Source organism: Asticcacaulis aquaticus (assembly GCF_028550415.1).
Classification (GTDB): Bacteria; Pseudomonadota; Alphaproteobacteria; order Caulobacterales; family Caulobacteraceae; genus Asticcacaulis; species Asticcacaulis aquaticus.
Genome location: NZ_JAQQKX010000005.1, coordinates 115,344 through 168,493 on the forward strand (window position 1 = coordinate 115,344; position 53,150 = coordinate 168,493).

Genomic DNA, 53,150 nt, shown 5'->3' on the forward strand with positions numbered 1-53,150 from the left:
ACAAGATGGTATGGAGCTACGGCGACCGCATCATCGAGCCGAAGTTCCCGTGGGAGCTGGTTCAGATGGGTAATTGCGGCTCGCCGATCGAACTGGACGAAGGCTGGCTGGTCTTCACGCACGGGGTAGGGGCCATGCGCCGCTATTGCCTCGGCGCCGTGTTGCTCGACAAGGACGATCCGCGCAAGGTCATCGGGCGGTCGAAAACGCCGATGCTGGCTCCCGAAGAAGATAGCCGCGAAGGCTATGTCCCGAACGTCGTCTATAGCTGCGGCGCCATGAAGTGCGGCGACTGGGTCTTCCTGCCCTATGGCGTGGCCGATTCCTCGATCCGCTTCGCGTCCCTGCGCGTGGACGATATCCTCCAGCACCTCACACGCTGATGGACGGGTCGTTTCCGGTCAGCGACGCGGTGGAACAGGCCAAGGAAGCGGGCCTGCGCTATGTGAGCGACCGCAAGCCGGGCTTTACGCGCCGCCGCTATGGGAAAACATTCGTCTATTTCGACACGAAAGGCGAGCGCATCAGCGATGCGAAGGTGATCGCCCGGATCAACAAGCTGGCTATCCCGCCCGCCTATAAGGACGTGTGGATCTGCCCCTATGCCAACGGCCATATGCAGGCGACCGGCAAGGACGCGCGCGGTCGTAAGCAGTATCGCTACCACGCCGACTGGCGGGCCACGCGTGACGCCACCAAGTTCGACCACATCCTGCGTTTCGGTGAGAAACTGCCCGACATCCGCGCGAAGGTGCATGAGCATCTGGGGCTGCGCACGCCGTGCCGCGAAAAGGTGCTGGCGACGGTGGTGGCACTGTTGGAAAAGACCCTGATCCGCGTCGGCAACGACGAATATGCCCGCACCAACGGTTCCTACGGCCTGACCACCTTGCGCGACGAGCACGTCGATGTCTCGGGGCAGACGGTGCGCTTTTGCTTCAAGGGTAAGTCGGGCAAGATGTGGAACCTGAAGCTCTCGGACCGCCGCATCGCCAACGCCATCCGCCGCTGTCAGGATCTGGGCGGGCAGGAACTGTTCGCCTGGGTCGATGAAGCGGGGCAGGTGCGCGACGTCACCTCATCCGACGTCAATGCGTACTTGCGCGAGATCAGCGGCGAAGCCTTCACGGCCAAGGATTTTCGTACCTTTACCGGCACGGTACTGGCGGCTCTGGCGCTACAGGCGTTCGAGGGTTTCGAGAGCGAAGCGCAGGCCAAACGCAATCTGAAATCCGCCATCGACGGGGTGTCGAAACGGCTCGGCAATACACCGGCCGTCTGCCGCAAGGGCTATATCCATCCGGAGGTGATCAACGCCTATCTGGAGGGCAGCCTGACCCAGCAGATCGTCGGCGAAATCGACGCGCATCTGTCGGACGCCGCGTCATTGACGCCCGACGAGGTTATGGTGCTGGCCTTTTTAAAGAAGCGGTTGAGCTGACGCGCTCCCTCCTCCCTGCTTGCGGGGAGGTGGCGCGCCGAAGGCGTGACGGAGGGGTATGACTCCGAACGCCGTAGCGTGCTGAACAGCTTGGCGGTGTACCCCTCCGCCTCAACGCTTTGCATTTCGGCACCTCCCCAAGCCAGAGGCTTAGGGAGGAGGGCGTGCCTTATAGCGACGCTTCCCGCTCCGCCGTTACCTCACTCAGCAGGCGCGTAAACGCATCGAGGCTGATCGGTTTGGTGATGTGGTGATCGAACCCGGCCTCGAAGGCCTTCTGACGGTCGCGTTCCTGCCCCCAGCCGGTCTGGGCGATGATCACCGTGTCGTTCAAATCCGGATTTTGACGCAGCTCCCGGCAGACCTCGTAGCCGTTCATGCCCGGCATACCGATGTCGAGCAGGATGACGTCGGGCTGTTCGGCTCTGGCGGCTTCAAGCGCGGCGTAACCATCGTTGACCGTGCGCGCCGTGTGCCCGATTAGTTCCAGCATCCAACTGGTCGTCTGGGCCGACTCGCGGTTGTCATCGACCACCAGCACATTGAGGGACCGTTGGGTTTCCACCGGTGCGTCGGTATCCCGGTCGTGCGTCGCCGCTTCCGACAGGGGCAGACGCAGTTCGAACACCGAGCCCTGATTGAGCCCGCCGCTGCGGGCCACGATGGTGCCGCCGTGCATGTGCACCAGCTTCTGCGCCAGCGCCAGACCGATGCCGAGTCCGCCCTGTGCCCGGTGCAGATTGCGGTCGAGCTGCGTGAACAGGTCGAAGACTTTGGGCAGCATGTCCTCGTCGATACCGAGCCCGGTATCGCTGACGCGGATCACCGCCTGTCCGTCATCCTCGCTCAGGCTGAGGACGATACGGCCGCCTTCGGGGGTGTATTTGGCGGCGTTGTTGAGCAGGTTGGCGATGACTTGCGCCAGCCGCGTCAGGTCGCCATTGATCCATACGGGAGCCTCGGGCAGGTCGAGCGTGAAGTGATGCTCAAGCTGATCGATCAGCGGGCGCGAGGTTTCCACCGCCGCCTGAATCGCCGCCTGTGCGGTCATCCGGTCGCGCTTGAGGTCGATCTTGCCCTGAGACACGCGCGACACGTCGAGCAGGTCATCGATCAGCCGCACCAGATGGGTCATCTGACGGTCCATCATGTCACGGACATTGCCCGCCATCGGTCCGTCGGGCGACAGGCGCAAAATCTGAAGGCCATTGCGGATGGGCGCCAGCGGATTGCGCAGTTCGTGGGCCAGGGTCGCCAGAAACTCGTCCTTGCGCAGATCGGCTTCGCGCAGGGCCTCGGCGGCGCGGCGGCTTTCGCGCAGCAGGCGCATATTCTCTTCGGCTGTGGCGGCCAGAGCGTCGCGCTGGGCGGCGATTTGCTGACGCTGCTGGTAGAGTTCGATGAAGACCTCGATCTTGGAGCGCAGGATATCGCCCTCGATCGGTTTTTGCAGGAAATCGACGGCCCCGGTCTCGTAGCCGCGGAAACGGCGCTGACGGTCGGCGGACCCGGCGGTGAGGAAGATGATCGGCACGCGGCGGGTGCGCTCGGACCCGCGCATCATCTCGGCCAGTTCGAAACCGTCCATCTCCGGCATCTGCACGTCGAGCAGGGCCAGAGCCACATCCTGCTTGAGCAGGATTTCGAGCGCCTCGACGCCCGACCGCGCCTTAAGCATGACGAGGCCGTCGCGGCGCAGCAGGGCCTCAAGCGCCAGCAGGTTTTCGGGCAGGTCGTCGACGGCCAGGATATGAACGGGCTCAGGCGGCGTCATCATGAGGCGTCTCCGGTCAGTTCGGCGGCAATCTGCTCAAGCGGCAGGACGCGGGCTTCGGGGCAGGCCGCGATCGCCGATTCCGGCATCAGGCGGGCATAGGCCCCCTTAGGCATCTGGATCAGGCCGCGCCCGCCGGCGTCGATCACGGCGCGAAGCCCCGCCGCCCCGTCTTCGTTGGCCCCGCTGAGGACGATGCCGGTCAGGTCTTCGCCATAGGCTTCGGCGGCGGTCTCAAAAAGGACGTCGATGGACGGGCGCGAGAAATAGACGGGCGCTTCGTTCGACAGGGACAGGCTGTGATCCTGTTCGACCAGCAGGTGATAGTCGGGCGGGGCGAAATAGATGGTTCCGGCTTCGATCGGGGCCTTGTCGTCGGCTTCGACCACGCTCATTCGGCATTTATCGGCGAACAGTTCGGCGACGACGCTGTTCTTGTGTGGCGGCAGGTGGATGCAGACCAGCACCGGGTCATAGTCCTCGGGCAGATGCGGCAGGATGGCCGATAGCGCCTGCAAACCCCCGGCGGAAGCGCCGATGACGACAGCGCGCGATCCTTTGAGCGGATACCGGCCATCCATCACGCTTCCTCGCGTTTCTGATAGAGGCGTTCGTCACGGGCGAATTCGGCGAAACCATCGACATGCGAGGAAAAGCGCAGGGTTTCCTTGGCACCCAGCCCCAGAAAACCGCGATTGGACAACGAGTCGCGGAACAGGCCGATGGCCCGGTTCTGCAGATCCTTGTTGAAATAGATCAGGACGTTTCGGCACGACACCAGTTGCGTCTCGGCAAAGACGGCGTCGGTGACCAGCGAATGGTCGGAGAAAACGATGCGCTTGCGCAGGGACTTGTCGAAGGTCGCCGCGCCATAGGCGGCGGTATAATAGTCCGACAGGGACGACTTGCCGCCCGACAGGCGGTGGTTCTCGGTGAACAGGCGCATCCGGTCGAGGCCATAGACACCGGCCTCCGCCTTGCGCAGGCTGTCCTGATTGATGTCGGTGGCGTAGAAAATGGTGCGGTCCTCAAGCCCCTCTTCGCGGAACAGTATCGCAAAAGAGTAAACTTCTTCACCGGTCGAACAGCCCGCGATCCATACCTTGAGCGACGGATAGGTTTTGAGGTGCGGCACGACCGTTTCGCGGATCGCCTTGAAATAGGCCGGATCGCGGAACAGCTCGGACACCTGCACCGTCAGATAGCCCATCAGTTCCATCAGGATGCTCTCGTCATGCAGGACGAGGTCCTGAAGCATGGAGATGGTGCGGCAGCCGAACCGGTCGCGCGCCTGAATGAGGCGGCGTTTGATCGAGGCCATGGCATAGCCGCGAAAATCGTAGTGATATTTGAGATGAATCGCCTCCAGCAGGAGGCGGACCTCTATGTCCTCGATCTTGTTGTGCACGACACCCAAATGCCCCGAAGGGTTCGACTGAAAATTGCGTGATTATAAATTTCAGACCGACCTTATTGTGATCTCAAATAAAAATAAAATCAGTAAAGCGCAGCGGGTAGCCGTTTCTTTTGAAAATGTGGTGTGAGCGCTTATCTCGGCACCCACACCCGCACCAGCGAGACCAGTTTTTCGACGTCGAGCGGCTTGGCCATATAGTCGTTGGCCCCCGCATCCAGGCAGCGCTGCTGATCGTCCTTCATGGCCTTGGCTGTCAGCATGATCACCGGCAGCTTCTTCCAGTCGGGGTTCTTGCGGATTTCACGCGTGGCGGTCAGGCCGTCCATCTCGGGCATCATGACGTCCATCAGCACCAGATCGACGGCGGTGTCGGGCGATGTTTGCGAGATTTCCAGCGCCTCCAGCGCCTCGCGACCGTTGCGCGCGATCTGGACGATGGCCCCCAGCGGCTCGAAGATATTGGTGACGGCGTAGATATTGCGCACGTCGTCCTCGACCACCAGCAGGCGGCGGCCTTCCAGCATGTTGTCGCGCCCCTTGGCCATGTGCAGCAGTTTCTGCTGTTCCGGCGATAGCTCCGACACCATCTGGTGCAGGAAGAGCGTCACTTCGTCGAGCAGGCGTTCGGGCGATTTCGCGCCCTTGATGATGATCGACTTGGAATAGCGACGCAGTTTCTGCTCGTCTTCGGACGTCAGTTCCCGGCCCGTATAGACGATGACCGGCGGGAAGGCGTAATCCTGTTCCGCCGACAGGGTTTCGAGCAGCGAATAGCCGGTGGCGTCGGGCAGGCTGAGGTCCAGCACCATGCAGTCATAGGCCCCGTCCTTGAGTTGCTCAAGGCATTCTGCCGCCGTGCCGACGGCGACGGTCTCGACGTCCTGCGTCTTGAGCAGCGCCATGACCGAGTCACGCTGCACGGCGTCGTCCTCGACGATCAGCACACGACGCATGCGCTTCTCCAGCCGCGTTTCAAGCTGTTCGAAGGCGTCGACCAGTTCCTCGCGCTTCACGGGTTTCAGCATGTAGCCGACCGCGCCCATCGACAGGGCCGTGTGCATATAGTCGTTGGCCGAGACCACGTGGACAGGGATGTGGCGGGTGCGCGGGTCGCGTTTGAGGCGATCGAGCACCGACAGACCCGAATGGTCGGGCAGGCCGACATCGAGCACCACGGCGGCGGGCACGTACTGACGCACCATGACCATGGCGTCTTCGGCAGTATTGGCCAGCAGGCACTGGAAGCCGAGATCGTGCGCCAGATCGTAGAGGATGCGGGCGAAGGCGGGGTCGTCCTCGACCGCCAGCAGCAGGCGTTTGTCGCCGCTCAGGCTGTCGCGGTCGTCGTGCAGGCGCGGCTTGCTCGGCAGATCCGGCGCGGCGGGCGGCTCGGCAAAGGTTTCGATGACCGGCGTAGCGGGCTCTACGCGCGCCGGAACCTGATCCGGATTATAGTTCAGGGGCAATTCAAGGGTGAAGGTCGATCCCTTGCCGGCCTCGCTTTGCAGGTGGATGTGGCCGCCCAGCAGACGCGACAACTGGCGCGAGATCGATAGGCCGAGACCAGTGCCGCCGTACTTGCGCGAAATGGTCGAATCCGCTTGACGGAAAGCGTCGAACACCGTGCGTTGCTGCTCTTCGGAAATGCCGATGCCGGTGTCGGTAACGGCAAATGCGACCGTGCCGTCGGCCTTCGGGGCGATGCTGAGCGTGACCGACCCCTTTTCGGTGAACTTGATGGCATTGGACAGCAGGTTTTTCAGCACCTGCTCCAGACGCTGACGGTCGGAATCGAACAGTTCCGGCAGATCCGGCGACAGATCGACCGTCAGGCTCAGTTTCTTTTCCCCGGCCAGCGGCTCGAAGGTGCGCGTCAGGTCGTTGGCCAGGCGCTTGAACGACACCGGTTCGGCATTGATATCCATCTGCCCCGCCTCGATCTTGGACAGGTCGAGGATGTCGTTGATCAGGGCCAGCAGGTCATTGCCCGACGACTGGATGGTGCGGGCGAACTTGACCTGCTCCTCGGTCAGATTGCCCTCGCGGTTATCCCCCAGCAGCTTGGCCAGAATCAGCGACGAATTGAGCGGAGTGCGCAGTTCGTGGCTCATATTGGCGAGGAAGTCGGACTTGTAGCGGCTGGCCTGTTCCAGCTCCTGCGCCTTCTGGGCGATGTCGGTCGCGTTGCGGTTCAGGTCTTCCTTCTGGATTTCGAGGACGCGGGTCTGTTCGGACAGCTGGACATTGGTCTGCTCCAGTTCGGCCTGCTGCTGCTCAAGGCGCAGATGCGATTCCTTGAGGGCGCGGCTCTGCTCCTCCAGTTCCTCGTTATTGACGCGCAGTTCCTCGGACTGGGTTTGCAGTTCTTCGGACTGGCGCTGGGTTTCCTCGAGCAGGTTCTGCTGCACGGCGCGGTAATTGGCCGAGCGCACGGCCATGCTGACAAATTCGGATATCCGCTCCAGCAGTTGCAGCTTCGTGGCGTCGACCGGATCGAAATAGCCGAGCTCCAGCACGGCATCGACCAGACCTTCGGACTTGGCAGGGGATACGACCACGTGGCGCGGGCGCCACTGGCCCAGGGCGGCCCCCACGGCAAGGTGGGTTTCGGGCACATCGGCCAGCAGGATCGTCTTGCCGTCGGCGGCGGCCTGACCGACCACGCCTTCGCCCATTTTCAGGGTCGTGGGCACGTCGCTGTCGGCGGGTACGCCGAAGGTGGCCACCTGTTTCAGGATGCTGCCGTCCTTGACAAAGAAGGCACCGGCGCGGGCACCGCTGTATTCCGACAGGAAAGCGAGGATGTTGCGGCCCAGTTCGTCAAGGCGCTGTTCGCCGATGGCCGCGGTGGAGACCCCGACTTCGCCGCCCTGAACCCATTCCTGACGGCGGGTGATTTCGGTGGCGCGGCGGATCAGGAAGGCGATGATCAGGGTCAGGACGATGCCCGAAATCGCTGCCAGAACGGTCGAAAACACGGCCGTATTATAGGCGGAGGCCATTTCGTCGAGGCGCTGAACGCGGCGGGCGCGCTCCTCGCTCTGCATGGCGGCGATCAGAACGCGGACCTGATCCATGTCGGCGCGCCCGCGATCGGTGCCAACCAGAGCCGCGGCGGCATCAAAGCCTTTGTCCCGTCGCAACCGCACCGTCTCTTCCAGCTCTTCCAGCTTGGACTTGATGCGGTATTTCAGCGAGACCATCCGGGCTTCCTGCGACGGGGTGCCGGCGATCAGGGTATCGACAGCGGACAGGCGTTCCTGCACGTTCTGGACGCCTTGCGTATAGGGCTCCAGATAGGTGTCCTTACCGGTCAGCACATAGCCGCGCTGCCCGGTTTCAGCGTCCTTGACCGTCGACAGCAATTCACTGAGCCCCAATATGACCTCGTGGGTCTGGGCGACCAGTTTCGCGTCCTTGTTAAGGGTGGCGATATTGGAAAAGGAAATGACGCCGCTGATGATGAAAAACAGCGCCACCAGCACCAGGGTGGTGAGGACGCCGTAATCGGCCTTGTTGAGGCGGGCATTGCTTATCTGGTGCGCCGCGCTGATCGCCCGGTTCGGCATGTGTCAGGTCCCCATATTGGTATCAGGTAAGGTGGGCGGCAGGGCGTTAGCCGCGCGCCAGCATGTCCTCGGCGATGCCGTTGAGCACGCCTTCGAGGGTTTTGAGATCGACCGGCTTGGTCAGGTGGTGACGGAACCCGGCGGCTTCGGACTGGGCGCCGTGTTCGCGTTCGTCCCACCCGGTCTGCGCGATGAAAACGGTGCGGGCCAGCGCCGGATACTGGCGCATCTCGCGGCACAGATCGTACCCGCTCATGCCGGGCAGGCCGATATCCATCAGTACAACATCGGGCAGATAGTCCGGCCCGGCGGCCATGGCATCCCGGGGCGTCAGGCTCAGGCGGTAATCGTAACCGAGCATTTCGACGATCCAGCCCGTGGTTTGCGCCAGGGCTTCATTGTCCTCAACGATCAGAACTTTCATGGCTCTCCCGCCGGTTAAGCAATGGGTCAATACGGATGCTACGTCCCGGGGAGCGGTGTCGAACCGGGCCGGTCCGCTTTGTTTTTGCTGTCGTTTGCCCCGTGGAGATGGAATCTAGTGCCTTTTCTGTGACAAAGCAACGGGAAGGGAGTATATTTTAAAAATAGTCAACCCGTGATCACGAGATTTTAGCGATCACGGGTATTTATTTATGATAAATTTATTATTTTTACGAAATACTATTTATGATTCATGTTGTATTAAATAGTATTAATATAAAGATATTGCTTTAAATTTAAATCACATATCAAAATTTATAGTCATTCATTTATAAGATTATTTTGTATTTTTCTATATATATTTCAATAAACTTTTTAACCTTATTGATCGTCCGGCGGCATATCCGCGCTTTTGGCTGCAGCGGTATCAGCAAACCGTTACGTCTGAAATGTTTCTAATAGGTGCTGGGCGGGTCGCTGGCGGGAAAGGTATCTTCGACCATGTGATCGACCTGCTCTTCGCAAAGGTTTTTACGCAGGTGGCGATCCTCGCGCTGACAGCGGCGCAGGGTGCGGACCGGGTGCAGAAAGCCGTCGCAAAAGGCTCTGACGATCATTACGGCGTGAATCATGGGGCGGGCCTCCTCGGTATGGTTATGGTCTCAGCTTAGAAGCTCTGCCATAAACGGAGGAGGGGCAATGGGCGGCCGGACGGCAAAGAGACCGTAAGCCTGAGGCGCGGCTCAGGCGACGTCGGAAACCAGCAGGCGTTCCAGTTTCTGCCGCAGAATCACGGGGTCCAGCGGCTTGGTGATATAGTCGTCCATCCCGGCTTTCAGACACAGGGCCCGGTCGCCGGTCAGGGCGTAGGCGGTCGTGCCGATCACGGGGATGCGGGGGCGGCCGCGCCGGGCCTCGGCCTCACGCAGGGCCTGCGTGGTTTCATAGCCGTTGAGACCCGGCATCTGCACGTCCATCAACACGGCGGCGTAGTCTTTGCGCGCGGCAAAGCGGTCGAGCGCCGCCTCACCGCTGAGGGCGACGTCGCAGACATAGCCGAAGGTTTGGAGAAAGGTGACGGCCACCAGTACGCTGGCCTGATCATCCTCGACGATCAGGACGCGGCGGCCACCGGCCTTGCTGGCGGTAGGGGTGGTGTGGGCGATCGGGGTCGGTTCGGACGACGGCGCCAGCGGTAGGCGCAAGGTAAAGACGGCGCCGTGACCCTTTGAGGAATTGACGCTGATGCGACCGCCCATCCGTTCGGCCAGCGCCTTGGTAATGGCCAGCCCCAGTCCGGTGCCGCCATATTTGCGGTGCGTAGCCGATTCTGCCTGCACGAACTTGTCGAATATGGTGTCCAGCCGCGTGGCGTCGATCCCGATGCCGGTATCCTTGACGCGGATGATCAGTTCGCCCCTCTCACGCGCGTCCGAGTTCATCTCGTCGGGGCGATAGTCGGTGGTCACCTCGACGCGGCCCGTATCGGTAAACTTGACGGCATTGGCGCACAGATTGACCAGCATCTGACGCAGGCGCGAAGGGTCGCCTTTGAAGTGGGTCGGGGCAGTGCCTTTCGACAGGTCGCTGTAATCCAGCCTGAGGCCTTTTTCATCGGCTTTCAGGCGCAGCATGTCCAGCACGCCGCCGACCAGAGCCCCCAGATCGAAAGAGAGCGTTTCCAGATCGACCTGACCGGCTTCGATCTTGGCGATGTCCAGACAGTCATTGATCAGATCGAGCAGCGAGTCGGCGCTCGATTGCAGGATGCGCGCATAGTTGGCCTGCTTGTCCGGTAGGGGCGGGGTGGCCGTGGTCAGGATGTGGGCCAGGCCGATGACGGCGTTCATCGGCGTGCGGATTTCGTGGCTCATATGGGCCAGAAACTCCGACTTGGCCAGACTGGCGCGTTCGGCCGCGTCACGCGCCTCGCGCAGGTGCTGTTCGTTTTCCTGCAGCAGGGTTTCGATGCTCTTATGATCGTGGATGTCGGTGCAGGCGCCGGTAAAGCCGAGAAAGTCTCCGGTGGCGCTGTAATGGGGCGCGCCGCGGTCCATGACCCAGCGATATTCGCCCGAAGCGTGCCGCAGCCGGTACTCCATCTCGAAGGCGTCGCGCCGGTCGAAATGAGCATTGTAAATGTCGCGGCACAGATCCCGGTCGTCGGGGTGTACGCCGCTCAGGCGGCCATCGCGCACTTCCTCATCGAGGCCGCGCCCGCGAAAGCCCAGCCAGCCGGCGGAAAACCAGGCGGCTTCGCCCAAAGCGTCGGAAATCCAGATCAAAACCGGCACGGCATTGGCCAGGCTTTCGAACAAGCCTGTGTCATGGGCGGCCTTGACGTCGTTGAGAATCCGTTTGGGCATGCGAAATTATACAACGATAACGGGAAAAACTTATCCCTTTTTTACGACTTCACCACCTTGTGACCCTTGGGTTCTTATTAAGAACGCCGTGCCATGCAATTTGCTGCGCCGCAAAATAACAAAATCGGGAATTTATAAAGATTCGATTGGAGGGCTTTTTTGCACCTGACGGCTTTCCCCCCGACGATTTTTTACAGGCCCGGCCCTAGGGTGCGCAGGCCTTCGCAAAGAAGGATAAACCCATATAAAAACAGGAGCTGAAACAATGGCTAACCCTCAAAACGACATGAACAAGCAAGGCCGCAAGCCCGGTCAGCAACAACAGCCCGATCAGGGTCGCAACGATCAGTCCGACGTGCGCAACAATACGCGCCCGGATCAACACAACCCTAATCAGCCGCGCCGCTAAACCGCTGCGCCGTACGCAAAAAACGCCCGCGCCGGTGAGGTCGCGGGCGTTTTTGCGTGTTGTGCTTACCAGGCGCTTATTTTCCGGTCTCCGCCGTGCAGCGCTTTCTGATAACGGCGGTGTTAGCGTGTCCTTTTCCGAAACCGTTGCGGCATAAGGCTGTTTGGCCGCATTACCGAGGACACGCCGATGTTCACGAAGCTTACCCCCTGTGCGCAAGAGGGCTCTGACGGGTGTTTCAGGCATTTGCCACGTATCTCGGCCAGATATTGAGGCGCACCATGGATCCGATGAAATCGCCTTTTTACGGACTGACGGTCATGCCCACCCGGCGTCGTCGCCATTGGGGACGCTTCATGCCGCTGGCCTGCGCCGCGGTGACTCTGCTTGTAGCGGTATGGCTGGGCTTTGGATAAGCCTCATTGCCTTGATATTTGCCGCAACATCCCATAGATGCACGCGTTCCAGGTTTTTAAGGACACCGCCATGAACGCGCTCGCCGAGGTCAATCAATCCCGTTTGCAGGAGGTCAACGCCTTTGTGGCGCGTTACCGTCGCGAACGTGAGGCCCTGACGCGTCCGGCCTTCGACGCCTATCCCCTGCCTCAGTTGGAAAAGCGTATCACCGACGCCCTGTCGGTCCGGGCCGGGATCGACCTCGATATCAAGTTCGACTTCATCGACCGCGCCAAGATGGGCGGCGATCTGGCGTTGCGCTTTCCGCAATTGCTGAAAGACGGCGGCCCCAAGGGCTTCATGGCCAATCACCTGCCGTGGATCGTCGAAATCCTGCAAGGGCCGGATTTTGCCGACGCGATTGCGAAGCTTGAAACCAAGGGCATGTATATCAATCTGACCCTGTCGGACGCCTGGATGCTGAATGGGGCGCAGGCGGTGACCGGGATCGGTGCGCATTTCGGCGATTCCGATGCGCTGCTCAATCGCTCGGCCGTCATCGACTACTCCTCGCCTAATGTCGCCAAGACCCTGCACGCCGGCCATATCCGCTCGACCATCGTCGGCCACGTCCTGTCGAATCTGTGGGAGCGCTCGGGTGCCGACGCTTTCCGCGTCAATCATATCAATGACTTCGGCGGTTTCGGTTTCATGCTGGAAGGGTATCGTCGGTTCGGGACACTGTTTCCGGCGGATATGGGCGACAACGACAAGCTGCTTGAAATCTACAAGATCCGCCGTTCGGTCGAACGCATCCTCGAATCCAAAAAGGAGCGGGCCGACTGGGATGTTGAAGACGCCGTAATTGCCGAACGTTATTTCTCTGGTGCCGGAACTCTGGAAAAATTGAAATCGGCTGTTGCCGACTATGTCGCAGCGGCGGACGCCCGTTTCCGCGCTCTGGAAAACGGCGATGCCGAAGAGGTCGCCCTGTGGCTGGAGATGGTGCAATGGAGTCTGGCCGCGTTCGAGGGTTTCTACGACGCGCTCAATATCCATTTCGACCTCGTCATCGGCGAAAGCTTCTACTATCAGGCCGGTGACGCCACGGTGGATGCGGCGCTGGCCGATGGTACGGCGGTCCTATTCGATGAGGGCCATGCGGCTGCCGACATCGCCGTCGAAGAGGCGCGTTTTGCGGCGGGCGACATCACCGAGGCCGAGCGCGACAACCTGATCGGTCGTATCCGCAAGGATATCGGCGCGGCGGTGGTGAAGCTGGACAATAACGAGCGTTTCGTGGTGCGCCGTGCCGACGGCCAGAGCATCTATTCGACGCGCGACATGGGTGCAATCAAGCTGCGTGGCGAAATGTTCGATCCGACCGACGTCTTCTATGTGGTGGGGCAGGAGCAGCAGGTCCACTTCAACCGCCTGTTCCGCTCGGCCTATGCGACCGGTATCGCCTCGGCGGACAAGACGCAGTTTCAGCACGTCTATTTCGGCTTCTATGTCGATGCCCAGACCGGCAAGAAACTGTCGTCGCGTCAGTCAGTGTCGAACGTCACGGGTATGCTGGCGGCGGCCAAGGTCTACTTCCGTAACCGCCTGTCGGACCGCGTGACGGCGGACGAGGCGGAACTGGACAGCGCGGCGCAGGAACTGGCCATCGGTTCGATCGTGTTCAACGACCTCAAGCAGGACATCAAAGGCGCGGTGGAAATCGACGCCTCGGACATGGACGCGACCATCGCCGGGTTCGAGCGATCGGGCGGCGCGTACGTCGTTTATGCGGCATGCCGGGCGCGCAGCATTTTGCGCAAAAACGGCGGCGGCGCGGCGGTCCTGACCGGTGTCGACTATGCTATCGATGCGCAGGAGGCCGATCTGTTGCTCAAGCTGCAGCAGATTCCGCAAAAGGTCGTGGCGGCGGCGAAACAGGCCAATCCGTCGGTGCTGGTCCGTCATCTGATGGACGTGGCGGCGATCTATAATTCCTACTATACCCGCGTGCCGGTGATCGTGGACGGTGTCGCCAATCCGGCGCGTCTGGCGATCACGCAGGCGGTTCAGGTTGCCCTGACGCGCGCCCTGGCGATCTGCCATATCGAGTGCCCGGAAGCTATTTAGGAAGCCATCTAACGGTCGGCGCGTTCGTTCACCGGGTCCGCGCCGAGACCCGAAGCGGCGCTCTCGGCATTCGGTTGTTTGTCAGCGGGCGTCTCTACCGGTTCCAGATCGACATTGCGGTGAATGGTCTTATTGGGATGCAGGGGTTTTGCCAGCATGTCAGTCGGCCTTCTGATCGGATGACGCCGGTTCGATGGCGCTGCGGTTCAGGCGGTCCAGATGATCCTGCCACAAGGCGACGACGCTGCCCGCCAGCGTCCTGAGGTCGCCGCTTTCGCCCGACTTCGCATAGGCGGCAAAATCCCTGACGGCGGCCTTGTGTGCTTCGATCATGGCCTCGATATAGGCGGCGTCGAAATCCTGAAGTGAGGCGTGGCGCAGGTGATCCAGTGCCGCCTCGTGCGCCGGACTGAGGACGCGGGCGGACATCCACAGGGCCTCCGACACGATGGCGTCGTCGAAATCGGCCTCGGTGGTCTTGTGCGCCTCGATGAAATGTTCGGCCAAGGCGAAGACCGCATTATCCTGCGCTTTCGACTGCGCGATATGGCTGGCCGAGACGACGAAGCGATTGAGGCTGCGGGCCCGGGTGGCGAAGTCGCCGGCCTCCAGCGGTGCGGCTTTCGGGCGTGCCTTCCAGCGGTCGGCGGCGTATTTCGCCGCCAGCGCCGCGACGGCCACAAGGCTTCCGGCGATAAGAGCGGTGCGCAGGGTAGGGGCAGGCCCGGAATGTGAGAAGGGTGTGCGTGACAGCAGGGCCATATCGATCCTCCGGCAATGAGCAGAGTCCGCAGCATAGCCACAGGCGGCGTAAAATTGTGCCCGCCTTCACGGAGGTAAAAATAAGGAAGGGATGCGGCGTGTACCGCATCCCTTCTGGCCGCATCCCCTCGTTAGAGTTACCCTTTTACGCAGACGACCTGCTTCAGGGTATGGACGATCTCGACGTGGTCGGCCTGCGCCTTCATCACCGCGTCGATGTCCTTATAGGCCGCCGGGGTCTCGTCGATGACCTCGGCGTCCTTACGGCATTCCACTCCCGCCGTAGCGCGGGCGTGGTCCTCCAGCGTGAAGCGCCGCTTGGCCTCGGCGCGCGACATGGCCCGCCCGGCGCCGTGCGAACACGAGCACAGGGCCTCGGCCATGGCCTGACCGGCGATACCGCGCACGATGAACGAGCGCGCGCCCATCGAACCGGGGATGATCCCCAGCGTTTCGGGCGTAATGCGCACGGCCCCCTTACGCGTCACCAGCACGTCCGAGCCGAAGTGCCGTTCGTGTGCCACGTAGTTGTGGTGGCAGTTGACGGCCTCGCAGTCGCAGGTAAAGCGCTTGGGCACCGACACCGACAGAGCTTCGAGCGCCGCCGTCATCATCAGTTCGCGGTTCGTGCGGGCAAAGCGCTGGGCCCACGACACCGCGCCCATATAGTCGCCGAACAGTTCCGACCCTTCGGGCAGATAGGCCAGATCCTCGTCGGGCAGGTTGACGAACCAGCGCTTCATCTCGTGCTTGGCGCGTTCGATGAAGTACGAGCCGATGCGGTTGCCGATCCCGCGCGAGCCGGAATGCAGCATGATCCACACAGCATCGTTTTCATCGAGACAGACCTCGACGAAGTGGTTGCCGGTCCCCAGCGTCCCGAGGTGGTTCTGCGCCCGATGCGCGGCCTGGCTGATCTTCGGGTGCTTGTCGACGATCTTTTGCAGTTCGCCGGACAGCTTCGAAAATTCCGCATTGGTCGCCTCGGAGGTTTCACCCCATGCCCCGCGGTCGTTCGCCCCACCATTGTCGGTCCGCCCGTGCGGGATACGCTGTTCGATCGCCGTCCGAAGACCTGACAGATTGTCGGGCAGGTCGGACGCGGTCAGCGTCGTGCGCACGGCCATCATGCCGCAGCCGAGATCGACGCCGACGGCGGCCGGAATGATCGCGCCTTTGGTCGGGATGACCGAACCGATGGTCGCACCCATGCCCCAGTGGACATCGGGCATAATCGCCACGTGCTTGTGGATGAACGGCATGGCCGCGATGTTGTCGAGCTGCTTGCGCGCTTGATCCTCGACGGCGACTCCGTCGATCCACGCCTTGATCAGCCCGCCACGGGCCCCTTGAAACACTTGCATGAGGATACCCCTCTTTCCGGGGCATACCATGCCCCTATTTTTTCGGATCGATAAGACCGGCAAGCTCGTAAGGCGTCTCGCCGGTTAGTTCGTACAGTTTAAGCCATGCCCTGACGGCGGCGGCCGCCGGTCCGGGGACCGGCAGGCCGGCGAACCAGCGGGAAACCGAGGAGCGGTCGACATCCAGCGCCTCCGACAAACGGGACTGCCAGCCCCGTTCGCCGAATAGCAGAATAGCTGCCACCCTCAGTTCCTCCGCCGTCATGGATCAAGCTCCCTGTGTGAGCAGTTCCTGCTCACGAATGAAGCTCAGCACATTTTCGGAAAACCCGTCGATGTGCGTCCATGCGCCGCCATAGCCTATGCCGTTACGATACGAGGCCACATTGATCATGTAGGCCTGTCTCGCCACCGGTTGCGGCACGCGGTCGGCGCTTTGTTCGTCGGTGATGACGATCAGACGGTCATGTTTAATGCCGTTGATCTTCGTCACCGCCTTGCCGAGCTCCGTACCGCCGTGCGTCTGCGACCCAAGGACCGCGTCGACACCCGCCGTACCGCGCCGAGGGGGAACCTCAACGACCGCATTGGAGAAGGTGAAGACCCGCACCTCGCCCGGAATGATGGCCGCCAGCGTCGCCGCCGCGTCCATCCGGGTCAGGTCCGACTTCGCCGACACCCGCGCTTCCATCGATCCCGACACGTCGACCAGAACGATCGTCCGACCCCCGAATACGGGCTCTTCGAGGATCGTCTCGCTCAGGGCCTGATCGAGCCAGGGCTCGAACCGGGGTGCCGCACGCGCTGCCGCCACATAACGGAACGGCAGGACGCGCTCGGCGCCCTTGCGGGCCAGAATCGCGGCCTTAACAAGATCCTCGTCGACACCCGCCTGATCCATGTTGCGGAGGTTCCGCAGCAGGGCCAGATAGCCAAGCTTGCGCTCGGTCAGCAGGCGCGTGAAGGTCTCGCGCTTGTCCGCTCCGCCCGACAGCGCGACTTCCCACGTATCGGGGGACGCCAGCGTACCTTCGGCCAGTTGCTTCCACAGCAAGGCCTGCGCCTCGTCCTTCGGCCTGGCGTGCGACAGGAACAGAACGTCGCGCAGACGCACCGGTCCCGCCCGGTCGTATTTCGCCAACGCATAGGCGTCGAACTTGACGAAGGCCCGGGCCAGACCCAGCTTCATCTGCTTCGACAAGGGGCGCTTGCCGTGCCGCCAGTAGATCGCCACCAGCTCCGACAGTTCGTCGGCCCGCTGGATCACCCGCTCGATGGTGGTTGCCACCAGCGTACCCCCAACCTTGATCAGGGCGCACAGCAGGATCAGCGGCGCGTGACGCAGCTTCATCTGTTCGCGGGCTTCGATGGCCAGAGCCGCCACCGTTTCGGGCGCGACCTCGAGGGCCAGCGTATAGATCCGCTCGGCGATGCTTTCGCCGTCCTCGTAGAATTCGTCTTCCCACAACAGGCACGACAGCACCGACCGGCGAAGTCTTTGCTCTGCCGACAGGATCGCGGCGGGGGCCCCTTCATACGTGATGCGGGGGCGCTTTTGGAAAATGTTCAGTCGCATGACCGCACCTTCTCTGCATCTTGAATGTTAAGCGCATCCCCCAAAGTGTGAAGCGGTTTTGGGATTAGATGCGTGTCGAAATTCAGCGCAACTTGTCCTGCCGGACCGAATATCCGGCGGATACTGCGCGTGAATGGCACTGGGTTTGGGGCGAACACATCGCTGCGAAAGAAGACGCGTGACCGCAATAGAACGCTTGCAGTTGCTATCGGTGGACATTCAGGGGAACAGCCAGAGACGGTCTGTGGCGCTCTCCCATTGAGCTACACGACCGTAAGCCGTGACGGGATTCGAACCCGCAACCTCCCGCGTTTGAGGCGAAGTAACCGCCGCCTACGCCACCTGAATGGATGTCGTTCGGGTGGTTCCCTAAGCGGGCCTGCCTGAGCGATGACGCTGTTACTAATGCAACTTGTTGCGTAATGCAACAAGAAAATTCAAATAATCGATACCAGCCTTCCGGGAATAGTCGGTTCCGGTTGGGAGACGCTTCCGCCGGATTGTCGCTAATCCGGGCTGTTCCGGCTTGTCAGGTTGGACCTGACATCCGGGGCCGTCCTGTCCCTGGGGTGCGAGCGAAGAAGCCGGTGCCTGCGCCACGGAAGACTGAGTTCTTTTTTGTCGCGCATGTATTTCCAAAAACCGCGAGGCACTTTTGGGCATGCGCTTAGAACCGGGGAAAAACGATATCGCGGGCGTTTTCAAGGCGATGAAAGCGATATCTGCGCCACCGGCAGACAAGGGAATAGACGATAAGGTTGACGGCAAACCTCAACGGTCTGCCGAACGTGACAGGTTCGGTGTAAACCTTATCAACGCCACTTGGAACGCATCAGGGAAAAGGCGAAAGCGCGGTTGCCTATTGCTCTACCATCTGAGCTACGTGGTCAAACCAAGACCGGACTCGAACCGGCGACACATAGATTAGAAGTAATCGCTTTCTACGCCACTGAGGCATCGTCACCGAAGCGACGACGAAAAGCCGTTACCGCCGGATGTTGCGATGTGCAACAAAAAATCCTGCATCCCTGCCACGGGGCGACGGGTTGTGTTTCATTTGCAACAATGTAAGTCGTGGTCTGAGAGCGACAACGTCACCCCTCATTTTGCCGTCGCCGCCAGCTTGGCGAACATATCGGCAAAGGTCATACGGGTGTCGATATTGAGATAGACGCGCATCGGGCGTCCAGTCGGATTGACCTCGTAGCGGGCATTGTCCGTGACGCGCGGAGTCGGACGGATCGTATAGGCGCTCGACGAGCTATCCGGATCGAACGACGATTGCAGCGCCGTCAGGGTGACCAGCGGACTGTCGCCCAGAATATAGGTCTCGCCCAGATTGGCCTTGATGGCGGCCATGACGCGCTCAAGCTGCGCGATCAGATAGGTGCCGAGTTTGCCTGCCGGGGCCAGCCCGGCGAACAGCTCCGCATAGCTGATGTTCAGTTGGCGATAGACATTGCGGGGCACCTGCCAGATTTCGATGTCCGAGTCGTTGAACACCGTCTGGACCGCGGCGAGGTTGATGGTCGTATTGTACTCGGAATCACGCCGCGGCGGGATGCCCGCGGGCATCAGATCGGCGTGTTCGTAACCGCCGATCCAGACCAGTTTCATTTTCTTGCCGATCCCGGGCTCCAGCTTCAGGGCCTCGGCCAGTTCGGTCAGGCCCGCTCCGGCGGCATAGAACAGCGGCAGTTTGGTATCGGTGCGCATCGCCTCGGCGATGATCAGCCTGGCGGCCTCGGTCGGTTGCGGTTTGGCGTCCTTGGCCGGTGCGGCATTGTAACCAGCCACGGTTTTGGGGCGTTGGGCCAGCTTCATCATGTCATAAACCTCGTTGACCCTGGCGACCGCGTTGTCGGCCTGGGTCCTGGACTTATCGAGAAAGTCCTTCACGTGGATATGCGAGCCGATGACGAGGGGAATTTCCACCGAGGGCGAGGCCAGATGATGCGCCAGTTGAAACAGGCCGTCCGGATCGCCGGAAAAATCGTTATCGAGGATCACGCGCTGACGCGGCGTGGCCGTCAGTGCCGCCGCTTCACCGACAAGGCTCAGGCTGCAAAGGGCGGCCACCCCGCTCACCGCCTGACGACGGGAGACGCTGATATGAGGGGATGTCGGCGCGGTTTTGGGACGTATCATGAAGCCCTTCCCTGTTGAAGCATTCATCGCTTCGATAGGGGGCTATTATGTCGGACAAGTACGGAGTGTCAAATATTATCGATAATTGTTGAATTGGGAGATTTTCGAAAAATTTCCCCAATCGATAGACGCAATCGCGTTGCCCTAATGGCGCATTTCCTCTGTGCGGCCTTTCCGGATTTACGCATCCATGGGGGGCGCCAGATAAGCCGACGCCCGCCGGCAGGGTGTGCACGGCGGGCGCGGATGACAGCGAAATGGTGGAGCTAAGCGGATTCGAACCGCTGGCCTCCTCATTGCGAACGAGGGTATGGCGACATGATTTTACAGATTTTATTGAGAAAAATGGCGTTTGAGTTGTCAGGAGTTGGCTTGAATTGTCAGAACTTATCAAGAACTGCGCGCAAGTTGCGCGCGCATGGTCGTCAGGCCGATCGCTTCTTGCGACTGGCGCGGATGACGTCCTTGAAGGCCTCAGGTTGGTATTTGGCATATTTGGCCGTCGTCGACGGGTTGGAGTGGCCCAGTGCGCCGCCCAGGATGTAGAGCGGGGCTCCGCCCATCGCGGCCCAGGTCGCGAACGTGTGACGGAATGTGTGCGGCGAAGCGTCCGTGATACCTACGGCTTTCATGGCCGTGGTGACAGATTTGCGGATGACCTTCACCGGTTGGCCTTCGAAGACTATGACCTCGTTAGGATACTGGTTCGATTTGCGCGCAAGCTCGTCGTGGGCCTTCTTCGCTCGTAGGAGAGCGGCTTCGAGCTTGTGATCGAAGGAAATGACGGCGGCGCGTTTATTGGTCTGGGCTCGACCCGGGACGGGGAACCACAGAATGCGGCGGCTGAAATCCACGCGGTCCCATGTCAGGGTCAGGATGGCGCCGGGGCGCGCGCCGGTGTTCAGCGCGATCCGCGCGAACAACAGGACGTGTTTATAGTCCTTATTGTCTTTTCGTTTCTGGCGTAGTTGCCGGTACAGCTTAGCCACCTCGTGGCGGGTCAGGAAGCGCTCACGGGCGGCGGGCTTCGGTAGCAGGGTGACCTTGAACGGCTGCTCGATCAGCTTCCATTCGAAGGCCTTGCGCAGGGCCGCGGATAGGGTGGCCAGATCACGGTTGATCGTGTCGTTGGACAGGGGTTCGGTGCGGTTTTTGTCGCGCGGAATCCGCCGATGCGCAATAAATTCAGCCTGTTTTTGCGGGTCGATTTCGTGGGCGGGCGTGATGCTAAAAAAGGCCTTCAGGATCTCGACGCTGTCTTTTGTGCTGTCGGCCCGGTGCAAATCCTTGCCATGCGTGTCGTAATACCAGTCGAGCACGTCGATAGCGGTCAGGATCGCCGGCGCATCAGGATTATATTCGAGGCTGAAGGCGGCGAGGACTTTTTCAGCTTCGCGGCGATCTGTCTGGCGAGTCGAGGCGCGTCTTGAGCGACGGCCTTCGGTCCAGGTGATATACCAGTATTTGCTGGTTGAGATTTTGGCGAGGACGTAGTCCGGCATTTACTGATGAACGCTTCGATGTCGTTGACGGAATAGAGGACGCGGCGACCCACGGGGCAGAACGTGATCTGCCCTGCCTTACGCTTGCGCGCAAGGGTCTCCTTCGAGATTTGCAATCTCGCCGCTGCCTCCGATTCCGTCAACAAAGTCGTCATCAGATCCGCACGTCTTCCGGCCGGAAATGGCGCGCGCGGCTGCCCTTGGGGATGCCGATGATCTGCGGGTAGCCTTTAAAGCCGCGCTGATAGTGGAAATAGGCATATTCCTGCGGCTTCGAGCACTTAGGGTTATAGAGACCCAGCTGCATCGGCGCGCGCTCGGTCACGATCAGGACGTGGCGCAGGTTGCCCAGCTCGTTATCGTGGTGCAGGTGGTAACGGTCGATGGTCGAAAGGAAGCTCAGGCGGCAAAGCGCGATGACGTGCTCGCAGGAATGTTGCGCCTGACGGATCATCCGCGCCGCCATGCCTTTGAGCGGTTTGTCGAACGGCGGGTTCATGAACGCGATATTGCGTCGGCCCTTCCCGGCGGCGAAAAAGAGTGCGTCGGCCACAGGGTAGCCCTTACCCCAGTCGTGAACGTCCGAGGCAAAAACGCGCGGGAAGATCTCGCGCAGGGGCTCGACCATGTGGCCGAGACCTGCGCAGGGGTCGTAGATATCGAGATCCTGCGGAACGTCGGGCCAGGTGTCGGGGAAGATCAGAGGCCCGAGGATTTCCCACACCGCGCGGACGGTCCACGGGTGTGTCGGGAAAAGCTGCAGCTCGTTGGCCTTGTCCATGTCGATCAGCAGATCGGTCTGGTGGCCATCTATCGGGGCGGGCCGGTGCTGTTCGGAGACGGCGCGACCTGCGGTCGAACGTGCCATAGGTGTGCCATTAGCTGTAAGCATCACTGTATTACTCATAGTTGGGGAGAAGGGACTGCCCGCAGGCGTGGCAGCACGGCGCGGGTGGCGGTGCCGGGGTGCAGTCTGGGCAGGGGTAGGGATCGGGCATCGAGAGCGGCAGGAGCAGCTCGACGATGACGCGGGTGCCGTTGCAGCGGGCGCAGGTCACATCCACCTCCATTTGATGGGGTGTCCTGCCTCTTGCGAGAAAAAGACGGCGCGATCGGGGTGCACAGCGGCGTCGATGCCAACCCAGATTTCGCCCTCAGGCACCTGGTCGGCTTTGACCGTCGTCGTCGACGTGGCGATCTTGTATTCCAGCCATGTAGGGCGGCAGGGCCCCAGCTTTTCGACTGGGGTCAGTTCGGCCAAGGTGCCAAAGCGGTTGCACTTCATGCAGACGAAGCCGGGTCGGGAGTCGTTCGGCACAAACATATGACCGTTTGCATCGGGTTCCGGCGGCGGCAGCACCACCAGTTGGGCGGATCCTCGGTATCGAAGCGAGCGAAGATCGTCGATCAGTTCGTCGTCTGAAATGCCGTGAATAGTTAGGTTTTTGATTTTGGACGGGATCATGCGGGGGCTGCCTGTTCCAAGGCGTAGCCGCCCCACTGATCGGCCATTGCATCCGCTATGCCGGGGAAAAACCGGCTGCGCTCATGACCTCTGTTTGGTCCGGGCCTCATCCGATGGACGCGATTCCACGCGCGCCACTCGTCACTGCCCCGCTCCGGCTCCGGCAATCGGTTGGTCTCGATCAGATCGGGTAAACCGCGCGTATAGAGGCCGGTTGCCTTATACTCAGGGTGACCGAACCAGAAGGGCTGCACCATCTGGGGCTTCGGCAGATCGATAGGCATCCGACGGCGCGCGATGTCGTGCATTTCGGGATTCTCTATAGCGACGCGCGGAATAGGGGCCGTCCAGAACGCTGTGAAAAGATCGACGCCGATTTCGAATTCGTTGATCATGCTTTCCCACGTGCGCCCGCGCGGCAGGGCCTTGGGCGGCGTCATGTCACCGGGGCCGGACAGCCAGCGACGGCCCGATCGGCAAAGCCTCGTACAGGGTGGATGCGCGACGACGAGCAGATCCCAGCAACCCCATGTCAGCAGAGGGCGAACGTCGCCAGTGATGTGATGGTTGGAGCCATCTTCGGACGGTAAAAGGTCGCAAGAGGTCGCCTCGTGTCCGCGCGCCGTAAAGGCGCGTCGAACAATGCCTGAGAATTCACAGGCGATGAGAACTCGGAGGGGTGTCATGCTGTCACCGCCTTCAGGGCTTCCGCGCAGGTCGGGTTAAGCCAGACAACCTCAGTGCGGGTTGCGCTGCCTCTACCAGACGCCGCGGCGGTCTGCTTCTCATGCGAAATCCAGTCCGACAGCAGGTCCGCGTACAGATCCGAGCGATAGCCGCTCAAAACGACCATGCCCTTGACCACTTTCAGCCGACCAAGCAGGGCGACGTGGTCGGCTTCGGTCATTTCGTGACGATAGCAAGCCGACTCGCCAAGCTTGCGCGTCGAATGTAGGTAGGGCGGATCGACGAAAAACAGTGTGTCGGGCCTGTCGTGGTCGCTGATAATGCGCTCTGCTGGGCGGTTCTCGATCAAAACTCCGGCAAGACGTTGACCCACGGTGGCGAGGGTTTCAGGGTAGCGCGCCCATACGGCCTGTGCCGTGCCATAGGGGCGGGCGGTGTCGATCCTGAAGCCAACAGGCTGGCCGCTCGTGGCGGCGCTTCCGAAGCCCATGTGCGATCGAATGCACAGGCGTCGGGCGCGCTCAATGTCGTTAGCCGCAGGCTCGTAGGCCACTTTGAATTCTTCGCGGGCATAGGGCGTCAGGGTCAGTACGTGTTCGAGCTCGGCGCGCTGCGCCGGGTCGCGAAGTACGCGAAAGAAGCTGACCACTTCGCCGTCGAGGTCGTTATAGACTTCGGCATAGGCCGGTTGCTTCCTGAGCAGCACTCCGGCTGCGCCGCCGAAGGGCTCGACATAGGTTCTGTGCGCGGGGAAAAATGACATGATCCACGGGGCGAGCCTGAATTTTGCGCCGTGGTAGCGAAGCGCGGTGTGGGTTATGGCCGATGTCATGCAGCTTCCTTTTGTTTTTCGGTTTTTTGGAGGGCGGTCAGAGCAGCGTTCAGCTCGGAAAAGCTGAGGCCCTGACAGACGGTGATGAGGGGGACGGGCGCAGGCTGGCCGTCGACGCGGGCGAGGATGTCCGTGCGGTGAAGCTCTGATTTCAGGCTGATCGCGGTAACCGGCTTGCCCAGCCGCGCGCAGGCGCGGGTCAGGACGTCCGTGGCGCTGACCCCAAAGAGCCAGTGCCATAGCCGGTTGTCGTTGATCGGCAGATCCGCGCAGCCTTCGACCCAGTAGGTCAGGTTGATCAGGACGAGGGCCATCAGAACGGGATCTCGTCGTCTTTAGCCAGAAGCTCCCCGGCGCAGGTGAAGGTGGCCTTCAGGTGCCCGCCGTGGGCGGGGTCGATGAAAATTAGCTTTTCGCTTTCGAGCATCGTCAGGACGGGAGAGGATTGAACAAACGCGAAGACGCCCCGGCGTTCGCAGTCCAGGATGTGGTTTAGAATGCTGTCGGCGGCATCGCGCATTTCCAGCGGGATGCGCATGCGGATTTTTTGAGCCTCAGACCATTCGAGTTTCTCGGGCTCAAAGGTCTGTCCGACAGCAGTGATCTGGATAGGGGCTTTGGTGCGGATCTCGTGGACAATGAATTCCTGCACGGGCGCCATGACGTAGAAATGGTTGTCTGGGTACTGATCAGCGAGGCGCATGGCCTCGGTGACAGCGGAAGTCATGTCGGGGTGGTTGACGCGTGGTCCACCGTGCGCAGGATTCCAGACGAGATAGCCGGGGCAGACGGCTTCAGGTGCCGGGGTGGGCTTAGGTTTGGCGTCTGCGAACTTTTTCAAGACGTCATCAATGGATTCGGCCATGATGGTTCTGGCGGCAACACGCAAAACAGCGTTGTCGCTCGGCTTCGATTGAGTGAATGCCCAGTGCAGATCTACGCCGGTCATTTCGGTTTTGATGAGGATATCAGCGTTTAGGGTCTGGGCTGCCTTTGGCGTCCGAAGGATGTCACCGTTGAAGGCGCTGACCCCGATTTTTCTCAGGCGGCTGATAGCCTCTTCCTGAATAGTCGTTTTGCCGCTGGCGACGGGGCCACGGATGGTGATTTCCAGCATGTTGATCTCCTGTTGCTGTGGTGGGGTTAGAGTCCGCCGATGGCGGAGACGTAGAGGTCGAAGACGGCTTCTTCCTCCTCGCGTTTGGTCGGGTCTTTTCGGCGTTCGCGGACGACGCGCATTAGGATCTTCACGTCGAAACCTTCGCCCTTGGCCTCGTCGCGGACTTCCTTGATGTCGCTCTGGATCGCGGCCACATCCTCGAACAGGCGCTCGAAGCGCTCGACGAAGGTGCGCAGACGGCCCTGCGCGGCGGCGGTGATGACGTCGGGGTGGTCGCCGCTGGTGTCGGCGTTGAGGATCTGCTCCGTCGTCATGTGCTCAGTGGCGATGCGGCTGGCGTTCTTTGCCGCGCAGGGCTCGCATTTCCAGAGGGTGCCCAAGGTGCCAGAGGTCTGCGTCCACCAGCCGCGCGGAATCGTGTCCGTGGTGCCCATGGCCTCACAGTCGCAGCCGTCGCAGGTGTATTTTTTCGGTGGGCCGGTCGGGGCTGGGGGTTCGGGTTTCGGCGCGGGCGCGGGCGCGGGCTGGGGTTCCCCCTCACCCTGCCCCTGCGGGGCGTCCCTCTCCCCCACGGGAGAGGGCAAAGAGGTATTGAACGGCGGGGTATCGGCTTTCGGCTTATAACCAGGGCCGACCAGCACATCGCGTTTGCCGACGTGGTTGGATTTGCTGACTACGCCTTCGCGCTCCATCGCATCCATCAGAGACGCGGCGGTGTTGTAACCGATCTGAAGCTTGCGCTGGATGAAGGAGGTCGAGGCCTTGCGTTCGACGATGACGGCCTCGACGGCCCGCGCATAGAGATCTGCCGCCGCTTTCTGGGGCATGAACATGCTCAGTTTCCTTTTTTCTGGGGTTTGGCGGCCTTGGTGGCGTCCTCGGTCTGGAAGACCCAACAATGCTTGTGGCCGTAGTCGGACGAGTTCACCGTCTTGGCCTCGACGAACTTTCTCGACTTCGAGGTCTGGAGGAATCGCTTGAGGTCATCGACCGGCGGATGAGAGACGCCGGCATGTTTGCAGGCGGCTTCGAAGGCCTGCAGGTTGACCGCGATCAGGGTGTCATCCTTGCGGTGCAGGTTGAGCCCTTTGCCAAGGATATGGTTCGGGTCTTTTGCGTCGTGCAGGGCCGCGAGGTAGTCGAAGGCTTCCCAGAATTTCGCGACGACGGGGTGGTCGGCTTCGAGCGAGCGGTCGCGCTCCACGGCCAGATCGTTGATATGGTCGTGGACCTTGGCCAGCAGGCTTTGCGGAATCCTGAGCAGCGGGGCCATGGCGTCGAGGCCCGCATGCAGCTGCGCGGCGCATTTGCGGATGCGCGCGTTGCGGACGCGCTTTTGACCGGTGATGAATTCGAGTTCGTATTTCGGATGGGCCGCTTTGAAGCGTTCCATGTAGTCTTTTTCCGCGCGGACGATATGGATGATGGTGCCGGACAGATCCTCGATCGGCCATTGCTCCAGCTCTTCCGCCGCCTTTTTGGTGTCGGCGGTCCAGCCCTCTTTCGTGAAGTTCATCGAAATGATGCGCTCCATGATGGCGGGCGAGGCCACGACGGGGTAGTTTTGTTCAATCCAGATTGAGGCGCGGAAGGGCGGGGCGTTGGTCTCGGTGCCGCCGTTCTTCACGCCGGTTTCGCGAAAGGGGCGACCATTGTAGGAGGTCTTAAGCTGGTTCCAGTCGAATTTCTTGGTGTGGGCGCCGCCGTCTTCGCGGTCGCCTTCCATAAGAACGACCGGGATATTGGCGGTGCGCGCCATGTTGCGGCTGAGGGCCGCGAAGGTGGCATTGGACGGGTCGAAGCCTTCGTAGCCTTCGCGACCGTAGAGCTTCCAGATAAACTCGATCAGGGTTGTCTTGCCGGTGCCGGGCAGGCCTGAGCATTCGAGAAAGAGGAAGGATTTTTGAAAGGCGCGGATCTGTTCGGCGAACATCGACGCGACCGCGAAGCTCAGGGCGACGATGCCGTGGCAGCCATAGGCTCGGTAGATCGTATCGACCCACGAGGTATCGAACTTTTCAGCGTCGTATTCGATCTCACAGATGCGGTCTGTGGTCTTCAGCTTAAGCAGCGCGTTGCCGCAGTCGAAATAGTCTTCGCGATTGATATCGATGACGCGACCGTTCTGGACGGCGATATCGCCGAAGACATAGACGCCGTGTTCTTTCGAATAGCCCGTGAAGTCGAGCGTTTCGACGGTTTTCAGGTTGACGTACTGGGGCGCGAGCAGCTTATCGAGTTGAAAGCCGGAGCCCGTCCAGTGCGCGCCGTTGCCCGCGCCCAGCAGTACCTTTTTGAACTCAGACGACGCGGTCAGGGCGGCGGGGGTGAATCGCGCGCCATAGGGCTCCTTGGCCCACGGCGTCGTGATCGACATATAGAAGGTGCGTTCGTCCAGCGCCTTGTTGTACTGGCTGTACAAGATCCGGAAGGCACAATTGGCTATTTCCGACACGTTGCAGCACCGTCGCGCGGCCGATTTGCGCGATATCGATTCTTTCTCGATCGCCTCGTTGATCTTGGCCTGGTCGAAACTGGCCCACCAGGTGCGCGATTGAAACACGAAGGAGAAGGATGACCACTCGTGCTTTTCCCACAGCAGCACAGCCTTTTCATGCGCGTCGGCAGCCAGCAGGATCTTGCCGTACCATAGGTACTGCTCGATATCTTCGGGCCGCAGGAGGTTGCGGCGCAGCAGGTCGTTCCAATCGCGCTTGCCGACTTCGCCTTCGGCGCGCGGCATGGCGGCGGTAGCCGTCCAGCCTTCTTCGCGCGCTCTATCGACGAATTTACGCGCCGACTCTTCACCCGATTTGCCCGTGTCGAACGCGAAGATCAGCTCCGGCTGTGGCAGGTCGAGGTCGGCGCAGGCCTTACGCAGGGCCTTGAGCCAGTGTTCTGGATATGTGCTGGTGGACATGCAGGAGACGGCGTGTTCGCCGATCTGCTGCCAGCTGGCGGCGTCGAAAATGCCTTCGCAGATCCAGATGCGCTGTGCCTTCGCCAGCACCTCGATCGGCTGATCCGGGGCCATCCACGCGAAACCGCCGTGAGACCCGCCCTTTTTGAAATTGGCCTTGCGCTTGCCGAAGCGGCCCGGCTGGTCGATCAGGCGCTCCCAGTAGGACCCGCCGGGGAGCGGAAAGCGCACGGTGGCGGAGATCAGATCCTTCTTGTACGGATCCTGATAAAGGTCCTGACTGTACGACCCTTTGAGCCGACCGATGCGCAGGCCGCGCGCGCCGGACAGATAGGCGTCGGCGGCGGCGTCGGGCTCTTTGTCGGTGCGCTGATAACGGCTCGACCAGGTGTCGAAAATTTCGGGGTAGAGATCCTTGATGTCGAAATCGCGACCGCACTGATTGCCACGCTGACAATGGAGGATCGACGGGTTGAGTGCCGAGGCCCACAGCTCGCGCTTTTTGCAATCGGGGCAGCGGCCCTGCTGGAGGTACTTGCCGTTTTCCTTGAAGCCGTAGTCGGCCTTAAGACGTTGGGTGACCTCTTCGATAATGTCGTCGCGCATGGCCATGGGTCGGGGGTACTTCTGGGCAAAGGGATATCGTTCGCGGGTTCATGCGCCCGCGTTGGGTGGTCTGGGTCGTTGGGGCAGGCTGTTAAGCCGCTGGTTTCCGGGTTTCGGTCAAAGGCCGGATCAGCGGGTTAGTCAGGGGCTCAGGTGGCGGGCGCTTGCGTGGTCCCATCGGATGCACCGGCCCCAGCGCCGACGGCGACAGGGTCGATACGTAGGTCAGATGGGCCACCCACGTATGACCGCACTCGACGTCGAGGCAGAGATACTTAAGGCGGCGCGTCGTGTGCGAAAGCGCCTCGCTTTCGCGGATCTTCGCGTTGCCGGTACAGACGGGGCAGGGAAAAGACGCACGTTGAAAAATATCGGATTTCATAGAGGTTCCACACAAAAGACAGGTTCGATCTCCGCGTTGACGCCCCGCAGCGCCGCGGCCCCTGAGGCTCAGGGTGGATCGGAGAGGTAGTCGAGCGCGCGGTCGGTTTCCGCCGCCTCGTCCGACTCATTGGCCAGTTTGGCCAGCGCCTGACGCTGGGCGTAGGGCAGGGGGGCGTCGTCGGGCGCGACCTCACGGGCGGCGATCTCGTCCGCATCGTGCAGGTCGCGGCGCATGGCGAAGCGGTCAAAGGCGTGGTGGTTGGCCACGTGAGTCCGGATTTCATGGGCTTTGACCTTTGCTGGTCCGAGCCGCGCCTGAGCGCTAGCGACGGCGGCTTCCAGATCGGCCCGCGCCGCGAAGCTCTGGACGTTGAGCAAGAGGTCCATGCCGACCTCATAGCCACGTTCGGCCAGCATATGAAGGTTGTGGACCTTGCCGTTGTCCGGCAAAGCTTTGGCGCGCACGACCAGATCGACCAGCAATCGCCGGGCGTGATCGGACGGCGGCAAGGTGGCGGTGTCGGCTTCGCGACCGGCGAAGCGGATCTGCGCCGGTGTCGATTTGTTCGACATGAGCGCGATGGCCAGACGCGCGAAGCGTGAGGCGTCGGACGGGGTGAAGGGCATTATCGGCTTCTCCATGCTACGGAAAAACCGAAGACCAGAAGCCAAGCCACCACTTCGGCGACATCGGCGGTGAGCAGCGCCGAAATGAACGCCCAGACGATCGCGCCGACGGCGCCAATAGCGAAAACCTTCGCGAGAATATTGGTGACCATCACGCCGCTCCCTTGGTCAGGTTCTGCGCGGCGCGCATTTCCGTCTTGATCCTCTTGATCATTGCCGGGTTGAGGCGGTCGTTACGGCTGAGTTCGCGGTTCAGTTCCGCGCAGACTTCATCCGGGTTGTGACCACTGTCGAGCAGCTGCATGACCGCGCTGCCGTGGCGGGTGGCCAATGGCGAGAGCGCGATGTCTGCCGGGCGCGCCATGACGATCGGAGCCGCGCCTGTGACATCCTCACCGGCCAGAAAGGCCTTGGTGGCTTCGACCTGCTTTTTCGCCGGGGTCGTCTCGATCGGCGCGAGGTTCTTCCACGCGGCGATCTCGTCCTGCTGACGGGCAACCTCGGCTTCCAGCTTTTCGACAACAGAGAGCGCGAAATCCAGCCGCTCCTGCGTCGGGCGCTCCATCAGCTCTTCGCCCAGCTTGCGGACCTTCTCGTTCAACTCTCCGATCTGGTCCAACCGACGCTTCGCCGTGGCAGCCCGTTCTTCAAGCTGCTTTTCCAGTTCGACGACGCGCGCAGCGACCTGTGCCGCGGCGGCGGCACCTTCGCACAACTCGCGGCCCAGCGTGGCCGCGCGTTCGTCAGCTTCGGCCTTCTGTTTGAACAGCTCCTCGACCCGGTCGCGGCTGCGACCGTGAGCGATGCGCTCCAGCTCGAGATCCGCGAAGTGCTGATCGGCGCGCTTGTCCGTGGCGTCTACCTCGAACAGCTGCGCCTTAAGCTCGTTGATGGCCTCATTGTCTCCATAGACCAGGCTCCCGTCTGAGAGACGTAGCTGGTACTGACGAAACACATCGATCTTAGAAACGCCCTCTTGCGCAGGCGGCAAATGCTTCTTGCATAGATCGATCAGGGCGTCGGTGATGTCCTCCATCCGGAGGCCGCGAACGCGCGGCAGGCCGTCAGCGGCGGCGAGCGCATCGCGGGCGATGACAACATGCGGTCCTTTTGTAAAAAAGCGCATTACGCGGCTCCTTTAGGGTGAGATAAAAAGGCCCCGTCCGCAGGAACTGGCGGAACGGCGGACGGGGCAGGGGCGTCCGCGCCCAGATTGCACGGACGGGGAGGAACTTTTTCGGGCCAGTCGTCGAGGGTGACGGCACCCTGTGTGTAATCGCGTACCTTTTTGCGGATCGTCAGCGAGGCCTCACGCCAGCCATCCTGATCCATCGGCATCAATGCGCGGCCCAGATCCTGCCGCTTCACGCCAATCGCGTCGGCCATTTCGGTTACGGTCAGGTTACGGTCGACCCGCCACTGATCGGCAGAGCAACGTTGGACGGGCTGGGGCGGCGTGGGGAAGTGGTGACAAGTTTGCATCAGTGATTCGCTGATTTGAAGAATATGGTTCCAAACCGAACCGATTTGGTACATTTGTCAACGAAATGGTTTCTGAAAAGTTAAAATGCTGGTGATAGATAGTGCCAATTCGGTGATGCACCCTGCTCGCAGACCAACTGCGAGCGGGCGAATCGTGACCGAAAGACACATCCAACTTGGCCAGGCCTTGCGCCGCCTCCGGCAAAAACTCGACTTGTCTGTCGATGATGTGGCCGAACGGGTTGGCACTTCACGTGTGACGATCAACCGGTACGAGTCCGGAGATCGGAAGGCGCTGCTCAAGGAGGATGTTCAGGATCAAGTCGTCTCAGCGCTGGGTCTTACGAGGGCGGATCTTCAGGCAGAATATCAGGCGGTCGTCGAGGGGCGCAGTATCTTCGACACGGGTCGTCGTTTTCCCGCGTCCGTTCCGTCTGGAGCGATTTCTGCGGGTCAGCAAGGCCTTGGCGTATATGAGACTGATGGCGGTGAGGACATCGATTTGGCGGCGTTGCTGGATGGTGAGGTTCGGGCCATGCGCGTCCTGAACGAGGATGTCTCCCCATACATCGCGCCTGGAGGTTTCGTGATCTATCACATTAAGCGGACGCCCCGCCGTCACCAGGCGGTTGTCATCAAGACTAAAACCGGCCCACTCAAGATTCGATTTTATGTTCGAACCACTCCGGCTCAAGTTGAGGTTATTCGGATGGAGGCTTTCACTGACGATGGAAAGCCTGCCTACCGTGAGGAGAGCGAGTTCATCTCCAACTCTGAAATTCAAGGTGTTTATCCAGTGGTTCTTCGTGGTGACTAGCTGGTTCATAATGTACCAATTTTCTTCTTAAATCGGTTGACAATGTACCAAATTGGTTCATTTTGACTCCCGTAGCAACGCTATGGGAGATTAATCGTTGACCCTTTCACCTCAATCCAAACGCGGCCAAGCCAAGGCCCGCAACCGCGCGCTGGTTCTCGATGCCGCGCGCAAAACCTTTGAAAAGCGCGGGTATGAGCTGACCACCCTGCGGCTGATCGGCATCGAAGCCGGGCTGTCGACCGGCGTCATCTTCGGCAACTGGCCGGACAAACGCTCGCTCTATGTCGAAATCTACGGCCACCCGCCGCTGACGCCCGAGGCCGGAAAGCTGCTGTGGGATTATCTGGTCGCCTCCGGCCAAAATCCGGCCAGCGTCATTGCCGGTGAGGTCATCGTCACCGTCGATGCCGAAGCCGTGACCCGTTCCTGCGGCCCCCAGCTGGAGGCCGCGTAGATGTCGGATCATGTACTGATCAAGCGCGATTTGTTCTGGCGACCGAACGGGCAGGGCTATACGGGTGTTCTGCGCGAAGCGGGCCGATATGAGCGCGAGTCCGTCCTGAAGATGGGCTACCCCATTGCACAGGCCTATAATGATGCGCCGGCGGAAATCACTTACGCGCTTCCCATCGATCTTGCGCCGGAATTCACGAACGCCTGTTGCGTCTATGTGCAGCGCGACGAGCTGCTGCGGCAACGCAAAGAGCGCGACGAACATCCGTACACGATTGGCGAGGAAACGGGATTACGGGTCTTCTCCGCTACGGGCTTAACCAACCTGAGCGACATGCAGGCCGTCCTCGATCAGGTCGAGAAGGCGCTCGCGCCATTGCCTTTGCTGGCCGCGGCGTTGTCTGGGCTATTGCCAGAAGTCGATAGCGAGATCGAGCAGCGGCAGACCAGTGGTAACGATGAATACTGGCAGGGTCTTGATGACCTGTCGGCCAAGGCTCACGCCGCGCTTGCGATGGTGAGGGTAGCATGATCGAAGAATTGCAAACCTCGAACCTGACGCCCGAATTTGTGGCCATCTATCGATCCGGAACCGACGCGGCGAAGACGTTGCTGATGTCGCATGGCGCTTTGACGCACCGCGAAACGGTAGGGCTGACGATCGGCTTCGTTTGCGAGGTTCTGGACGCCGTTAAGACGCTTTCCAGTCTTGAAGACGCGGAAAAGATGCGCGCTCAGATTATCGACATGCTGTCGGGCGTTGGTCCAAAGGCCGACCCCTGTCAGTGTCTGGCTTGCCGACAGGCCCGTCGTTATGGCGCGCGCGAGGGGAGGCCACATTGACTGCCATCGTTCTCAATACGTCGATGGTCGCGGCGCCGGTGCGCAAACCGGCGCAGATCATCTATCTGGAAGAAGCCCGCCGAATCGGAAAGACCGAACGGCTCCGGCGCGAGGTTCTGGCGGCGCGGCTGCTCGCGGCGGCGGGTCGGGCCAAAGATCCTGAGACCCGCGCGATCTGGGAAGCCAAGGCGCGCGGCTGCGCCTATCTGCCGTCGTCGGAACTACGGGGCGCGCCACCTTCTTTGCAAATTTTGCAAAGAACGGAGTCCCTCGATCATTTTCCTGACGCCAGGAAAATGATCGATCCGCGCGACCGGCCCCTGACGGTGCTGACCGCGCTGGCGCACCTGTTCGGTCTCACCGGTGGGAGGGTGTTGTGAAAAACAAGCTCACCGACCTGAACAACCACCTGTTCGCCCAGCTCGAGCGGCTCGGTGATGAAAACCTGACACCTGATCAAATCGAAACCGAGGCCCGGCGCGGGGAGGCGATCGTCGGCATAGCCGATCAGATCGTTAAAAACGCCAACCTGCAGCTTCAGGCCGCAAAGCTGGCTGCCGAATATGGTTCCAGTCCGGAGCCGTACCTGCCGCTTCTCAAAGGGGCCGGGTCATGAAAGGTGTCTGGATAGCCTATAGCGAGGCTGAACTCGACTGGATCGAGCGGCACAAGACGATGGTCCGGAAGGAGGCGCATAAGCTTTTCGTCGAGACCTTCGCTCGGGATGACGTAGCCTTTCAGAACTATAACGCTCTGTGCAAACGTAAGGGCTGGTTGACCGGTCGCACGGGCCGTATCGAGCCTGATAATGTCCCGCACAACGAGGGGCAGAAAATGCCCTTTCACCCGAACAGCGCAGCCACACGATTCAAGAAAGGGTCTGTGCCTGCCAACCGCAAATTCTTCGGTCATGAACGCGTCGGAAAAGACGGCTACATTGAAATGAGCGTCGACCAGGTCAATCCGCACACCGGCCATAGCCGGAGGTACATGCACAAGCATCGTTACCTTTGGGAGCAGCAGCACGGCCCCGTGCCCGAGGGCCACGTTCTGAAATGCCTCGACGGCGACCGCACCAACACCTCGCCGGAGAACTGGGAGTGTGTGCCGCGGGGCGTGGCGGTCCATCTGGGGGGCAGGGCTGCAATCCAGTACGATCACGCCGACCCTGAGCTAAAGCCGTCGATCATGGCGGTGGCGAAGGTAAAATACCAGGTTCGCCAGCGCCGCGCTAAGAAGGGAGGCCTCCTGATGGCGGCAACATGATACGGTACCGTATCCAAAAATTATTAACTTGCTCCCTGATTGGGGGCTTTTTTTCCTATTTAATGTTCCGTATATGTTCTCTTTATGGATTCTTTATTAACGAGGGGCGTAAGCATGAACGACATGGATAGAAAAGACATTTACATCGCGGGTCGCGATATCCATGAGGGCATGTTTCACCTGCGCCGGGCCTTACTGCATATGGCCGATCTGCCGCCCGCGACAATTCGTAACCACCTGTTTGTCTGCGCCCATGCCTGCGAAACCATGATGGATAAATCCGCCCAGATCGCGGATATGTCGCGCTAGGCTTGACTCAACTAACGCGGATATGCGACCCCTGTTTCCCTTACTGAGGGCAGGGGTTTTTTATGGGCGGCTTTATCCTTCTCGTCTCGTTGGCGTTGTTTTTTCTATGCATTGTGCTGACGATCTTTCCGCAGCCCAAATTTATCATCAAGACTAGAAAGCAGAGTTCATTTGGTGTTTTCGCGAGCTTTCTATTGTTCGCTGTTGGCGCGGCCCTGTTGCCGCCGGTTGCGCCAAGTGCAGATGAAAAAAATACGCAGCAATTGGCTGCCTCGATTTCGTCTTCATCTTCCCAAGCGGCTAAGGCCGAATTTTCGCAGGAGCTGATTAATAATCAGGCGCGGAACTATGTGCAGGAAATTATCGATCGGGCGGCAAATTGTGATGCGTACGGCACTAAAATCGCGTTGGCGGCGGAGAATAATGACGCCGTCGCCATGTACGAAGCCGCTCAGTCCGGACAACCAGCTTGTTATGACGCCGCCCAAAGACTGAAAAACCTTAAGCCACCGGTCTACGTTTCCGCCGACGGGGCGAAACAATTGCAGGAGGCCGTCAATAAAATGGGAGATGCTTATTATGAAAAAGCGTACTCATTCACCTTATTCAAAAAAATAGCCGATGGTGACACCCGCGCCTCTGTTATTTCAGAAGCAAAGCAGAGCGGCGAGCGCATCCAAGCGGCGACAATAATGGGATTCGCCCTTGTTAATTCAGTCCTTCATCAAGAGGGAGCTGCGCCTGACGCTATAATGCCTAAAGGCTCTGAGAAATAACTAGAGGCATTCGCCGACACGTCCGGGTATGTCCCACTTCGATATGTAGACGGCCTGTCGCTGCCTGACCTGATAACAGGATAGATCCGTGCCGCCCGCAGCCACGAAAGCAAGGGTAGGGCAGAACCGGCATTACGTTGAATATATAGATCAGTTGGTCGGATATGCTCACGCTGTCAAAGAGTTCCTTGACGCTACCGGTCGCTAAAACGGCCGCGTAGGTCTCGACGAGGGCCTTGAGGCGGGCAGCGTCGGACATGGCGCGTTAAAGCAAAGGGACATACAAGATCATGATCTCAGTAAAATATATTGACCGCTTTAAAATACCGACTGAAGACCGGGTGGCTGGCCATCCGTCGGTCGTCATGGCGATTTGTTCGTTAAACAATTTACAAACTACCGTGCCCGCAATCGGAGTTGTCGACGGTGGCGCGTCACATATTCACATCCGGTCGGATCTTGTGAAGAAGCTGGGTTTGACCGCGATCGGTGAGGCGGCAGGTAGCTCGGCAGCCGGTGATGCCAACTTAGTGAAGTATCGCGCACGTATTTGGATTCCGGGCGTACCGTTTCAAGGTGACTTCGACGTCTATGAAGAAAAAAACTGGGGTGACCGTTTTCCGCAGGATCTGCTGCTGGGGCGCGATTTTCTCAATCATTTCAAATGGGATTTCGACGGTGGGTTTTATAACAACTTTGTTCCAAAGTATTCTGAACCGCCCCGACCATAGCCATGGCGGTTTTTGCCAGACACCTTAATTCTCCAGCCGATCAGGCCTCAGACATCAAGCGCAAGATTTGGTCGGGCAGGGGGCGTTGCAACGCCTTGGCTATTTCCCACGGCGCACTAAGCCAGATGCGGCAGTCTTCCGGTGTGGTCAGAATGACCGGCATGGCCTTGGCGTGGACCGGGCCGACGACGGCATTCGGTTCGGTCGTCAGGAACGCGTAGAACCGGCCCGAGGTCGGCTCCGGATCGCGGGCCTTGATCTGTCGCGACAGGGTATCGGTAATACCGGCGAAACAGGCCACGGGTGGCGCATCACCCACGAAGTCGAACCAGTGCAGCTTATGCGCCGCGTCGGGTTCTGAAAACGATGTGAAGGGCACAAGACAACGGTGCTCGACGCCCAGCCACCGACGCCAATGAGGCGAGTTGGTATTGCGGACATTGGTGACGCCGGGGTCATACGACATCGGCTTGCCGGTCTTTGTTTTCAGAAACTGCGGTGGCGTCGGCATCCCCCACAACGCCTCTTCGAGGCGCAGGCCTGCCTCCGGATCGCGCGTGATAATCGGCGCGGCGTAGGACGGGAAAAACTCGGTCAGGAACGGCTCGTTGCGGCCTCGGCTGTGACCGTCGTCAGCGAATAGCTCGACCTGGCTGAAATCTTCAAACAGCGTGGCGATGGCTTTGTCGTTACGATAACGATTACACATGCTGATCTGTCTTGCCTAACAATCTTAACAATTCTCTCCCTCTTGCTGAGAGGGTTACCTCTTTATACTCGATCTGACCTGCACCATGATTTATTGGTTGGAGCAAACCGATGCCCACCATGTTCGTGAATGATATTACTATCTGGCTCCAACTAAAGTTTCCATTTAGGCAGATCCGTAATTCGTCGACTTTCCAATTACAGCTTTTTCGTTCGTCCTCTAAGTCATATATAGCATTCAGGATTAGCGCGTCGTCGGGTTCCATCTTTCCGATGGCTTCAATGAAGAATTTCGAGACCCGTTTTGCCGTTGCGGGATCATGAGCTGCTGCCAATAATTTGAGCCACATTTCAGCAATCTCTGGACGTTCTTCAAGGGAGGCCGTTTCAATTAGTGGAATGGCGACGGACGGGCTGGGCTCTTGGGCATCTATCCCTCGTTTGGCCAACCTTTCACGCGCTTCGTCAATGAGTCGGGCCGCTCGTTCCAACCTACGGACGCGCAGGGCATCTCCGCCTTTGTAACCTATCCAGTCTGACAGATAATTTGTGGCGGGTTGACTTATCAGATTTATGGCCGAGCCAATCGCTGATGAACCTTGTTTAGAAAAAGTTTCAGTGGCTGCTTTGATAATATCGTTCATGTTCGCCTTCCCTCGTTACGGCATTCCAGCCACAAAACCCTCTTCGTGTAAATCCAGCATGATCTGCAGGCGCACCGCGTGGCCGCAGCCACGGGAGCCGCAGGTAAGCCGCGCTTCGACCTCGTCGAGGTAGAGCCGGGCGAAGCCTTTGCGCTGGCGCAGATCCCCGGCCAGTTCGTAACGCATGTGGTCGCACTCGGGGTCTTTGCAGGTCACCTCGATCTGGGCCTCGGCATCGAGATCCGCGAGGCTGGTTTCCGTCTTCCAGCTCATGTCACCAGGCGTCCTCGCGCCGCGGGATGCGGGTGAAAGATATCTTCGCCCCCAGACGGTCGGCGGCGGGGTTCGACCATGGCCCCACGGTGACGACGGTGCTGCCGTAGCGCTTATTGAGCGCATCGAGCGCGGCGGTGATGGCCTCCTGACGTTGGCGCGTCAGTTCGTCGTCGGCCAGAAAATCGAGCTGGCGCTGCGCGGTCAGGGTCAACTCGTCGAGCACCACGTCGGCCCTGAGCAGGACGATGCCGGGCGGCAGCTCACGCATCGCCCTGGCCCACAGTCGCTCCAGCGTGTCAAGGACGCCCATGTCGTCGCAAATGGCGGGCATGTGGTGCGCCCGCACCCAGTAACCGCCGAAATAGCCCGCAAGGCCCAGATAGAGCTTCGACGACGACCACTTGTCCCGGCGCATCCGCCGTGCGGCCTTGGTGGCCAGAATGCGGGTGATATGGCGGCAGGCCTCAAGCGACCGGAACACAGGCGGCAAGACCCGGCTGTGGCCATAGCGTGATCGCGAGGTCGGCTGGGCCTTGATGTCGTAACCGTTGATGGCGTACCACATGCGCTCGCCGGCCACATTGCCCCAGATTTGCCGCAGGTGTTTCGGCGCGGCGGTTCTCAGGCATTCGACCGTGCCGATCTTCGCCTTATAGAGCCGCTGCAGCGTGCCGGGGCCTATGCCCGGGATGTCCTTGAGCAGGATGTGGTTAAGGAATTCCGGTACATGGTCGGGGTGCCAGACATTGTTGCCGTCCCGCCCGCCGTCCTTACAGGCGATCTTGGCCAGCAGACGATTCGGCGCGAAGCCGATCGAGCAGGTAATCCACGGCCCGACCTCTTTCAGCAGCCGTCGCTTGATCTCGCGGCCCAGGGCGGCGGGGTTGGCGCGGTCGGTGTCGCTGATGACCGAACACAGTTCGTCGATCGATTTGACCGCATCGATCGGCACGACGGTTTCCACCTCGGCCATCAGGTAATTGTGCGCCCGGCGATAGAGATCGACCTCCTGCGGCCACAGGATGATATCGGGACATAGCCGCCGCACGATGGGCAGAGGCATGACGTTCTGAACGCCGAAGGCCTTGGCTTCCTTAGAGCAGGCGATGATGCAGGTATTGCCGTTTCCTTCGTGAGGGATGATCCCGACGGGCTTGCCCCTCAGGTGCGGATGCTGCAGCTGGCTGGTCGAGGCGAAGAAGCCGTTGAAATCGAGATACATGACCTCAGGGTTTTGAGGTTTACGCATGACACGCCTACGCCCTCAGGTTCTTGGACGGGTTGAGTATCTCGGGCGCGATGGTGGCGTGGGCTTCTTCGGGGGTGAGGACGCGCAGGATCTTCGGCGGATAGGGCAGGGCGGGCATGGGTTTGCCGTCGAGGTAGTATTCGCCACCGATGATAAACACCTCTTTGATTTTGGTGTCTTCGAAGGCCTGACGCGGCTGGTCTTCTCCTACGCGCCACACCCAGCACCCGTCGTACAGCTTCATGGCGACCCCTCCGGACTCAATTAATGTTCCGGTTACGTTCTGCTTCTTGATGCGGGAAGAGTCAAGGGATGAGTGTGAAATAAAGTTGACAGTTTGGGGTATGTCAACTATAGTACACGCAACCCCTACAGCCAGGGGGTGCTAAAAATTCTGGTTAGAACCCTGAAAGGACTACGGAAATGAACCCGAGCATTCAATTATTCAAAATAAGAAAGTTTAATTCTTATGATCAGCATTCAACAAACCGACCGCTTTTCCAAATGGCTAAAGGAGCTTAAGGACGGAGCGGCCCGTGTCCAAATTCTGCGGCGACTGAAGCGACTGCAAGCTGACGGTAATCCGGGGGATTACAAATCCCTTGGGGATGGCGTTAGCGAAATGCGCATTCATTCAGGCCCAGGCTACCGCCTCTATTTCACCCGACGCGGTGAGGAGATCGTCATTCTTCTCTGTGGAGGGGATAAGGGATCTCAAGATGCGGATATCCGGCTCGCCAAGGATATTGCGAAAGATATATGAAATGGAAATGATCCGACCCTTTGATGTGGCGGAATTCCTCGAAGATCCGAAAACAGCGGCGGCTTACCTCGCCGCTGTGTTCGAGGAAGGTGACGCCGAAGAAATCCGCGTTGCACTTAACGATGTCGCGCGCGCGCATGGCATCACAGACCTTTCGCGCGAGACCGGATTATCGCGCGAAACCCTCTATAAAGCCTTCGGCAGCACGGGAAATCCGACGCTGTCAACGCTTCTGGCTGTCGTAAAAGCCTTGGGCATCAAGCTGTCTGTGGCGGCTTAAAATGGTTGCGCCGCTCTACCCGAAGGGAGCGGCGCTAAGTACAGTCCCGCGCTCTGCCGCTGAGCTACACCCCCATAGATGGTGGAAGTGGCGGGATTCGAACCCGCGACCTTAGGATTGCGATCACTATAACATAACGCCGATCTGCAAACAATTTAATTCGACTCCAGCTGTAGCGCTGTCGTCAGCCCGCCTTGGCCGTCCATCTTGTGGCTGCATTCGACAATAACCCAGATGTGGGCCGTGATGGCGGTCTTCCAGCCGGTCAGGGTGACGGGTCGGTTGGGGAAGGCGTCCGGACGGCCCAGGGCGAGGGAGAAGGACATCTTCGCCTTAGCCCGCGCGGTGCGGGTATATTCCGCCTGCGCCGCTTGGGTGGCGGCAGCCTCGCTATGATAGACGCGGCCCAGGCGCTTCGGCTTCTTTGAGGTCGTGCCCGCGCCGATCGTCACCTTCTTCTGCTGGCCCTTGGCCTGATCGTGCCAGACGGCGGTAACCCCACCATAGTCTTCGCGGGCGACCTCTTCGTAGGTTTGGCCCGGGCTGGTGTCGCGCCGATCGAAGGCGAGGGCGGGCAGGCCCTTGCCTGTCGCGCTCTGGCCATTGCCGATGGGCGCAAAGAGCAGGTTTCCGGCCTTCACGGTGGCCACGGCGTCGTAGGTCTTGCCGAGGGCCTTGAGGCGGGCAGCGTCGGACATGGCGCGACCGCCAAGGGCTTTGACAATCTTGGGGGCCAGTGCCGGATGGACCAGGGGTTTGAGGCCGTGGGCGACGGCGATGGTGCCGATGATGTCGGCCACGGTTTTGCCGACAAACGACCGTTCGCGCTTGACACTGAATTCGTCGGTGAAATCCGCCGACCGCGCCGTGATAGTGAAGCCGTCGGGGTTGTCCTTCCACTTGACCTCATCGACCTTGAATTTACCCTTGTCGATCAGGCCCAGCGGCAGGCCGTCGCCCTGAAGCCAGCCGAGCGCGACCGTGAGCACGGCACCCTTTTTCGGCATGGTGAGTGCGCCGTCCGAGTCGTTGATCTCGATATCGAGCTGATCGGCCTCATTGCCGCGCTTTTCGGTCAGGGTCAGGGCAATCAGCCGCGGTGCCAGGCGCGCCGTCAGGTCCACGCCGTCGAGCGTCACTTGCCACGCGGCGATCGGCATGGACCCGGCCATCAGTTGAACAGCTTCAGGACTTTGTCAGCGAGGCGCTGGCAGTCGCTCAGGCCCGCCATGGCCGTTCCGTTGACGCGCGCCCGGATGGTATCGGAGGCCCCGAGGTCGGCAAATTTATTGAGCGATTTATCGGCCCAGTACTGTCCGGCGATGCGCGCCGAAATTTCCGGCCGCAGAGCGAGATCCGGATCGACCTCGAGCGGCACGTTCAGCTTGGCCGCCATCATGCGATAATTGTCACGCAGGGTGAGCTGAAACGGCCCACGTCCGCGAAAGCGATAGCCGTCGCCGCTCGATTCATCGCCGTTGCCGCCGCGACCGGCATAGATGCAGTTGCCGATAGCGATGACGCCCGCCTTGATCAGGCTGGCGGCGTGGGCAAGGCCCTTGACGTTGCTGAACAGGGCGTCGAGGCGCTCCGGCTTCGAATAGGCGAGGTTCTCCTCGAACCGCGTCAGGCCTGCGGTTTCATGGATGATGGTGGCGAGAAAATGAGCAATACGCAGGGGCGTATTGATGCCGCGCGCCTTCATTTCGGGCGCAAGGGCGTCGGCATAGGTGCGGATCTGCACATCGATCGCGCGTCCGGCCAGATAGGCCAGAAGCCCGGCCAGAGTCTTCGGCCCCAGATCGCCATCGATCTTCCCGATGTCGAATTTTAAAGCGAGCAGGGCGGTTTGTAGCGCCATGATGATGGCAAGCGTCATAGTTCGGACCTTTCCAGTTCCAGAGTGAAATCCGCCTTGCGCGCCACGCCGTCGACGAAGAAGATGCTTTCGCGCGTATCCAGGCTGCGGATGAAGAATTCGCCCAGCACGACACCGGTGCCGGAAATGAGCAGGTAGGCCTCGCCGGTGTCGGCCATGGCCTCGATCGTCGACAGAGCCGACCACGACCCGACCTCGCCGGGATAGAGCGCGCCGGACAGGGTGACCTTATGGGCACCGGGTCCGACGAACTGCGATGCCGGGCGCGCGCCGAAGCGTTCGGCCTGGGCGTGACGCCATTCCAGCCGCTTGGCCAGTTCCTGATAGGGCAGGCTGGCCAGCTCGAAGACGAAGAGATCGAGGGCCATCATCATTCGGCGTCGTCTCCGTAGCTGCCGCGCGCGCGGGTGGCCGTGGTGCGGGCCATGGCCTCAAGTTCCGCACGCACGGCGGTGGCGATATCCTGAGGGTTCTGGTTGGCCGTCGTGTGGATATGGATGGTGACCGAACCGAAGGTGACCGATGCGCCGGGCGCGGGCGCTGCGGCCATGGAGGGCGACGCCGCCAGCGCCGCAGCCCCCAGCGTCCCCGCCGCCATGTTGCGCGCCGCGCGCAGCGGGGCCTTCATGCCGTTCTGCATACCGATCGCCAGCCCGTTGGAGATATGACCGCCGAAGGCCATGAAAACGCGCGACGGCGAATGGATGCCCAACACCCCCTTGAACCAACCCGCCACTTTACCGGCGATACCGAGGATCATGGTTTTGACGGCGCTCAGCTTATCCTTGATGCCCTGGATCAGGCCGTCCATGATCTGACCGCCGATCTTCAACATGCCGGGGACCAGGCGCAGCAGCCAGCCCGCCGGGGTGAAGAGCATGAAGGCCTGAAGCGCCATGCGCACACCTGTGGCGATGGCGGCCTTGATATTGGTCCAGACCTGCGCCAGCCAGGTCACCAGAGTGGTGAATGCCGCGGCGATCTTGTCGCGGTATTTCCAGATGAAATAGGCAGCGATGGCGATCGCCGCGACGATGGCGGTGATGACCAGAACGATCGGGTTGGCCATCATCATCAGGCCCGCCTGCATGACTCCGCGGGCGAGGAACATAGCCGCCATCCGCATCATCCCGAACGCCCTGACCAGAATCGGCCCGGCCTGCCCCAGCTTCGCAAGGCCGTTGAACAGGGACATGGTGGGACCGACCAGATTGCCGAACAGCAGACGCGCCGCGCCAAGCCCCAGATTAAGTGCGGCGAAGCCCGCCACCAGCTTGACGATCAGATCCAGAGTCGCCGGATTCTTCGCGGCCCAGACCGAAAAGCGTTCGGTCAGGGACAGGGCCTTCTCAGAGAGGGCGGCGAAGGTCGGGAGCAAGTGCTGCCCCGCGGTCATGGCGATGGCGATCAGATTGCCCTGAAGCGCGCGCGCCTGCACCGAGGCGTTCTGCGCGCGCAGGGCGAAGTCGGCGTCGACGACGCCTTTGCCCAACCCTGCCTGACCGGCCTTCGCCGCCTCTGCGCGAATCTGTCGGTATTCCTCAAGATTTTGGATGAGCGGGCGAATTGCGCCCTGGGCCTGCATGTCGCCAAAGAGGAACGAGACTTTGCTGAGGTCGCCACCGGTGGCCTTTTGCGTCAGCTCGGCAATGGCCTCGAGTGGCGTCTTGCCTTCGGCATAGGCCTTCTTCATGGCCTTCGGCAGGTCGATGCCGAAGGCGGCGAAATTCTTGATAGTGTCTTCCATGTTGATCTTGGCCAACAGGTTTTCGACATTGCGCGCCGCCTGTTCGGAAGATCCCGCGCCCTTGCGCGCAATCTGAAGCGCCGCGGCGAGATCCGCGACGGCGGCGGTGCCGGTCTGGCCGAAGGCTTGGGCCTGCGCCGTGAGGGACGGGAAGTAGCTGGCCATGTCCTTGATTTCGAACGCGCCCATCTTCCCGGCCTGCGCCATGGCGTTGATCGCGCCCGCTGCCTGATCGACCGGCACCTTGAGGTTTGAAAAGTTGGCGTAAGACGCGGCGCTGAGGTCCGAGATTTCGGCACGGTACGCCGTGGCGGCGCGCCCGATCGGCGTCATCATCTGCGCCGCCTGTTCCGGCGTCATGCCGAAGCCAGCCAGGATATCGACGCCCTGACGCATGTTCTCCGGCAGCTGCTTCGCGGCCTTTGCCGACGCCATGATATTGCGCTCGAGCTTGGCGGTGGCCGCCGCCGACAGATCCGCCTTCTGCTGGATGTCGGTCATGCCATCCTGATAATCGGTGGCCATCTTGCCGGCGAAAAACAGTCCGGCCCCGACCGTGGCCCCGGTGGTCAGGTTCTTGGTGCCCGCGTCCTGCGCCGCGCGGCCCATGGCGTCGGCCCGCCCCTGCCGCGCGATGGCGGCTTTCTGACGCTCCAGCTGGCTGTTGGTCTTGGCGATGGCGGCGGCGAGCGCCTTTTCCTTGTTCATCAGGTCGGTGACATTGCCCGACGCACCCGCCAGACTCTTCTGCAGGTCGGACATTTCCTTCTTCTGCAGGCGGGCCTCGTCGCTCAGTTTTTTCAGCGCCTGACGGGCCTGACCGCCTTCGCCGACCATGCGCCGCATCATGGCCGACAGATTGCCGGTGCCGTTGAAAATCAGGTTCAGGGCAAGCTTACGATCAGCCATTGTCTTTGATGCCGTTCATCAAGTTGTAGCGTTTCATGGCCCCGGCGTGTTCCTCGATCAGGTCGGGCAGGTCGAGGTTGAGCAGGTAGTCGGGGGGCCAGTGGTAAATGGCCGCGATATTGCGGATCAGCTCGTCGACGCTTTCAGGAATTCCCTGGTCGCCGAGTTCATCAAAAAACCGGCCACCTCGTCGGCGAATTCGGCCAGGTCCTCGGGCTCCATGGCGTCGATGTCGTTTTCGTTCAGCTTGGGTTCGGTAATGCGCGGCAGCAGCTTGGCCAGGGCATTGACGTCGCCCATCTGTAGCGTCGTGATCTGCAGGCCGCGAAGCGCGCCGGACTTCGGCTTGGTCAGGACGATGTCAGTGATTTCAGTGTCGCCGCGCTTGATCGGGGTCGAAAGCTTGATGGTTCTGGTGGTCACGGATGATCTAGCTTTTCTTTTAAGAGAAAGGCCCCGGCGCGCAGGGGATGGACACGCCGGGGCTAAGGCTTCCGGGAAAGGAAGGGTTAGACGCCCAAAATGGCGCGCAGCTCAGCATCGCGGTCGTTGCCCATGACTTTGAAGATCGGCGGGCTGATCTGGTATTCGAGGTGCTCGATGCCGTTCACCACGATGCGGATGTAGGTGAGGGTGTAGGCGATGGTCTGCTCGTTCTTGGAGCCCGCCTCAGACGAGCCTAGGTCGAATTCTTTGAAGCGCCCACGCGTGTAGATATCGAGCGCGGTATAGGTTCCGTCGCCGTCGGATTGGTACGCCCCGACCCAGCGGAGCAGGTCGCCGTCGATCTTAGGGTTGCCAAATTGCCCCAGCAACTTGGGGATCAGGCCACCGGGCTTAAGCTCCATGGTGAGCTTATCCATGCCCATGTCGATTTCCGCCGCGCCGGACATGCCGCCGCCGCGATAGTCTTCGGTCAGCCGGGCGAGCTTGGGCAGGGTGGCGGAGGCCATTTCGCCCAGGAACGACGCGCCATTGACGAACAGGTTGAAGTTTTTGAGGATCGGAGGGAGTTTCATGTGTGGGCTCCGTTTGAGGTCGGGGCGGGCATTTCCCCCTCACCCCAACCCTCTCCCTCAAGGGAGAGGGGGTTGAAATTAAAGCTGGGCGAGGGCGTCGGCGAAATCGACGTAGAATTCGTCGGTGATCTCCATCAGCAGATCGAGGCTTTCCATCGGCGCGACCGCCGTGAATTTGTAACGTATTCGCGCCTTTCCATTGGCCAGGGTCGTGGCCGAATTGATGGACGCATCCCACCAGGCCAAAGCCCCCATGATCTTCTTTTGGCCTTTGAGATCGTCAAAAGCCGCGTTGATGCTTTCGAGCGTGTCCTTCATCAGCGATGGCGTCAGCGGCTGATCGGAGGCCCACTGCAGGCCGAGGGCGATGGTTTCACGCAGGACGTGGTTGGTGCGGACGGCGACTTCGAAGACGTACTTCGGATCGGCGGAGCAGGTACGGTTGCCCCAGAAGCGGAAGCCATTGTTGCGGATGAGCGTCGTGATCGGCGCATCGTTGAGCAGCTTGGCATCGCCGGTCTTGCCTTCGATGTTCCAGCTGACGTCCTTGTCGATGCCGGTAACGCCGTTGACGACGTAGTTGGACAGGGACTTATGCCAGCCAACTTCCTGATCGATGCGGGCGCGGGTGCCCAGCGCGCGGGCCACGGCATCGCCTTCCCAGCCGGTGAAATCCGGCCAGATCAGCATTAGTTCGCGGTCGCCGTAGGTCGGCTTGGCGGCGATGGCGGCGGCGATCGTTTCGGCGGGCGGCTTGGCATAGACGAAGGCGCGCAGTTCCTTGGCAATCGGCATCAGGGCCGTGATGACTGCCTGTGTATCGAGGCCGGGCGTACCGAGGATGCGGGGGCGGACCCCGATTTGCGATTCCGCGACCAGCAGGGCCTTCATGCCGGTCAACTGACCATCGACCGTGTCGCCAATGACATTGGTGGCGGTTTCGGCGTCATCCTCGCCTTTTTCGACGCGTACCACGACTATGGTCGGCGAGCATTGGTCGGCGATGGCCTCAAGCGCCTTCTTCAGGGTGCCGTCGTTACCGGCCTTACCGATGGCCGTGCGGACATCGGTAATCAGGGCCGGGCGGTTGAGTGGGAAGACGTCTTCGTCCAGCCCTTCGCCCGACGCGGTCGCGACCAGACCGATGATCGCGGTCGAGATGAGGTTGATGGCGCGTGCGCCGGTGGCGGACTCGGTAGTGGAAATGCCGTGGTGAATTTCGGGCATGGGGACCTCAGAGCGGAATTTGGATGGTGACGGGGTCCGACGCCGGAACGTCGAGGCGATAGGCGGTGATGCTCAGTCCGCCGCGACCGGCGGCATTGCCGAAGAGGGCGACTTTGATCAGCTTCAGCCGCGGTTCCCAGCGACGGATGGCCGTGGCGGTGGCAGCGATCAGCTTCATCGGCAGGGCCGTGTTCAGCGGGGCGTCGATCAGCCCCGGCACGTAGGAGCCGTAATCGCGCTGCATGATGCGCGAGCCGACCGGGGTGCTCAGGATATCGACCAGGGACTGGCGGATGTGGTCGAGGCCAGTAATGGCTTTGCCGGTGATGACGTTCATGCCACTCATGGCAGGACCTCCGGCTTTTGCGTCTTGCCGGGGAGACCGGGGTAGGGGTGGACGTGGGTGGTCAGCTTGACGCCCGCCGCTTCGACCTCTTCGTCGGACTTGATCTTGCCGGTCGCGGTGATTTTACCGGTGACCTCGACATCGCCCTCGATCTTCACCGGGCCGACAATCTTCATCTGCTTGACAACGATGCGCAGGATCGAATTGGCCAGCGTCAGCAGGAGCAGCTTGCCCGCCGGGTCGTAATCGACCGAGCCGTCGTCAGCCAGTTTCAGATGCAGGTGGTCGCCGTCCGCCGGTGCCGGGAAGGTGTCGGAAAACAGACCGGCGAGGACGATACCGCCTTCGATATCGCCTTCGGGACAGAGGATGACGCATTGCTCATTGACCGAGGGCGTGCGGAACAAGGCATAGGCTCCGGCCAGAGACAGCCAGAGCAGGGGCGGGGTGTCCTCTTCGCCCGTGGTGACGACGGCGCGCGCACCTTCGACCGACTTGACGTGGCCAAGACGGATCAGATTGCCAATCGTGCGTTGAAGTTCGTCGTCCATGGCCCTTAGTCAGACGCGCGCGCGGAAATCAGCGCCAGACGCGCCATCCGTCAGGGGCGTTCTGACGGGTGAGGCAATGACGCCCGCCTCGATCTTGGCGGCGATTCCGCGCGCCAGATCCGCGATCAGGATCTGCGTGGCGGCGGCGTCATAGGCTCCGCGTGGCGTCAGGCAGGCCTTGATCGTGCGCGAATGGGTGACCTTGCCCTTGGTGAAGGTGACGTCGACGGTTTTAGCGTCGGAATCGTAGGAGCCGGTTTTAATCTTCATAATCAGTACCCTTCGGCAGTAACGCGGGGATAGGTCGAGCCTTCGGCACCGCCAGAGGGGCGTTGACGCTGAACGGTGATGCCCAGGCGGGTGGGTTCGCCGACCACTTGGAAAAAGACGTCGATGCTGTTGGCGGCGGTCGGGATGACCGTCGATACGGAGTAGATCTTGGGCGCGTTGACGAAGGGCACCGGCCAGGTGATGAACTGTGTGTTTTCGTCGCCAGAGGTCACCGAGCCTATGGCCGTCTGCGACATCCAGCCGTCGGGGTAGATGCGCACCTGACTGCTGCCGGTCGGATCGACCGCGGTGAATTCGGACTTACGAGCAAAGGCCGCGCCCTGATAGCCGTCGAGCAGATCCGCATCGAGCGTCGAGCCCGCCCCGTCATTGCCGGACGTCCAGACCGGCGCGCCGCTGACCGTAAGGCTGGGGGCGGAAATTGCGCCGGAGAAGGCGTCGCCTGCCTTGTTGGCCGGGGTGAAGCCAAGCCGGGCGGCAATATCGGTGTACCAAGCGCCCTGCTGACCATCGAGCAGATCCGCATCGAGCGTCGAGCCCGCCCCGTCGTTGTTTTTGCCCCAGACGTCCTTGTTGGTCAGCCAGCCGGTTAGCCACGTATTGACCCAAGCCGACACCGCACCCCACAGCGTCAGGGGGGTGATGGCCCGCAGGCCGTCGACGTGGTCGGTCACCTCGGCCTGGGTGGCCAGTTCGATGACGCCGCGGGTGGTTTCGGTCGCGGGCGGGTTATTGAACTGGGTGCCGGAAAATTCGATCGAGGTCGCCGCGATATCGGTCAGGGCGATATCGGCACTGATCATCATCAGCCCGCCCGCTAGCTTCTCAAAAATGGCTTCGGGCTGGGTGTAGATCGCAAACAAGGTGCCGTCGGCCAGATAGAGACCAAAGGTGCGCAGGGTATAGGCATCGGGCGAATAGTCGACCATCGCCACGTGGATCTGATTCGTGCCGATGCCCTGACCCGACACGGTCGAAAGGCGCTTGAGTTCGTTTGGGATCACGATGGCGTTGTTCGCCGCGGCGGTTGCAGACACGCCGAAATGCGTGATGCGCACGGCATTGGTGCCGAGGCCATCCGGCGCTGGCAGGGCGGCGAGACCCGCTGAGGTAATGCGGAGCGTCAGATTGGTCATTGGGGCACCACGAAGAGGTAGTCGATACCGCTGAGGAGATAGTCGCCGCCGGGTTCCGGGGCAGTGAGATAGACCCAGGCGGGGGCCGGGGCGACGGCGTCGGCGGTCAGGCGGTTGTGCCCGGCGGCGCGCGCCACGGCGCGCAGGATGATGCGGCCATCGGCCTTGACCGACTGAACGAAGGTGAAGTGCGAGCGCAACGGCTTGGTGCGGTTGACTTCTTCGATCAGGGATTGGGCGTATTCGGCGGTGTATTCGACGCCGGGGATGCCGCTAAATGTAATTACCAGCTCGAAGGTGTAGGGTTCGCCAGGCGGGTCCATTTCGAACCATTCGCGCAGTTCAACCACGCCCCCCAGCAGTTCGATGACGTCTTCGACGGCCTGACGGGTGCCCTTGATCTGCTGAATATAGATCGCATCGCGGACGCGGGCGCGTTTGACCGATTCCGGCCAGGCGGGCGACCAGTTTTCGACTGACAGGCCCCAGGCCAGCCACGGCAGAAGGTCGACGGGGCACTCATCTGCCGACCACAGGGCGCGAATAGGCCGCGGCAGAGGCGAGGCCTGCATGGCGGATTCGAGCGCGCGCTCAAAGGTTTTGGCGTTCGGTGGCAGCAGCGACAGGGCGTCCGTCATTCGGCATAGCCTCCGATGATGACGGAGACATCGTCGTCGGCGCAGTAGGCGGCCTGAGTGCCCGACACTACGATCGGGGCGACGGGCGAGATCAGATTGACGTCGTGGACCCCGGCGGCGCGCAGGGCCGAGGTAATGCCGTTCAGGGTCACATTGCGGCCCAGGCGGCGTTCCGCGTCCTTATAGGCCTTGACCTGAGCGCGCGCCGTTTCCAGCACCACGGTCGAGTCCGGCCCCTGATAGGCGGTCAGTTCGGCGGTGATGGCATAAGGGATGATTTCCGCCGACTGCACCGTTACCTGATCGGTCAGGGGCCTGACGGATTTGGCATTGACGGCGGCTTCGACCAGTAGGCGCGTCTCTTCGGTCACGGTGCCGGGCGTGGTGGTGGCGAGGACCGTGACCACGACCTGACCCGGCTCCGGCGAAATGGCGGTGGCGTCCTTGATGAGTGGCGAGGCCGAGCGCGCATGATAGATATAGGCCGCTTCGGGTCCGGCGGTCGAATAACCGTCGGGGGCCAGGACGATGCGTTCACGGAAGGCATCGTCGGTTTCGCCGTCCAGGCGCGCCACGCGAAACAGGGCCGCGAGGTGGTCAAGCGCCGCGCCGGTGGCGTAGGCGACGGTAACCGCCTTGGCGTCATCGTTCGATTGCTGACGATCAATCATCCTGAACCAGGCGAACAGGCGCAGTAGCTTCACCGACGGGTCGGACTCGATGTTGAAATCGACCTCCGGGATTTTGAGCACCGCTTCGGCCTTCATCTCGGCATAGATGTCGTCATAGCTCAGCGTCCCGGCGAAGGCGGGCGCGGGCAGCAGCGACAGGTCGATGGCATTGGAGGCGGCGGCGTCGGACATGCGGCCATTTGCGCGCTGTCTTCGCGCGGGGACGAGCGCGCGCGTCCGTCAGGGCCGTGCTGACGGGGCCGTCTTATGGCGCGCGCGGGAGCGTGTGCGGAACGTGCGGCGGAGGCCCGACTGTCAGGGCTATGTCAGTACGGTGGCACGATACTATGGCCGGTATTCCGATCAATTCTTCTCATATCTCAGGTGCGCTCGGCTTTGTGCCCGCGGCGAAACACGATGCGGCCTTGACCGGATTCAGCACCGCTGAGACGCCTGCGACGAATGACAACAGCGCGCGGATCGCTACAACGGCCTTCGTCAAGCTTGTCGTCGAGGCCCTGATCAATGCCGCGCCGGGCGCACTCGATACGCTGAATGAGCTGGCCGGAGCTCTGGGCAACGATCCGAACTTTGCCACGACCGTCACCAACCTGATCGCCACAAAGGCCCCTCTGAACAATCCGGCCCTGACCGGACTGCCGACCGCGCCGACCGCCGCGCCCGGCACCAATACGACGCAGGTCGCCACGACGGCGTTCGCGCAGGCGCTGGCCTCTACCCTGATCAACGGCGCGCCGGACACGCTTGACCGCTTCAATAAGTTGGCGGCGGCCATCAATAATGATCCGAATTTTGCCGCGACCATGGCCACCGCACTGGGCAACCGGTTGAGGACCGACACCGCTGAGCAGGGGCTGAGCGCGGAGCACAAGACCAATGGCCAAGCCAATCTGGGGCTGGGGTCGGCGGCGCTGGCCGCGATCGGGACGTCGGGGGCTAAGGTCCCGCTACTGAATGGCACGAATTCGTGGTCAGGGGCGCAGGATTTTTCGAGCCTTGTATCGATTACCGCCGCCAGCGGGGGGCTAGAGGTTGGCGCGCTTGGAACAGCGAATACACCCTTCATCGACTTCCATTCTGGGGCCGTCCCGAATGATTTCGACGTGCGCATTCTCGCTTCCGGGGGTGGCGGTGCGTCAGGGGCGGGCACGTTGTCCGTGTTTGCCGATGCTCTGCGTATTGAGGGACGATCCTCGGGGGTAATCGATGGAACCGCATCGGTATTCACCTTTCGTAACACGGCGCCCGGTTTCGAAAGCCGAGATGAACACCAACGCTACGGTAATAAGCGGTGGGCCACCGTGGCAACCAGTGAAGCTGAGACGGGCGCATCGGCGGGTACGAACCTCAGCATCCGGTCTTATGACGACGCCGGAAATCTGATCGGCGAGGTTGTCAATTTCAATCGGGCCTCGCGTGTAGCGTCTTTCCTTGTGCCCATCCAGTCGCCCGGCATCGCCAAGTACGCGGCCACGCTGGCGGCCGCGCGCGCGCTACGGCCAACTGTCGCTGCGGTCGCTGTTGATGCGGTCGTTATCGCTGGTCGCGCGGCGGTCAACGATGGTTACGGCGGCACCTTTGCATGGACGCCCGGGAACCAAAGCGCCAACGTTACCGCCGATACGACAAGCGCGATCTGGGTCGCACCGTCCTTCGACCTGACGGGTGCGTCCGGGGCGTATAAGCGACTTGCGCCGCATCCGGGCGTCATTCACGCCGATTGGTTCGGCGCCAAGGCCGACAATTCGACGGATAATCTTTCGGCCTTCAATGCGGCGGTAGCCTGGGCGGCCTTTGCCAACGTCCCGCAAATTCACCTGTCCACGGGAACATATCTGACCTCGGCTGAAATCACGATCGGTAACGGCACCTCCACTATGCCGTCGACGGTGCAAGGCATAACTTTTGTCGGTTCTGGTACGCCGAATTTTGCCGGAACGACGTGGGTAAATTACCCCTCGGGAAAATGCACCACGGTCAGGCGCACCGGTGCCGGTGGATCAGTGTTCAAGATCGCCGGGCCGCTTCAGGGCTGGGGTTTTATCGACCTGATCGCGGACGCTAACGAAGCCGCTGATTACGGGCTTCACATGACCAGTGCGCAGTTCGGATATTGCCGCAACTTCATCGTCCTGCGTGCCCGAGTTCGGGGCCACCACGGTATGGCATATGCCAATGCCGGGGGCTTCACCCCATC

The 53,150-nt window shown here is 61.0% G+C and carries 64 protein-coding genes and 2 pseudogenes (2 of these 66 cut by a window edge); 18 read left to right on the plus strand and 48 right to left on the minus strand.

From position 1 onward, the window contains the following. Both PQU92_RS07990 and PQU92_RS07995 read left to right on the plus strand, forming a co-directional pair. On the plus strand, positions 1–383 hold the final stretch of the coding sequence (locus PQU92_RS07990; RefSeq protein WP_272747689.1) for a glycoside hydrolase family 130 protein. The gene continues 913 nt to the left of window position 1, outside the view; the window shows 383 of its 1,296 coding nt (coding positions 914–1,296); its start codon lies off the left edge, out of view; its stop codon occupies positions 381–383. Further along, entirely contained in the window at positions 383–1,441 is a 1,059-nt protein-coding gene (locus tag PQU92_RS07995) for a DNA topoisomerase IB (protein WP_272747690.1), read from the plus strand. Before PQU92_RS07990 ends, PQU92_RS07995 begins: the two co-directional genes overlap by 1 nt. Before the next feature lie 169 nt (positions 1,442–1,610). Here the strand turns inward: PQU92_RS07995 and PQU92_RS08000 are convergent, their stop codons facing one another. The 7 genes from PQU92_RS08000 to PQU92_RS08030 form a co-directional block, all read right to left on the minus strand. After that, on the minus strand, positions 1,611–3,218 hold the full coding sequence (locus tag PQU92_RS08000) for a response regulator (RefSeq protein ID WP_272747691.1): 1,608 nt from the start codon (positions 3,216–3,218) through the stop codon (positions 1,611–1,613). Then, positions 3,215–3,796: a chemotaxis protein CheB gene (locus tag PQU92_RS08005; protein WP_272747692.1), complete on the minus strand. Its 582-nt coding sequence runs from the start codon at positions 3,794–3,796 to the stop codon at positions 3,215–3,217. The genes PQU92_RS08000 and PQU92_RS08005 overlap by 4 nt, the downstream gene beginning before the upstream one ends. Beyond that, positions 3,796–4,623, minus strand: coding sequence for a CheR family methyltransferase (locus tag PQU92_RS08010; protein WP_272747693.1), 828 nt, complete (start codon positions 4,621–4,623; stop codon positions 3,796–3,798). The genes PQU92_RS08005 and PQU92_RS08010 overlap by 1 nt, the downstream gene beginning before the upstream one ends. Before the next feature lie 140 nt (positions 4,624–4,763). Further along, complete coding sequence (locus PQU92_RS08015; protein WP_272747694.1) at positions 4,764–8,201, minus strand: response regulator; 3,438 nt, start codon at positions 8,199–8,201, stop codon at positions 4,764–4,766. Between the two features lie 46 nt (positions 8,202–8,247). Beyond that, positions 8,248–8,625 (minus strand): response regulator, encoded by a 378-nt coding sequence (locus PQU92_RS08020; RefSeq protein WP_272747695.1) that lies wholly within the window; start codon positions 8,623–8,625, stop codon positions 8,248–8,250. 454 nt (positions 8,626–9,079) lie between these two features. Beyond that, entirely contained in the window at positions 9,080–9,256 is a 177-nt protein-coding gene (locus PQU92_RS08025) for a hypothetical protein (protein WP_272747696.1), read from the minus strand. Positions 9,257–9,367: 111 nt separating this feature from the next. After that, positions 9,368–10,990 (minus strand): PAS domain-containing hybrid sensor histidine kinase/response regulator, encoded by a 1,623-nt coding sequence (locus PQU92_RS08030; protein WP_272747697.1) that lies wholly within the window; start codon positions 10,988–10,990, stop codon positions 9,368–9,370. 265 nt (positions 10,991–11,255) lie between these two features. Between PQU92_RS08030 and PQU92_RS08035 the strand changes: the two genes are divergently transcribed. From PQU92_RS08035 to argS, 3 genes are all read left to right on the plus strand, one after another. Then, positions 11,256–11,399 carry a hypothetical protein gene (locus PQU92_RS08035; protein ID WP_272747698.1) on the plus strand — a complete coding sequence of 48 codons (144 nt, stop codon included), beginning with the start codon at positions 11,256–11,258 and terminating at the stop codon, positions 11,397–11,399. 290 nt (positions 11,400–11,689) lie between these two features. After that, the gene (locus PQU92_RS08040) at positions 11,690–11,815 is read left to right on the plus strand and encodes a hypothetical protein (protein ID WP_272747699.1); all 126 of its coding nucleotides are present in this window, start codon (positions 11,690–11,692) and stop codon (positions 11,813–11,815) included. 70 nt (positions 11,816–11,885) lie between these two features. Next, complete coding sequence (gene argS / locus PQU92_RS08045; RefSeq protein WP_272747700.1) at positions 11,886–13,925, plus strand: arginine--tRNA ligase domain-containing protein; 2,040 nt, start codon at positions 11,886–11,888, stop codon at positions 13,923–13,925. Between the two features lie 8 nt (positions 13,926–13,933). On the opposite strand, the gene PQU92_RS08050 is transcribed toward argS, so the two are convergent. From PQU92_RS08050 to PQU92_RS08150, 22 genes and pseudogenes are all read right to left on the minus strand, one after another. Further along, a complete protein-coding gene (locus PQU92_RS08050; RefSeq protein ID WP_272747701.1) occupies positions 13,934–14,083 on the minus strand; it encodes a hypothetical protein in 150 nt (49 codons plus the stop codon). A 1-nt stretch (position 14,084) separates the two neighbouring features. Then, entirely contained in the window at positions 14,085–14,687 is a 603-nt protein-coding gene (locus PQU92_RS08055) for a DUF4142 domain-containing protein (protein WP_272747702.1), read from the minus strand. Between the two features lie 137 nt (positions 14,688–14,824). Beyond that, positions 14,825–16,051 (minus strand): RtcB family protein, encoded by a 1,227-nt coding sequence (locus tag PQU92_RS08060; protein WP_272747703.1) that lies wholly within the window; start codon positions 16,049–16,051, stop codon positions 14,825–14,827. 34 nt (positions 16,052–16,085) lie between these two features. After that, the gene (locus PQU92_RS08065; protein WP_272747704.1) at positions 16,086–16,295 is read right to left on the minus strand and encodes a hypothetical protein; all 210 of its coding nucleotides are present in this window, start codon (positions 16,293–16,295) and stop codon (positions 16,086–16,088) included. Positions 16,296–16,319: 24 nt separating this feature from the next. Further along, positions 16,320–17,627, minus strand: coding sequence for a TROVE domain-containing protein (locus PQU92_RS08070; protein ID WP_272747705.1), 1,308 nt, complete (start codon positions 17,625–17,627; stop codon positions 16,320–16,322). A 1,101-nt stretch (positions 17,628–18,728) separates the two neighbouring features. Further along, the gene (locus PQU92_RS08075; RefSeq protein WP_272747706.1) at positions 18,729–19,775 is read right to left on the minus strand and encodes a nucleoside hydrolase; all 1,047 of its coding nucleotides are present in this window, start codon (positions 19,773–19,775) and stop codon (positions 18,729–18,731) included. 425 nt (positions 19,776–20,200) lie between these two features. Further along, on the minus strand, positions 20,201–21,277 hold the full coding sequence (locus tag PQU92_RS08080; RefSeq protein ID WP_272747707.1) for a tyrosine-type recombinase/integrase: 1,077 nt from the start codon (positions 21,275–21,277) through the stop codon (positions 20,201–20,203). A 53-nt stretch (positions 21,278–21,330) separates the two neighbouring features. Continuing rightward, positions 21,331–21,432, minus strand: a pseudogene (locus PQU92_RS18870) (helix-turn-helix domain-containing protein); the annotation flags it as partial. Next, positions 21,432–22,145, minus strand: coding sequence for a hypothetical protein (locus tag PQU92_RS08085; RefSeq protein WP_272747708.1), 714 nt, complete (start codon positions 22,143–22,145; stop codon positions 21,432–21,434). The gene PQU92_RS08085 and the pseudogene PQU92_RS18870, both read right to left, overlap by 1 nt. 186 nt (positions 22,146–22,331) lie before the next feature. Next, positions 22,332–22,742 (minus strand): hypothetical protein, encoded by a 411-nt coding sequence (locus tag PQU92_RS08090; RefSeq protein ID WP_272747709.1) that lies wholly within the window; start codon positions 22,740–22,742, stop codon positions 22,332–22,334. Further along, positions 22,739–23,428 carry a hypothetical protein gene (locus tag PQU92_RS08095; protein ID WP_272747710.1) on the minus strand — a complete coding sequence of 230 codons (690 nt, stop codon included), beginning with the start codon at positions 23,426–23,428 and terminating at the stop codon, positions 22,739–22,741. The genes PQU92_RS08090 and PQU92_RS08095 overlap by 4 nt, the downstream gene beginning before the upstream one ends. Then, positions 23,425–24,261: a DNA adenine methylase gene (locus PQU92_RS08100; RefSeq protein WP_272747711.1), complete on the minus strand. Its 837-nt coding sequence runs from the start codon at positions 24,259–24,261 to the stop codon at positions 23,425–23,427. The genes PQU92_RS08095 and PQU92_RS08100 overlap by 4 nt, the downstream gene beginning before the upstream one ends. Then, entirely contained in the window at positions 24,258–24,575 is a 318-nt protein-coding gene (locus tag PQU92_RS08105) for a hypothetical protein (protein ID WP_272747712.1), read from the minus strand. The genes PQU92_RS08100 and PQU92_RS08105 overlap by 4 nt, the downstream gene beginning before the upstream one ends. Next, positions 24,575–25,378 carry a hypothetical protein gene (locus PQU92_RS08110; RefSeq protein ID WP_272747713.1) on the minus strand — a complete coding sequence of 268 codons (804 nt, stop codon included), beginning with the start codon at positions 25,376–25,378 and terminating at the stop codon, positions 24,575–24,577. Before PQU92_RS08110 ends, PQU92_RS08105 begins: the two co-directional genes overlap by 1 nt. 26 nt (positions 25,379–25,404) lie before the next feature. After that, positions 25,405–25,815 carry a DUF2312 domain-containing protein gene (locus PQU92_RS08115; protein WP_368407099.1) on the minus strand — a complete coding sequence of 137 codons (411 nt, stop codon included), beginning with the start codon at positions 25,813–25,815 and terminating at the stop codon, positions 25,405–25,407. 192 nt (positions 25,816–26,007) lie between these two features. Further along, positions 26,008–26,190: pseudogene (locus PQU92_RS08120) on the minus strand (DNA translocase FtsK); the annotation flags it as partial. Between the two features lie 26 nt (positions 26,191–26,216). Further along, positions 26,217–28,907 carry a toprim domain-containing protein gene (locus PQU92_RS08125; protein ID WP_272747714.1) on the minus strand — a complete coding sequence of 897 codons (2,691 nt, stop codon included), beginning with the start codon at positions 28,905–28,907 and terminating at the stop codon, positions 26,217–26,219. A 91-nt stretch (positions 28,908–28,998) separates the two neighbouring features. Then, a complete protein-coding gene (locus PQU92_RS08130; RefSeq protein WP_272747715.1) occupies positions 28,999–29,289 on the minus strand; it encodes an ogr/Delta-like zinc finger family protein in 291 nt (96 codons plus the stop codon). A 68-nt stretch (positions 29,290–29,357) separates the two neighbouring features. Further along, positions 29,358–29,918, minus strand: coding sequence for a hypothetical protein (locus tag PQU92_RS08135; RefSeq protein ID WP_272747716.1), 561 nt, complete (start codon positions 29,916–29,918; stop codon positions 29,358–29,360). After that, positions 29,918–30,070 (minus strand): hypothetical protein, encoded by a 153-nt coding sequence (locus PQU92_RS08140; protein ID WP_272747717.1) that lies wholly within the window; start codon positions 30,068–30,070, stop codon positions 29,918–29,920. Before PQU92_RS08140 ends, PQU92_RS08135 begins: the two co-directional genes overlap by 1 nt. Next, complete coding sequence (locus PQU92_RS08145) at positions 30,070–31,044, minus strand: hypothetical protein (protein ID WP_272747718.1); 975 nt, start codon at positions 31,042–31,044, stop codon at positions 30,070–30,072. The genes PQU92_RS08140 and PQU92_RS08145 overlap by 1 nt, the downstream gene beginning before the upstream one ends. Then, a complete protein-coding gene (locus PQU92_RS08150; RefSeq protein ID WP_272747719.1) occupies positions 31,044–31,454 on the minus strand; it encodes a hypothetical protein in 411 nt (136 codons plus the stop codon). Before PQU92_RS08150 ends, PQU92_RS08145 begins: the two co-directional genes overlap by 1 nt. Before the next feature lie 31 nt (positions 31,455–31,485). Between PQU92_RS08150 and PQU92_RS08155 the strand changes: the two genes are divergently transcribed. From PQU92_RS08155 to PQU92_RS08200, 10 genes are all read left to right on the plus strand, one after another. After that, the gene (locus tag PQU92_RS08155; protein WP_272747720.1) at positions 31,486–32,217 is read left to right on the plus strand and encodes a helix-turn-helix domain-containing protein; all 732 of its coding nucleotides are present in this window, start codon (positions 31,486–31,488) and stop codon (positions 32,215–32,217) included. Between the two features lie 97 nt (positions 32,218–32,314). Further along, positions 32,315–32,674, plus strand: coding sequence for a TetR/AcrR family transcriptional regulator (locus tag PQU92_RS08160; RefSeq protein WP_272747721.1), 360 nt, complete (start codon positions 32,315–32,317; stop codon positions 32,672–32,674). After that, positions 32,675–33,205, plus strand: coding sequence for a hypothetical protein (locus PQU92_RS08165; RefSeq protein WP_272747722.1), 531 nt, complete (start codon positions 32,675–32,677; stop codon positions 33,203–33,205). Then, positions 33,202–33,516: a hypothetical protein gene (locus tag PQU92_RS08170; protein ID WP_272747723.1), complete on the plus strand. Its 315-nt coding sequence runs from the start codon at positions 33,202–33,204 to the stop codon at positions 33,514–33,516. Before PQU92_RS08165 ends, PQU92_RS08170 begins: the two co-directional genes overlap by 4 nt. Beyond that, the gene (locus tag PQU92_RS08175) at positions 33,513–33,896 is read left to right on the plus strand and encodes a hypothetical protein (protein WP_272747724.1); all 384 of its coding nucleotides are present in this window, start codon (positions 33,513–33,515) and stop codon (positions 33,894–33,896) included. The genes PQU92_RS08170 and PQU92_RS08175 overlap by 4 nt, the downstream gene beginning before the upstream one ends. Next, entirely contained in the window at positions 33,893–34,132 is a 240-nt protein-coding gene (locus tag PQU92_RS08180; RefSeq protein WP_272747725.1) for a hypothetical protein, read from the plus strand. Before PQU92_RS08175 ends, PQU92_RS08180 begins: the two co-directional genes overlap by 4 nt. Beyond that, positions 34,129–34,782: an HNH endonuclease signature motif containing protein gene (locus PQU92_RS08185; RefSeq protein ID WP_272747726.1), complete on the plus strand. Its 654-nt coding sequence runs from the start codon at positions 34,129–34,131 to the stop codon at positions 34,780–34,782. The genes PQU92_RS08180 and PQU92_RS08185 overlap by 4 nt, the downstream gene beginning before the upstream one ends. A 114-nt stretch (positions 34,783–34,896) precedes the next feature. Further along, entirely contained in the window at positions 34,897–35,091 is a 195-nt protein-coding gene (locus tag PQU92_RS08190; protein ID WP_272747727.1) for a hypothetical protein, read from the plus strand. A gap of 62 nt (positions 35,092–35,153) precedes the next feature. Beyond that, entirely contained in the window at positions 35,154–35,867 is a 714-nt protein-coding gene (locus PQU92_RS08195) for a hypothetical protein (RefSeq protein ID WP_272747728.1), read from the plus strand. Positions 35,868–36,157: 290 nt separating this feature from the next. Next, entirely contained in the window at positions 36,158–36,598 is a 441-nt protein-coding gene (locus PQU92_RS08200) for a pepsin/retropepsin-like aspartic protease family protein (RefSeq protein ID WP_272747729.1), read from the plus strand. A 40-nt stretch (positions 36,599–36,638) separates the two neighbouring features. Here the strand turns inward: PQU92_RS08200 and PQU92_RS08205 are convergent, their stop codons facing one another. The 5 genes from PQU92_RS08205 to PQU92_RS08225 are packed head-to-tail and all read right to left on the minus strand — an operon-like array spanning position 36,639 to position 39,719. After that, positions 36,639–37,307, minus strand: coding sequence for an SOS response-associated peptidase family protein (locus tag PQU92_RS08205; RefSeq protein ID WP_272747730.1), 669 nt, complete (start codon positions 37,305–37,307; stop codon positions 36,639–36,641). Further along, on the minus strand, positions 37,300–37,950 hold the full coding sequence (locus tag PQU92_RS08210; protein WP_272747731.1) for an Abi-alpha family protein: 651 nt from the start codon (positions 37,948–37,950) through the stop codon (positions 37,300–37,302). The genes PQU92_RS08205 and PQU92_RS08210 overlap by 8 nt, the downstream gene beginning before the upstream one ends. Positions 37,951–37,965: 15 nt before the next feature. Then, positions 37,966–38,223: a hypothetical protein gene (locus tag PQU92_RS08215; RefSeq protein ID WP_272747732.1), complete on the minus strand. Its 258-nt coding sequence runs from the start codon at positions 38,221–38,223 to the stop codon at positions 37,966–37,968. 1 nt (position 38,224) lies between these two features. Further along, on the minus strand, positions 38,225–39,475 hold the full coding sequence (locus PQU92_RS08220; RefSeq protein WP_272747733.1) for a Y-family DNA polymerase: 1,251 nt from the start codon (positions 39,473–39,475) through the stop codon (positions 38,225–38,227). A gap of 7 nt (positions 39,476–39,482) precedes the next feature. Then, on the minus strand, positions 39,483–39,719 hold the full coding sequence (locus tag PQU92_RS08225) for a hypothetical protein (RefSeq protein WP_272747734.1): 237 nt from the start codon (positions 39,717–39,719) through the stop codon (positions 39,483–39,485). Between the two features lie 225 nt (positions 39,720–39,944). Between PQU92_RS08225 and PQU92_RS08230 the strand changes: the two genes are divergently transcribed. After that, a complete protein-coding gene (locus PQU92_RS08230) occupies positions 39,945–40,238 on the plus strand; it encodes a type II toxin-antitoxin system RelE/ParE family toxin (protein ID WP_272747735.1) in 294 nt (97 codons plus the stop codon). A gap of 1 nt (position 40,239) precedes the next feature. Then, positions 40,240–40,518, plus strand: coding sequence for an addiction module antidote protein (locus tag PQU92_RS08235; protein ID WP_272747736.1), 279 nt, complete (start codon positions 40,240–40,242; stop codon positions 40,516–40,518). A gap of 155 nt (positions 40,519–40,673) precedes the next feature. Here the strand turns inward: PQU92_RS08235 and PQU92_RS08240 are convergent, their stop codons facing one another. The 14 genes from PQU92_RS08240 to PQU92_RS08300 form a co-directional block, all read right to left on the minus strand. Then, positions 40,674–41,678 carry a contractile injection system protein, VgrG/Pvc8 family gene (locus tag PQU92_RS08240; RefSeq protein ID WP_272747737.1) on the minus strand — a complete coding sequence of 335 codons (1,005 nt, stop codon included), beginning with the start codon at positions 41,676–41,678 and terminating at the stop codon, positions 40,674–40,676. An 11-nt stretch (positions 41,679–41,689) separates the two neighbouring features. Next, complete coding sequence (locus PQU92_RS08245; protein ID WP_272747738.1) at positions 41,690–42,397, minus strand: hypothetical protein; 708 nt, start codon at positions 42,395–42,397, stop codon at positions 41,690–41,692. Continuing rightward, positions 42,394–42,771 (minus strand): phage tail protein, encoded by a 378-nt coding sequence (locus PQU92_RS08250; protein WP_272747739.1) that lies wholly within the window; start codon positions 42,769–42,771, stop codon positions 42,394–42,396. Before PQU92_RS08250 ends, PQU92_RS08245 begins: the two co-directional genes overlap by 4 nt. Then, positions 42,768–45,053 (minus strand): phage tail tape measure protein, encoded by a 2,286-nt coding sequence (locus PQU92_RS08255; protein WP_272747740.1) that lies wholly within the window; start codon positions 45,051–45,053, stop codon positions 42,768–42,770. The genes PQU92_RS08250 and PQU92_RS08255 overlap by 4 nt, the downstream gene beginning before the upstream one ends. Further along, positions 45,046–45,252, minus strand: coding sequence for a GpE family phage tail protein (locus PQU92_RS18970; RefSeq protein WP_497006755.1), 207 nt, complete (start codon positions 45,250–45,252; stop codon positions 45,046–45,048). Before PQU92_RS18970 ends, PQU92_RS08255 begins: the two co-directional genes overlap by 8 nt. Further along, a complete protein-coding gene (locus PQU92_RS08260) occupies positions 45,180–45,476 on the minus strand; it encodes a phage tail assembly protein (protein WP_272747741.1) in 297 nt (98 codons plus the stop codon). Before PQU92_RS08260 ends, PQU92_RS18970 begins: the two co-directional genes overlap by 73 nt. Before the next feature lie 86 nt (positions 45,477–45,562). Further along, entirely contained in the window at positions 45,563–46,072 is a 510-nt protein-coding gene (locus PQU92_RS08265) for a phage major tail tube protein (RefSeq protein WP_272747742.1), read from the minus strand. 78 nt (positions 46,073–46,150) lie between these two features. Next, positions 46,151–47,299 carry a phage tail sheath subtilisin-like domain-containing protein gene (locus PQU92_RS08270; protein ID WP_272747743.1) on the minus strand — a complete coding sequence of 383 codons (1,149 nt, stop codon included), beginning with the start codon at positions 47,297–47,299 and terminating at the stop codon, positions 46,151–46,153. Between the two features lie 7 nt (positions 47,300–47,306). Beyond that, positions 47,307–47,645 (minus strand): GPW/gp25 family protein, encoded by a 339-nt coding sequence (locus PQU92_RS08275; RefSeq protein ID WP_272747744.1) that lies wholly within the window; start codon positions 47,643–47,645, stop codon positions 47,307–47,309. Continuing rightward, entirely contained in the window at positions 47,642–48,196 is a 555-nt protein-coding gene (locus PQU92_RS08280; RefSeq protein ID WP_272747745.1) for a phage baseplate assembly protein V, read from the minus strand. The genes PQU92_RS08275 and PQU92_RS08280 overlap by 4 nt, the downstream gene beginning before the upstream one ends. Positions 48,197–48,205: 9 nt before the next feature. Continuing rightward, a complete protein-coding gene (locus PQU92_RS08285; RefSeq protein ID WP_272747746.1) occupies positions 48,206–48,466 on the minus strand; it encodes a hypothetical protein in 261 nt (86 codons plus the stop codon). Positions 48,467–48,468: 2 nt separating this feature from the next. Continuing rightward, on the minus strand, positions 48,469–49,623 hold the full coding sequence (locus PQU92_RS08290) for a hypothetical protein (protein WP_272747747.1): 1,155 nt from the start codon (positions 49,621–49,623) through the stop codon (positions 48,469–48,471). Then, complete coding sequence (locus PQU92_RS08295; RefSeq protein WP_272747748.1) at positions 49,620–50,261, minus strand: phage tail protein I; 642 nt, start codon at positions 50,259–50,261, stop codon at positions 49,620–49,622. The genes PQU92_RS08290 and PQU92_RS08295 overlap by 4 nt, the downstream gene beginning before the upstream one ends. Beyond that, positions 50,258–51,124, minus strand: a complete 867-nt coding sequence (locus PQU92_RS08300) for a baseplate assembly protein (protein WP_272747749.1) — start codon at positions 51,122–51,124, stop codon at positions 50,258–50,260. Before PQU92_RS08300 ends, PQU92_RS08295 begins: the two co-directional genes overlap by 4 nt. Before the next feature lie 155 nt (positions 51,125–51,279). On the opposite strand from PQU92_RS08300, the gene PQU92_RS08305 reads away from it, so the two are divergent. Further along, positions 51,280–53,150, plus strand: the 5' portion of a protein-coding gene (locus PQU92_RS08305; RefSeq protein WP_272747750.1) for a hypothetical protein. The gene runs 793 nt beyond the window's last position; only the first 1,871 of its 2,664 coding nucleotides appear in the window; the start codon lies at positions 51,280–51,282; its stop codon lies beyond the right edge, outside the window.

Bases quoted from the DNA above. Each gene is read 5' to 3' on its own strand.
- PQU92_RS08170 (WP_272747723.1), top strand. From the start codon at position 33,202: ATGATCGAAGAATTGCAAACCTCGAACCTGACGCCCGAATTTGTGGCC.
- PQU92_RS08105 (WP_272747712.1), bottom strand. From the start codon at position 24,575: ATGGCCCTCGTCCTGATCAACCTGACCTACTGGGTCGAAGGCTGCGCG.
- PQU92_RS07995 (WP_272747690.1), top strand. From the start codon at position 383: ATGGACGGGTCGTTTCCGGTCAGCGACGCGGTGGAACAGGCCAAGGAA.
- PQU92_RS08195 (WP_272747728.1), top strand. From the start codon at position 35,154: ATGGGCGGCTTTATCCTTCTCGTCTCGTTGGCGTTGTTTTTTCTATGC.
- PQU92_RS08290 (WP_272747747.1), bottom strand. From the start codon at position 49,623: ATGACCAATCTGACGCTCCGCATTACCTCAGCGGGTCTCGCCGCCCTG.
- PQU92_RS08165 (WP_272747722.1), top strand. From the start codon at position 32,675: ATGTCGGATCATGTACTGATCAAGCGCGATTTGTTCTGGCGACCGAAC.
- PQU92_RS08230 (WP_272747735.1), top strand. From the start codon at position 39,945: ATGATCAGCATTCAACAAACCGACCGCTTTTCCAAATGGCTAAAGGAG.
- PQU92_RS08025 (WP_272747696.1), bottom strand. From the start codon at position 9,256: ATGATTCACGCCGTAATGATCGTCAGAGCCTTTTGCGACGGCTTTCTG.
- PQU92_RS08115 (WP_368407099.1), bottom strand. From the start codon at position 25,815: ATGGGCACCACGGACACGATTCCGCGCGGCTGGTGGACGCAGACCTCT.
- PQU92_RS08210 (WP_272747731.1), bottom strand. From the start codon at position 37,950: ATGAACGATATTATCAAAGCAGCCACTGAAACTTTTTCTAAACAAGGT.
- PQU92_RS08060 (WP_272747703.1), bottom strand. From the start codon at position 16,051: ATGCAAGTGTTTCAAGGGGCCCGTGGCGGGCTGATCAAGGCGTGGATC.
- PQU92_RS08055 (WP_272747702.1), bottom strand. From the start codon at position 14,687: ATGGCCCTGCTGTCACGCACACCCTTCTCACATTCCGGGCCTGCCCCT.
- PQU92_RS08095 (WP_272747710.1), bottom strand. From the start codon at position 23,428: ATGACACCCCTCCGAGTTCTCATCGCCTGTGAATTCTCAGGCATTGTT.
- PQU92_RS08050 (WP_272747701.1), bottom strand. From the start codon at position 14,083: ATGCTGGCAAAACCCCTGCATCCCAATAAGACCATTCACCGCAATGTC.
- PQU92_RS08300 (WP_272747749.1), bottom strand. From the start codon at position 51,124: ATGTCCGACGCCGCCGCCTCCAATGCCATCGACCTGTCGCTGCTGCCC.
- PQU92_RS08005 (WP_272747692.1), bottom strand. From the start codon at position 3,796: ATGGATGGCCGGTATCCGCTCAAAGGATCGCGCGCTGTCGTCATCGGC.
- PQU92_RS08295 (WP_272747748.1), bottom strand. From the start codon at position 50,261: ATGACGGACGCCCTGTCGCTGCTGCCACCGAACGCCAAAACCTTTGAG.
- PQU92_RS08220 (WP_272747733.1), bottom strand. From the start codon at position 39,475: ATGCGTAAACCTCAAAACCCTGAGGTCATGTATCTCGATTTCAACGGC.
- PQU92_RS08130 (WP_272747715.1), bottom strand. From the start codon at position 29,289: ATGAAATCCGATATTTTTCAACGTGCGTCTTTTCCCTGCCCCGTCTGT.
- PQU92_RS08235 (WP_272747736.1), top strand. From the start codon at position 40,240: ATGGAAATGATCCGACCCTTTGATGTGGCGGAATTCCTCGAAGATCCG.
- PQU92_RS08285 (WP_272747746.1), bottom strand. From the start codon at position 48,466: ATGAAGATTAAAACCGGCTCCTACGATTCCGACGCTAAAACCGTCGAC.
- PQU92_RS08035 (WP_272747698.1), top strand. From the start codon at position 11,256: ATGGCTAACCCTCAAAACGACATGAACAAGCAAGGCCGCAAGCCCGGT.
- PQU92_RS08270 (WP_272747743.1), bottom strand. From the start codon at position 47,299: ATGCCCGAAATTCACCACGGCATTTCCACTACCGAGTCCGCCACCGGC.
- PQU92_RS08090 (WP_272747709.1), bottom strand. From the start codon at position 22,742: ATGATCCCGTCCAAAATCAAAAACCTAACTATTCACGGCATTTCAGAC.
- PQU92_RS08255 (WP_272747740.1), bottom strand. From the start codon at position 45,053: ATGGCTGATCGTAAGCTTGCCCTGAACCTGATTTTCAACGGCACCGGC.
- PQU92_RS08245 (WP_272747738.1), bottom strand. From the start codon at position 42,397: ATGACGCTTGCCATCATCATGGCGCTACAAACCGCCCTGCTCGCTTTA.
- PQU92_RS08125 (WP_272747714.1), bottom strand. From the start codon at position 28,907: ATGCGCGACGACATTATCGAAGAGGTCACCCAACGTCTTAAGGCCGAC.
- PQU92_RS08265 (WP_272747742.1), bottom strand. From the start codon at position 46,072: ATGAAACTCCCTCCGATCCTCAAAAACTTCAACCTGTTCGTCAATGGC.
- PQU92_RS08100 (WP_272747711.1), bottom strand. From the start codon at position 24,261: ATGACATCGGCCATAACCCACACCGCGCTTCGCTACCACGGCGCAAAA.
- PQU92_RS08135 (WP_272747716.1), bottom strand. From the start codon at position 29,918: ATGCCCTTCACCCCGTCCGACGCCTCACGCTTCGCGCGTCTGGCCATC.
- PQU92_RS08020 (WP_272747695.1), bottom strand. From the start codon at position 8,625: ATGAAAGTTCTGATCGTTGAGGACAATGAAGCCCTGGCGCAAACCACG.
- PQU92_RS08155 (WP_272747720.1), top strand. From the start codon at position 31,486: ATGCTGGTGATAGATAGTGCCAATTCGGTGATGCACCCTGCTCGCAGA.
- PQU92_RS08205 (WP_272747730.1), bottom strand. From the start codon at position 37,307: ATGTGTAATCGTTATCGTAACGACAAAGCCATCGCCACGCTGTTTGAA.
- PQU92_RS08140 (WP_272747717.1), bottom strand. From the start codon at position 30,070: ATGGTCACCAATATTCTCGCGAAGGTTTTCGCTATTGGCGCCGTCGGC.
- argS (WP_272747700.1), top strand. From the start codon at position 11,886: ATGAACGCGCTCGCCGAGGTCAATCAATCCCGTTTGCAGGAGGTCAAC.
- PQU92_RS08150 (WP_272747719.1), bottom strand. From the start codon at position 31,454: ATGTACCAAATCGGTTCGGTTTGGAACCATATTCTTCAAATCAGCGAA.
- PQU92_RS08040 (WP_272747699.1), top strand. From the start codon at position 11,690: ATGAAATCGCCTTTTTACGGACTGACGGTCATGCCCACCCGGCGTCGT.
- PQU92_RS08200 (WP_272747729.1), top strand. From the start codon at position 36,158: ATGATCTCAGTAAAATATATTGACCGCTTTAAAATACCGACTGAAGAC.
- PQU92_RS08070 (WP_272747705.1), bottom strand. From the start codon at position 17,627: ATGCGACTGAACATTTTCCAAAAGCGCCCCCGCATCACGTATGAAGGG.
- PQU92_RS08085 (WP_272747708.1), bottom strand. From the start codon at position 22,145: ATGGCACGTTCGACCGCAGGTCGCGCCGTCTCCGAACAGCACCGGCCC.
- PQU92_RS08110 (WP_272747713.1), bottom strand. From the start codon at position 25,378: ATGCTGGAAATCACCATCCGTGGCCCCGTCGCCAGCGGCAAAACGACT.
- PQU92_RS08275 (WP_272747744.1), bottom strand. From the start codon at position 47,645: ATGAGTGGCATGAACGTCATCACCGGCAAAGCCATTACTGGCCTCGAC.
- PQU92_RS08280 (WP_272747745.1), bottom strand. From the start codon at position 48,196: ATGGACGACGAACTTCAACGCACGATTGGCAATCTGATCCGTCTTGGC.
- PQU92_RS08215 (WP_272747732.1), bottom strand. From the start codon at position 38,223: ATGAGCTGGAAGACGGAAACCAGCCTCGCGGATCTCGATGCCGAGGCC.
- PQU92_RS08250 (WP_272747739.1), bottom strand. From the start codon at position 42,771: ATGATGATGGCCCTCGATCTCTTCGTCTTCGAGCTGGCCAGCCTGCCC.
- PQU92_RS08240 (WP_272747737.1), bottom strand. From the start codon at position 41,678: ATGCCGATCGCCGCGTGGCAAGTGACGCTCGACGGCGTGGACCTGACG.
- PQU92_RS08145 (WP_272747718.1), bottom strand. From the start codon at position 31,044: ATGCGCTTTTTTACAAAAGGACCGCATGTTGTCATCGCCCGCGATGCG.
- PQU92_RS08000 (WP_272747691.1), bottom strand. From the start codon at position 3,218: ATGATGACGCCGCCTGAGCCCGTTCATATCCTGGCCGTCGACGACCTG.
- PQU92_RS08185 (WP_272747726.1), top strand. From the start codon at position 34,129: ATGAAAGGTGTCTGGATAGCCTATAGCGAGGCTGAACTCGACTGGATC.
- PQU92_RS08080 (WP_272747707.1), bottom strand. From the start codon at position 21,277: ATGCCGGACTACGTCCTCGCCAAAATCTCAACCAGCAAATACTGGTAT.
- PQU92_RS08015 (WP_272747694.1), bottom strand. From the start codon at position 8,201: ATGCCGAACCGGGCGATCAGCGCGGCGCACCAGATAAGCAATGCCCGC.
- PQU92_RS08190 (WP_272747727.1), top strand. From the start codon at position 34,897: ATGAACGACATGGATAGAAAAGACATTTACATCGCGGGTCGCGATATC.
- PQU92_RS08075 (WP_272747706.1), bottom strand. From the start codon at position 19,775: ATGATACGTCCCAAAACCGCGCCGACATCCCCTCATATCAGCGTCTCC.
- PQU92_RS08225 (WP_272747734.1), bottom strand. From the start codon at position 39,719: ATGAAGCTGTACGACGGGTGCTGGGTGTGGCGCGTAGGAGAAGACCAG.
- PQU92_RS08030 (WP_272747697.1), bottom strand. From the start codon at position 10,990: ATGCCCAAACGGATTCTCAACGACGTCAAGGCCGCCCATGACACAGGC.